Below are 57,671 nucleotides of genomic sequence, written 5' to 3'. Positions count from 1 at the left end.
TCGTGCACAAAAATAACCGCTTTTTCGTTACCGGTTTGCTGGAATCTACCTGGCATTAGCGCCGATATTCCCGCCTCATTTCTGGCTTTTTCTCGCAGCTGATACTCGTTCTCTGCAGCCAATGGCGCGAAATAAAGGGTAATTGCGCCTGTGACTATCATGATAAGTACAGACAAGAACAGCATTACCCGCGTTACATACCATTCACTGATACCACAGGCTCGCATTACGGTCATTTCACTGTCTACATACAGCCTGCCATGTGCCAGCATAATGCCCAAATAGGCGCTGATAGGCAGCACTAATGAAGAGAGGATAGGGGCATATAAACCTAGGAAGCCAAGCACTAGCCCAGCGGGAATATCACCGTCCGAGGCGTCGCCCAAAACGCGCACAAATCGCAAGGTGACAAAAATTGCCATTAGGATAAAGAAAATCGCTAACTGAGATTTCAGCGTTTCCTTAAGTAAATAGCGGAATATCAGCATCTCAGCCCTTCCGGAAAATTAGGAATTTTAGTGAAAGAAAGCACAATTTTGTTTAAACTTACCGTTTTTACAAGTTTTGCCTGCAATCATAAACCGTTTGCATGGTGTTTTGACGCAAATTTAACCTATATTCAATAGGTCTGTAAGCGTGAATTGCAGCGAACTAAAAAGTTATGCTGCGTATTAAAACATAAAGCAGCGCGAAACGTTACGTGATTTTAGTCATCGTGCAAACCATAAACGACGAAAAGCGAGGTGATATCGTGGAGTTTAGTGTAAAAAGTGGCAGTCCTGAAAAGCAACGCAGCGCATGTATTGTTGTGGGTGTCTTCGAGCCGCGCCGCCTAACGGCAGTGGCTGAACAGCTAGACGAAATCAGTGAAGGTTATATCAGCAACTTGTTACGCCGTGGCGACCTTGAAGGTAAAGCCGGCCAAATGTTGTTGCTACACAACGTGCCAAATGTACTAAGCGAGCGCGTGCTTCTAGTCGGTTGTGGTAAAGAGCGCGAATTAGACGAGCGCCAGTACAAAAACATAATCGCCAAAACCATTCAAACATTGAATGAAACAGGCTCGATGGAAGCGGTATGTTTCCTTACCGAACTTCACGTTAAAGGTCGCGATACCTACTGGAAAGTACGTCAGGCAGTAGAAGCAACTGAAGACACGCTTTACACCTTTATGCAGCTTAAAACCAAGAAAGGCGAACCACGTCGCCCACTGCGTAAAATTGTATTTAATGTACCTACACGCCGTGAACTTACCGTTGGTGAACGTGCAGTTGAGCATGGTTTAGCGGTTGCTCGTGGTGCGAAAGTGACCAAAGATGTGGCTAACATGCCGCCAAACATCTGTAACCCAGCGTACCTATGGCAGCAGGCGCAAGAGCTTGCCAGCCAGTACGACAGCGTAACCGCTGAAGTCGTTGATGAAACCCAAATGGCTGAGCTTGGTATGCAAGCGTATTTGGCTGTTGGTCGTGGTTCAGACAACGAAAGCATGATGAGTATTATGCATCACCGCGGTGGTCCAGCTGATCAAGCCCCAATTGTACTTGTAGGTAAAGGCCTTACGTTCGATTCAGGCGGCATTTCAATTAAGCCAGGCGAAGCCATGGATGAAATGAAGTACGACATGGGTGGTGCTGCAGGCGTACTGGGTACTATGCACACTATCGCGGCGCTGAATCTGCCCATTAACGTTATTGGTGTATTGGCAGGCTGTGAAAACATGCCAGATGGCAAAGCGTACCGTCCGGGTGACATTCTAACGACTATGTCGGGTCAAACCGTTGAAGTACTAAACACTGATGCCGAAGGCCGTTTGGTATTGTGCGACGCACTAACCTATGTAGAGCGCTTCGACCCAGAGCTAGTGATTGACGTAGCCACGCTAACTGGTGCAGCGATTATCGCACTTGGTCACCATGCAACAGCGGTAATGAGCACGCACAACCCGCTTGCTCACGAACTACTTAATGCATCAGAGCAAAGCTCAGATCGCGCATGGCGTTTACCGCTATGGGACGATTACCAAGAGCAGCTTGAAAGCCCGTTTGCCGACATGACGAACCTTGGTGGTCGCCCAGCAGGGTCAATTACGGCGGGTTGTTTCTTGTCGCGCTTCACTAAGAAATACAACTGGGCTCACCTTGATATTGCCGGTACGGCATGGCGCAGTGGTAAGAACAAAGGCGCAACAGGCCGTCCAGTGCCTATGCTGTCTCAGTTCCTAATGAACCGCGCTGATATCAAGTTAGAGGACTAATCATTCATGCCACAAGTGATATTTTATCAACTTACCAGCAGTGACAATGGTGTGGCAGGCCGCGCCAGCGAAGTTATTGCATCAGCGTTTGCCAATAAGCAAAAGATTAGCGTGCTGTGCGATACACAGGCGCAGGCTGAAGAAGTTGATGAATTGTTGTGGCAGCTGCCGGCTGACCGCTTTGTGCCCCATAACCTTTATGGTGAAGGGCCGCAATCGGGAACGCCGGTGGAAATTTGTTGGCGGCCAGAGCAGGTAGCCAGACGACAAATGGTGGTTAATGTGGGGTCCGGTATGGTGCCTTCACCCAACCAGCATCGTCAAATCATCGATTTTGTACCCGTGGACGAGAACGCCAAACAGGCCGCGCGGGTAAGATACAAAAACTATCAGCAAGCTGGATGCAACATGCAGTTCAAATCTGCATAAGTCATTCGCGTTTAGCTTCAATTTGAGAGTGTGTAATGGATAAAACCTTCGAACCGCAGTCCATCGAGCAGCAATGCTACAAGTCATGGGAAGAGGCGGGTTTATTTAAAGCTTCAGGTAGCGGCGACCCTTATTGTATTTTGCTTCCGCCACCAAACGTTACCGGTAGCCTTCACATGGGTCATGGTTTCCAGCAAACCATTATGGACGCCTTAACCCGTTATCACCGTATGAAGGGCGACAATACGCTATGGCAAGTGGGTACTGACCACGCCGGTATTGCTACCCAAATGGTGGTAGAACGCCAACTTAACGCTGAAGGCAAGACGCGCCACGATTTAGGTCGCGAAGACTTCATCAAGAAAGTGTGGGAATGGAAAGAGCACAGCGGCGGAACGATCACCGGTCAAATGCGCCGTCTAGGTACGTCTCCTGACTGGTCTCGCGAAGTGTTCACCATGGACGAAGACCTGTCTAAAGCCGTAACTGAAGTATTCGTTAAGCTACACGAAGAAGGCCTTATTTACCGTGGTAAGCGTTTGGTTAACTGGGACCCAGTGCTTCACACTGCAGTATCTGATCTTGAAGTACTGAACGAAGAAGAAGATGGCCACATGTGGCACATGCGCTACCCACTTGCAGATGGTAGCGGTGAACTAGTAGTTGCGACAACGCGCCCAGAAACCATGCTAGGTGATACCGCGGTTGCGGTACACCCAGATGACGAGCGTTACCAAGGCTTTATCGGCAAAGAGATTAAGCTACCGATTACTGGCCGTTTAATTCCGGTTATCGCCGATGACTATGTCGATCAAGAATTCGGTACAGGCTGCGTTAAAATCACGCCTGCTCACGACTTCAACGACTACGATATGGGTAAGCGTCATAACTTGCCTATGATCAACATTCTTACCGACGATGCGAAAATTAACGACGAAGCGCCAGAAGCGTATCGCGGTTTAGATCGCTTCGACGCCCGTAAGCAAATTGTTGCTGATTTAGACGCACAAGGCGCATTGGTTAAGATTGAGCCGCACAAGCTTAAAGTGCCGCGTGGCGACAGAACGGGGGCGGTAATTGAACCCTACCTAACTGACCAGTGGTATGTTGCGGTTGAATCTCTTGCTAAGCCTGCAATTGAAGCGGTTGAAAGTGGCGAAATTCGTTTTGTGCCAGAGAACTGGAACAAGACTTACTACCAGTGGATGCACAACATTCAAGACTGGTGTATTTCACGTCAGCTGTGGTGGGGACACCGCATTCCGGCGTGGTACGACGAAAACGGTAACGTTTTTGTTGGCCGCACCGAAGAAGAAGTGCGCGAAAAGCACGGCCTTGGCAGTGACGTAACCCTTTCTCAAGACGACGATGTACTAGATACCTGGTTCTCAAGTGCACTATGGCCGTTCGCCACCATGGGCTGGCCAGAAGAAACGCCAGATCTAGAAACCTTTGTACCGTCTTCAGTGCTAGTTACAGGCTTTGACATCATCTTCTTCTGGGTTGCCAGAATGATCATGATGACCAAGAAGTTCACGGGCAAAATTCCGTTTAAAGACATCTACATTACTGGTCTTATCCGCGATGAGAATGGCGATAAAATGTCAAAGTCGAAGGGCAACGTGCTTGACCCAATCGATTTGATTGACGGCATTGATATTGAGTCGCTAGTCACTAAACGCACCGCGGGCATGATGCAGCCTCAGCTTGCTGAGAAGATTGCCAAGCGTACTCGCAAGCAATTCCCTGATGGTATTCAGGCCTACGGTACAGACGCATTGCGCTTTACCTTTGCAGCTATGGCGTCAACCAGCCGCGATATCAACTTTGATATGGCCCGTGTTGAAGGCTACCGCAACTTCTGTAACAAGATTTGGAACGCATCGCGTTTCGTACTGATGAACACAGAAGAGCACGATACAGGTCGTGACGGCGGCGAAATGGTGCTTAGCATGGCCGATCGCTGGATTTGGGCTAAGTTCCAACAAACGCTGATTGAGTTTGAAAAAGCGCTTGAAGACTACCGTTTCGACATCGCTGCGCAAACCGTTTACGAGTTCACTTGGAACCAGTTCTGTGACTGGTATCTAGAACTTACTAAGCCAGTGCTTAACAATGACGCCAGCACCGAAGCTGAAAAGCGCGGTACACGTCATACGCTTATTAACGTACTTGAAAGCTTGCTTCGCTTGTTGCATCCGCTAATGCCATTTATCACCGACACTATTTGGCAGCGCGTTGTGCCACTAAGTGCACTTAAAGTGGAAGAGGGCGCAAGCATTATGGTTCAGGCATTCCCTGAAGTTGATGCAGCGAAACAAGACGACAAAGTGCTTGCCGATATCGAGTGGGTGAAGAAGTTTATCGTGGGTATTCGTAATATCCGTGGTGAAATGGATATCTCACCAAACAAACCACTTAATGCGCTACTTAAAAACGTAAGCGACGAAGACGCGCGTCGTCTTGATGCGGCTAAGGCATTCCTCGATAAGCTTTCTAAGCTTGAAACCGTAACTATATTAAAAGATGGTGAAGAAGCACCAGCCAGCGCAACAGCGCTAGTGGGCGAGATGGAAATTCTTATCCCAATGGCAGGGCTTATCGACAAAGACGCAGAGCTTGCTCGTATAACTAAAGCCATGGAGAAAATCGAGAAAGACGTATCTCGTACTCGTGGTAAGTTGGGTAATGAGAAGTTCGTAAGTAATGCGCCAGAAGCAGTAATTGAAAAGGAGCGCGCTAAGTTGGAAGAGGGTGAAAAAGCCCTAGCCAAACTTAAAGAGCAGTTCGAGACCATTAAAGCGCTTTAAGTGCAGCCCCTAGAACGGGGGGATCGATACAAATTAGAAGGGTTACCGAAAGGTAGCCCTTTTTTATTAGCGATTTAACAGGCCCTAAACATAGCGCGTTTGTTCGAAAGCCGTTCCTGCATTCTCACACTTCGCTATGAAGCTTGCCAGCGCCTACTGAGCGGGCAATTATTTATGCGAATTGGTATAAGAACTTATCTTTACGTTTGCGTTTAGAGCTGTTTGCCTAAGTACTGTTTTAACATGCCTATCAATGATTTTTGCTTTATTGGCTTGGTGAGGTAGTCGTTCATACCCGCGTCTATCGCGCTTTGTTTATCTTCCTTCATTGCATTAGCCGAAAGGCCGATAATAGGTACGCCAGTAAAGCCTTTTTCGCGGAGTTGTTTGGTTGCCTCATAACCGTCCATCACCGGCATTTGTACATCCATCAATATTAGGTCGTACTGCGGGGCATTTTCTACTTTTTGCACGGCTTGCTTGCCGTCTTCTGCAATATCGAAAGTAAGCCCAAGATTGGTAAGCATTTCTCCGGTGACGAGTTGATTTATATTATTGTCTTCTACTAAAAGCACGTGGCCTTCTAGCGATGTTGCTTCCGCTTCTTCACTAAAATGATGTCCGTCATAACTTGCATCTTTAGATATCACCTGATGAACAAAACGCTCAAATTGCGCAGGTGTGAATGGATGCATGATAAGTGGACCTTTCCATAGCGTGTCATATTTAGCCTGTAGCGCGCTGCCTGCACTTTCCATTACCAGGCCTACCGACTTCCCTTTTTCTAGCAAGGTGTTTAACCAAGCAATATTCTGTCTGAATTCACTGAACTCATGGATATCTACAATGATATGTTCAGGTAAAGCGGCGATATTTTTGGCATCTTCTATTGATAGCGTTGATTTAGTTGGCAGCTGTATTTGGTTGCAATAAGCCGCAGGCAGCAATGCTGCTTCAGTAACATAAAGGCTATCAACAGGTAGCTGAGGTGTTTGTTCAAGCACGCCAGGTTGGTTTTTAAATGCTTTCAGCGGCAGTTCAACTTCAAACGTACTGCCTTTTCCCATAGTAGAAGTGGCATCAAGGCGGCCGTTCATAAGTTCAGTAAGCTGGCTTACAATCGCAAGGCCAAGGCCGGTACCGCCGTATTTTCTATTGGTTGAACCGTCTGCTTGAGTGAAAGGCTTAAATATTCTATCTAGCTGGGCTGCACTCATACCTATGCCTGAATCGGTGATTCGCATGGTAAGGTTTAACACGTTCCCTTTTTCGTTCAAGTTGCCGTCAAACTCAATATCTATACGCCCTTGCTCGGTGAACTTCACAGCATTGTTGCCTATATTCATAATTATTTGGGCAATACGCAGTGGGTCGCCAATTACTTGCGGAGGTATCTTTGGATTTACCGTAAAGTGCACCGATAAGTTCTTTTCTTTTGCGCGTAGTGCAATAACTGCAATGAGGTTGTCGAACAGTGAATGCAAAGAAAAGCTCACTTCCTCAATCTTCAATTTACCCGCTTCAATTTTTGAGAAGTCGAGAATATCGTTAATTACGCTCAGTAATATTTGCCCAGAATACGCTGCCTTGTCGAGATACCCTTTAACAGTAGTGGACAGCTCTTGCTGTTGCGCCAGTTCTATTAGCCCGATAATGCCATTCATCGGCGTGCGGATTTCATGACTCATATTGGCTAAAAACATACTCTTTGACGCGGTTGCTTGCTCCGCTTTTATTTTCGCCTCAGTAATCGCTTTATTTAAGCTTTCAAGCTGAGAGTTCATGGTTCTTGCTTCATCTAGCAGTTTTTCTGTCTCTCGGTTTTTATCACTAAAAACAAGCGCCGCTTTTGCTAGCTTGCCAATCTCATCTTTTCGGCTGCTGCCAGGAATATTGGAAATTTGTACGCCTTGGGCAAGTTTGTTGAAAACTTGAGTGATAGAGCGGATAGGGCCCAATATGCGAAACATGGCAAACAGCGCTGCTGAGAGGGCGAGTAGAATGGCAACAAGAGAAAATAACTCTCCGTTACGCTGTGTGCTTTCAGCCAGTGTGTAGGTGCGTTGAGTCGCAATTTCAGAGTCTGTGGTTACTTTTTTGGCCAGCTCACCGCTTAAATAGAGAAATTCATTGGCAGACCCCGCCATGACTACGTTAACCAAGAATAAATTACCTTGGGTTATCTGGGTTAGCTTAACGAAATCGGCTTTAATTTTTTCCGACAATCGCTCCACTCTTTCCTGAAGGGATGTATTTTTCGTTAGCGTTAATTTTCGTAGTGAATCTGCGGCTTCGTTGAATGCTCGAATAAAACCCATGTCGGGTTTCATCAGATATTTCAACATCGCATTTTCTGCCCGAATAAGAAGCGTCTTTGCCTGTTCTTCAGAGGCAGCAGAGATATCTCCGTTTGTTTTAGCGTCACTCAGTATCTTTTCCAGTAACGTAATATCAGATAGGGTGCCTCTTGCTATAAGGTTATCTCTTTCAGAGCGCGCATCGACAACTTGGGTAAAATTCTCCTGATAGGCGTTAAGGTGCTCCTTCATTCTTGAAAGGATATGGTTGTCTTCCTGTATTTCCTTGTCTTCGTCTACCAGGGCTAACTTGTCGAGTTTGGTGTTAATAGTCACCATGAGTCGACTGAAGCGAGTAATGGCTGATTTGCTCGCATTCTCTTTGAATATGAGCACGTTGCGCTGTAAGTCCACTACATCCCGTTCAAGTTCCTTAACAAGTGCAACATCAACTACTGCCTTTGACGCTGATGCCACGCCTTTGTTTAGGACTTCTTGGTTTTCTCTAGCAATAAACCCCTGTGCCAATATAAGCGCTATTAGAGCGAGTAGCACGGTGATAAGCTGAATTCGAATTGACGATAACATGTGAACTAAAAAAGCCTTATTCCATTAACGTTATGGGTTTTTACTTAACGCAACATTATGCAGTGATGAATTCGTACCACTTCTGCAAACTGTATTCGTAGGTTGGCATAACGGTATTCCATACGGCAACATTACTAAAACGCTCTTCATAACTCCCACCAGTGCGCTGGGCGCCTTGTCTAACACTAATATTTCCGTCGGGCCCTTTTAGCGGCTCTGATGCTACTTGCCCTTTGTACCAGTAATTCCATTCGGCGTCTGAAAGATATTGAGCTGAACGTTTAGGGTTGGAAATATAGTAGCCTTGTCTGGCAATAAATGCGCCAGGCCACCCCGACAGCCACCAGTTCATATACTCATAAGCCACGTCCTTTATTCTACCTTGTGTGGCAGAGGACATGCACATTACACCGTGCCATCCGCGGTAGCCTTCTTTCGGTGCTGCAAACGTAACCGGAATATCTTGACCGTTCAGTGCAGAGACCGCAGGCGAGAACATGCTTTCGATTGCAACCCGTCCACTTTTCATGAACTCAACAGACTCAGGGACCGAGGTCCAGAATCCATTGAAATGGTTTAACTGAGTCAACTCTATAAGTAAGCTAAACAAATCATCAAGTTCATACTCGGTCATGGCACCGATGTCTTGGAATTGAATGAATCCTTTAGCTTGTGCGGCAAGTGCTAAATCGAAAAGTCCGATAGTGGGGTCGTTAACTATGCCCACTTTTCCTGAATAGCGACTGTCTAAAAGCCAGCCCCAGCTTTCTTCTTGCCCTTGCAGTTCGTTGGGTAACTTTGATGTGTCATAGCCAAAAGAGTCAACATTGTGCACATAAGGTAAAAAGCTAATTGTGTCAGTATGGTTGGCACCTAGTGTGCCGTCGTCCTGAACATTAATAATTTTATGCGGTGCGTCGCCAGCGCCCATTCGCGCTTTCTCGGTAAGTTTTCCGGTCTTGCTTAAATCGTTTATTTCTTCCCAATACTGAAGGCGTTTTTTCTCTATGGGCTGAATAGCGTGAGCGCGCCACAATACATTAATGCTATTAGACCACTGCTCATAAAGGTCGAATGACGTGGGGTTCATCGACGCCTTTTGAAGAACGGTTGCACTGCCACCTGGCTCAAACTCAATATTAATGCCTAAGTCTTCCATGGCGCGCTGACGAATGGCTTCCTGAAGCGTGACATGGGTGCCTAATACGCGCAGCGTCGGTTTTTCTTTTCCGATTGAAAAAGGGGTAATGCCCGCAGTAAGACCAAAGGCGAGACCGCCCTTTAATAAGGTACGGCGCTGGAAAGAAGAAGCGACGTTTTTATCTGAGTTTGAAGGCATTAACGTACGTCCATAGTAAACGATGACCCTCCATTATTCTGGCATCTATTTCATAGAGTTACCAAAAAATGTTACCCCATAGTTAAAAATAAAATGTTGCTTTGACATATTTGGTAACACATCAAAATTAGCGAGTAGTTAAATTTTGTATTATAAGGATATCAAAATGATATCAAAGGTGAGTGATATGAAAGAAAAGAAAGGGTTTTCGGTAAACGGTTATTTGATGATCTGTGTTTTGCTAGTCGCACAGGTTGCTACGTTTTTCTATGCAGTGTCGGGTAACCCCGAAGCTGGTGTAATTCTAAGCGTTTTAGTGGGGAGTTTGTGGTTGGGCTATTTCATGGTGCAACCCAACCAAGCTAAGGTCATGACGTTTTTCGGCAGCTATGTAGGTACTGTCTCTGATGTTGGATTACGCTGGACAATTCCTTTGTTCCGTAGAGCTAATATTTCTCTGCGCATAAGAAACTTTGAAAGTGCCAGAATTAAAGTTAACGACAATCAAGGAAACCCCATTGAAATCGCCTCTATTGTCGTGTGGAAAGTGAGCGATACTGCTGAAGCAATGTTTGACGTAGACGATTACGAAAGTTTTGTGCGAATTCAAAGTGAGTCCGCGATCCGCAATATGGCAAGTAGCTTTCCTTACGATCCGCGTGACGACGAGCAAGCGGAAGTCGCACTTCGTAGCCACCCAATAGAGATATCAGCGCGTTTACAAGAAGAGATCCAAGCTCGCCTTGCGAAAGCTGGGATCACAATTTTGGAGTCTCGTATCAGCCACCTTGCCTACGCGCAAGAAATCGCAAGTGCCATGCTTCAGCGTCAACAAGCATCAGCTATTGTGGCTGCCCGGAAGCAAATTGTAGATGGTGCTGTGGGAACCGTAGAAATGGCACTTCAGCGATTAAATGAAAAGGGTGTAGTAGAGCTTGATGAAGAGCGTAAGGCGACGATGATCAGTAATTTATTAGTTGTGCTGTGTGGTGATAAGTCGACGCAACCGGTTATTAATACAGGTACAATCTACTAGCTCGTTTTTTTAATTTAAGTTTGAAATTGTAGTGCCGCAGCGATGCACTGCGGCACATAAGGTTTGTGATTTTGGCAAAGAAAAAAGCGTATCCACTTAGGATAAATGAAAATGTACTTGCCGCTATGGAGCGATGGGCTGCCGATGACTTGCGCAGTGTAAATGCGCAAATAGAGTATGTATTAAGACAAGCGCTAGTGAAGCAGGGAAGAGTGAAGCTGGTAGAAAAAGTGGTAGTAGAGGTTGAAGGTATTGAGCCGCCTGACGGGGGAGAAAACTAAGCAACGTGGCTGGACAGCCAAATCGATGCTGAGCTGATAAGCTAACGATTTAGGTTATTAAAGGTGAGCCGTAGTGAACAATATGCTCATGTAGCGTTACCACGAATCAATATTAGCTTTTACGTAACATGATGAGGTTTAGAACGAGACTCTGTGCCAGCTCTACCATCTTCACAGGGTTCTAACCCTTCGTTATCGATATCGTCATAACATTCGCACTCTATGGTATTGCGACCTTTATTTTTGGCTCTATAAAGGGCTTCATCTGCATCGCAAAGTAGTTGCTTTATGCTTACCTCTTTTAAGTCGCTTACATATACCGCTCCCAAACTAAGGGTAACTTGTCTTCCTTTCAACGGAGGATGGGTTTCATGGAGAATGCTGACTTTCTCGCGAAATCTGTCTAATAGTTGGCGAGGGGAGACTGGACTTGTTAGTACCATACAGAACGCAAACTCTTCGCCACCTATGCGGCCAATGGCATCTTCTTGACGAAAAAATTGCTGCATTGTCTGAGCAACGATGGTTAATACGTCATCGCCAAACCCGTGGCCGTAACTATCATTAATAGCCTTAAAGTGATCAACATCGGCGATGCCAATCAACATTGCATGTCCATTGCGTTTTGCGAAGTTTAAAGACTTTGCAAATGCGTCTAGAAATGCCCGTCTATTTGGAATGTTCGTGAGCGCGTCATAATATGCCAGTTTCTCTAATTTATGATTGGCTGAACGAAGCTCGCTGGTTCGACGGTTAACCAGGCTTTCTAAGTTCTGCTTTATTTTCTTAAGTTCTGCATTGCGCTTATCTAGCTGTTCAGATTGGAACTTCCTTTCGCTAACGTTACGCTGAACAGCTGCAAAATGGGTTACTTCACCGAATTCATTGGTAAGCGGGAATATGTTCATTTGAACCCAGAAAGGTGTGCCAGACTTCGTATAATTTAAAAGTGTTTCGGTACATGGGCGTTGATCAATAAGTGACTGCCGAATACGCAGCGTAGAGGCTTTGTCGGTTAGGGCACCTTGAAAAATGCGAGGTGTCTCACCCAATAACTCCTCAAGACTATATTCAGTATGTTTACACAATGCTTCATTTGCATAGATGATTTTAGGAGAAAGCGGGGCATCGATATTCTGAGCTTCCGTTACCAAAATCATATCTTGTGAATGTTGAACAATATCTTTGTAAGAGAAATCACTAATCTTTGCCGTGATATCAGTGAAATAAACCACTACAAAAGACGGTGAACTGCCATTGACCTTGTACTTTTCGGGATATGCGTTGACATTAAACCACGTTATTTTATCGGTATCTTTATTTATCGTTCCCAATATTCGGTTATTTATAGCGGTGCTAGTAGCAAGCACCTGGGCAATGGGAAGTTCGTGGTAAGGTACTTTTCTGTTTTGCATGTCAATGAACTCCCAGGAGTCCACGTCTAAGCTTTTCTCTTTAAGTTTACCTATACTCAATCGAAGTAGCGTTAACGCAGCGGGATTGGCATACTCTACAACGCCAGTAGCATTGTGAATGACTACGCCAATTTGCGTATTTTCTAATAGATTGAACAAGTTAACATTGTCGATGCTCATTGCACTACACCAATTGAAAGCGTCAGTATGTACTGTTTTCCTTGGTACATTGGCGAATCAACGTTAATTGGAAAAGAAGGTTTATATTATATAATAGACTTTAGTATAAAAAATAGCCAAAAGCTGCAGGTGCATGCAGCTTTTAGCTGATTAACTTTCCAAGATAGTTAGCAGTGTCGGCGTCTAACAGTTCGTCTAACAAGTACAATGCCACCTAATAGACACAGTGGGAGTAAAGACCATGCTCCGCCATGCTCTTCTACTATGACTACCGTATCTTCAACCACATATTCATTATTTTCACTTTCAAGGGGAAGATAGGCGAGTGCACTGTCATCATAGGCATCGGTATACGCCACAAGTATTTCGGTATCTGCATCATAAAGCTCTAATAGAATGTCGTACTCACCCGGCGGATAGCCAGAAACTAATGTGCTTTCAATGGTAAAGGTATCTGTTGAGTCTTCTGAGTAAATGTAAAATTCAGACGACACGTGAATAGACTCGTACACGTCGTTTTTGCCCAAATACAAGACCGCGTATACTGGCGCGCGAGTGAAAATGGTGTCGGCGTCAAACTCAATCGAAAACGTAGAGTGAAAACCATCGTAATCAATGTCTTGCTCAAGCGTTACCCAGCTTTCATAAATCCAAAACTCATTAATACTGCTGACTACGATATCGCTAGAGGACTTACTCACGGCTAAATGCTGTTGATGCTTACCCGCCTTGGCAAGGGACTGTTGATCAGTTTCAACGTCATCAACAGATTGAGAGATTGTTTCTTCGCTTGTCAATGCACCTGAGGTTTTAGGCAGCAGCGATTCAGCGGCAACAAATGGTTTGTTGTAACGGTATTCGTTAGAGGTAACGTTTTTGTTTTGTGCGCTATTTTCGGTACTGGCATGCACAGGTGACATAAGCGCAAGCTGTAATGTTGCAATAGCAGAATATGTAGTAAGTGAGAAAAGTAGCTTTTTCATCTGTCCATCCTTTTCCAATCGATAATGACAGTGTCATTGTTGACGGAAAAAGATGAACAAAAGCTGAAGGGTAACTTAACGCCTTCTCAGTTAAAACGGTGAGGGTGCCTTAGAGATCAGTCGTCGAAGTAGTGATCTTCTTCTTCGTATTCACCTTCTTCACGCGGCTCGAAGTAAGTACCCCAACCGTCGTAGGTTACATCATGCTTGTCGGCAATTTTAAGCAAGGTGTCAGAGTCCGCATTAAGCTTTTCAATATCTAGCTTTCGCTCTGCAACTGCGTCGAAGCAGAAAATGGTTTCGCCATCATCAAGAATAAGCTCTTCTGCGTCGGTGACTTCAAAACCAGCTTTAAACGCATCAACAGCTGCCTTTTCTAGCACGTCGAAGTCAGTGCTGGCGAAGTGGTGCTCAATGGTATAGTCGGCATCGGCTTGGCTGCCGTCTTCTAGAAGGGCATCAATAGTTTCTTGGTTAAACTCGTACCACTCTTCTCTTTCATCGAACTGGGTCATAATAAACACTCGTTAGCAATTTAGGCGCAAGTTTACCTGCTTTTTTCCAGTTCATCGACCTGTGTATTAAGCGCATCAAACTTTTGTTTCATTTCATCGTTAAAATGCACCATCCACTCTTTAATTGTCTTGTCTTCGCTCAAAGCCTGAGGGGCAGCTATATCAATAAGCACAATGCCGTTATTCCAACGGTTCCATTTTACTTTATTGTGCAAATTGCTGGCGGTTACCATGACAACCGGTTCGTTGGTGGTCTTAGCTAGGCGAAACGCACCTTGTTTGAAAGGTAATATGCCTCTGCCATAGCTTCGTGTACCTTCTGGGAATAGCCATACCGACGTTTTCTTTTTCGCAATGCGTTTTGCAGCAATATCGAGTGTATTACGGGCTTTACCGGAATTCTTTCTATCAATCATGATATTGCCTGACAACCAATAGATTTGGCCGAAAATAGGGATCCACTTTAAGCTCTTTTTGCCAATGGTTACCACGCCAGGCAGTGCAGCTTTACAGATAGTGATAACGTCGAAACTGTTTTGATGATTGGCGATGTAAACGTAGGGCTCGTTTATTTTAACCGCAGGATCTTTCTTTATAATAATTTTGAGACCTACGACCTTAGCCATAAGTGAATACATACTACCCGCAATATGCACGTTATCTTTGTGAAAAGGTCGTGCGATACAAACAATTAGCAGAACAATGTTAATGAGTAAAAAAGCGATAAAAAGTGCCGGAATGCGGAATAAAGCGATCAAAACAACTCCTAGATACAATTGACGCGCGCAGTATAGATGAAGTTTCAGCGTACACTTGTCCGATGAGTTTTTACAGTGCGGAAGGTATAGTTGAGCAATAAGTTGGAAAAGTGGCTATGTTTCTCACCTTTAGTATGAGGAAATTTTGCCGATACCCGATTACAATAATAAAAAGCGCAATCGAACCTAACTCGGTAACCACTATATGCAGACATTTACTCCAGACGACCTAGAAGAAGATATTCTTGCTGACCTTATGGAGGAAATAAACGAACTCTATGAATCAAGTGAACAAACCTTGATTGAATTAGAGCTTCGTCCGGAAGACAACGAATTGCAGCGTGCTCTGTTTCGCTCAATCCACACCATTAAAGGTGATTTAGGCCTGGTTAATTTCTCGCCCATGATCCCGCTTTTGCAGCATGTAGAGGACTTGCTAGATTATTTGCGCAAAGGGCAGGTGGCGTACACAAGTACTATGAGTGACTTGGTATTGCTTACAATGGACAGAGTAAAAGCCTTCGTAGAGGCTGTAATGGCCAGTGGCAAAGCCGAATACGATGACAATCTTCACAATCAGCTGGTTTTAGCTATCGGTCGTGTGACGCCTGAAAATACTGCTGAGCATGAAAAACGCCTTACCGAAGCGGTCTTATTACTTAACCCAGCGTTAGATATTGTTGCGGATGAAGACGACCCACAAAACGTTCAGATAAAGCCCCCTACGTTAGCGGCTACAGGTATCCCTAAAGATATTAGTAGTGAAAAGAAGCAAGATATTCTATTTTTCCGCGACTTAATGCAAACCATTGAACGCCGCTCTAACTACTGGTCTGGTCGTGGTGATCGCATTGCCAAACTGGCTATGTATATTAACGACGTGGCCGAAAACCCTATAGACGAAGATCAGCTTGCCGTAGCCAGCTATGTACATGACTTCGGTATGGCCTTCATGCCATTGAAGCTTTTGCACAAAGGCGATGCGCTAAGCGATATCGAATTTAATCTTATGCGCTCTCATGTGTATAAAAGCGCCCGTTTGTTAGAGCACCTAGACCAATGGGATATGGCGCGCAAAATCGTGATGCAGCACCATGAACGCACTGATGGAACAGGTTATCCATTGGGGCTAAAAGAAGACGATATCTGTGAAGGTGCGAAGTTATTAGCCATTGTTGATACCTACGATGCAATGACACACCCAAGAGCGCACAATGAAGATAACGTACTTTCTAAAAAAGAGGCGGTGATAGAAATAAATCGAAGCGCCAAAGGCCAGTTTAGTATGAAGTGGGTAAGGCATTTCAATCAGGGAATGACGGCGCTACTGACGAAAGGACATTAGGTAGCAAGCCGCTCATAAGCTAGCAGTGAGTTCCCTGCTAGCTTACGGCGTAATCACTAGGGTTAGTTCACACCCAATTCTTTTAACTTTCTTGTCAGGGTATTTCTTCCCCAACCCAAGCGTTTAGCCGCATCTTGTTTGTGGCCATGAGTGTGCTGAAGTGCTCGCTCAAGCATAATACGCTCAAACGTCAGCATCGCGTCGTTAAGAATATTGTGATGGCCGTCGCGAAGCTGTTTATCGGTCCAGCTTGCCAACAAATCTGGCCACTCACCCGATTCAGCGCTAGGTTTTTCAATACTGCTATCGCTGTGAATTTCCGGTGGCAGATCGCTGGGCAGCACTTCTTGACCACTCGCCATTACCGTTAACCAGCGACACACGTTTTCTAGCTGCCTTACGTTTCCAGGCCATGGTAGCTGAGACATTACGCGCTCAGCGTCTTTCGATATGCTTTTAGCTTCTACATCAAGTTCTTTGGCTGCTCGGCGCAAGAAGTGACGGGTCAGTAGTGGAATATCTTCGCGGCGCTCGTTAAGTGAAGGAAGGTGCACTCGGATAACGTTTAAGCGGTGGAACAAATCTTCCCTAAACTTACCTTCAGCAACCCTTTGTTCTAAATTCTGGTGAGTTGCAGCGATGATGCGTACGTCCACACTCACTGACTGATGGCCACCGACACGATAAAACTGGCCGTCTGCAAGCACACGTAAAAGGCGGGTTTGTACATCTAACGGCATATCGCCTATTTCATCTAAGAACAATGTTCCGCCGTCGGCTTGTTCGAAGCGGCCTTGACGAGCTGCCTGGGCTCCGGTAAATGCGCCCTTCTCATGGCCAAATAGTTCTGATTCTACAAGGTCGGCAGGAATGGCGGCCATATTAAGGGCGATGAAAGGTTTACTTGCTCTTGGGCTGTGCCTATGAAGGGCGTGCGCCACAAGTTCTTTACCCGTTCCTGATTGCCCGTTAATTAGCACGCTAATTGAAGAGCGAGACAAGCGACCTATGGCACGAAACACTTCCTGCATGGCAGGTGCTTCGCCAATAATTTCCGTTACTACGTCTTCCACTTGCGCTTTAGATACGGTGGACTGCTCTCTGGCATGTGCCAGCGCCCGCTGGGTTAAGGTTACTGCCTCGTCGATATCAAATGGCTTTGGCAAATATTCAAAGGCGCCTTTTTGATATGCGTTAACTGCGCTGTCTAAATCCGAATGCGCCGTCATAATGATAACGGGCAGCAGTGGGTGCGAGGCATGCACTTCGTTCAGTAACGTCATGCCGTCCATTTGTGGCATTCTTATGTCTGAAATGATGACTTCAGGGGCTTGGCCGCTTTGAAGTTGAAGCAATAAATCTTCAGGGTTTTCAAAACTTAAGCAGCTGATATCTGCTGCTTGTAAGGCCTTTTGCAGCACCCAACGAATAGAACTGTCATCATCGACAATCCACACAGACTCATTCGTCATCGTCTGTCTCCTTACGATCTATTGGTATGTAAATTACGAACTCAGTGTGACCAGGGTAGCTATCTACATCTATTTTGCCGCCGTGGTGGTTTATAAGGGTCTGTGAAATAGACAAACCCAACCCAGAGCCATTTTGCTTGCTTGTGACCATGGGGTAGAAAAGTGTGTCTTTTACTTCAGCCGGAATACCCGGGCCGTTATCAATAATTTTTATTTTTGCTACCAGCGCGTGACGCTTCGTTTGAATTGTCATTTGGCGCTCTATTCGCGTAATTAACCTAATTTGTGGGTTGGGGGTTTGGCTCTCGGTTAATGCCTGAACGCTGTTGCGCACAATGTTGAGCACCGCTTGCTGAATCATGTCAGGGTCTAACATAAGCGGTGGAATGCTGGGGTCATAGTCGCGAACTATGGTAATGGGATTGTCTGAGTCAAAGCGCATTAAGCTGCGTATTTTTTCAAGCGCTTGATGCACGTTGCTTTCTTCAAATCGAGGTAGTGAATTTGGTCCAAGCAATCGATCAACTAAGTTTCGCAGACGGTCAGACTGCTCAATGATCATGCTTGTAAATTCTTTATGCTCGTCAATCAGCTCTTTTTCTAATAGCTGTGCTGCACCGCGAATACCACCAAGAGGATTTTTGATTTCGTGTGCAAGGCCGCGAACCAATTCCCGTGCTGCGTAATGCTGCGCGTTTTGTAAAGTTTCTCGAGAAATTCGCTTTTGCTGGTCAATCTTTTTAACTTCAAATAGCAGTCGTGGGCCGTCTTCGAAGTGCAAGTTGGTAACGGTTAGGTCGGCAGATACATAGCGGTTATCTCGAAAAGCCAACTTAATTTCGTTTTCGGTGAAATCTTCACCTTTTCTGATGGCAGCTTTAAGTCGGGTGGTTTCTATTGTGCCCGGCAAGAAAAAATCTTGAAGTGGATGCCCAATAAGTTGTTTTAATCCAGTCTCAAACAAAGCTTCACCAGCGTGGTTGGCATAAACAATCGTAAGTTTGTTGTCTACCATTACCAGTGCGGTATTTAGGCTATTGATTAGCTGTTGTGTTTCTAACTCGGTGGAATGCATCCGAGCTCGTCTCCTTTGCACCATAATTGTGCATTGTAGCTTGCAATGATGCGTTGCGCGAATAAAGAGCTCAAGAAGAAATGTTCACTGAACCTCTATGGTGCGCATACATAACAGTGGTTGCACGCTATTAGTTATTAATTAACGCCGATGCCTGATGCAGGTAAAGGGTTTGTAATGGAGACGATGCAAGAGTCTTGCCCGTATTGTTCGTGAGTTCAACTTTATAAGTATGTGCCCCACGATGGATACCAGTAAGCTTAAAGACGCCTGAACTATTGCTAGCTAATGGGGCGTCGTCAAAGATTAATCGGTAGATTGGCGCTTTGGGTGCACCAGGTTGTGCGGCAGAAATAGTGAATTCACCCAAGTTATTGCGAATTGTCGCTTCTGGTGCAGGTGACTTAATGACTACGCGATAGTTGGGCTTGGGGGCAGCCGGCTTCGCAGGGGGAGGTGGGGTAACCTTTGCCGCGGTTACTACGTTTTGCGTTTTTACATCGAAAGCTAGGGGTTCTGCGTTTTGCTGCGGCTTGTCGGTGTAAGTCACAGAGCCGTCTTTACCTACCACCTTGTATATGGTCATTGGAGAGGTAGCTGCGGCTGATGTTGCATTGCTGCTTTGTCCGGTTTCGCTTTCTTGTGCTTCTTGCTGGGTACTTTCTTGGCTCAGCATTTCCGCTTGCACAGGCAGTAAGCCATTGCCGCTACTTAGTAATAGCGAAATTAAGCAAATGTGTCGCGTCATGTAGTGCACGTGTCGTTACCTAATCAATGTGGTTTTGGCTAGCTGGCTAATTCATATAGCTTGCTATGTTTGGCTTATGGATAACCTTTCTAGTTGTATGCAGATGCAAGCGGGCAAAGCCCTGTGCGCAGTTGATACAGCATGAAAGAGTATTCATTAGCATAGCTATAAAAACATAGTAGATAAATCGTACGCATAAAAAAAGCCCGCAGAGCGGGCTTTAGTATAAATTGCTATACAGTGCGAAATTACACGCTGTAGTACATGTCGAACTCAACAGGGTGAGTAGTCATGTTAAGTTTCGTTACTTCTTCAGACTTAAGATCGATGTATGCATCAATCATGTCGTCAGTCATAACGCCACCAGCTTTAAGGAAGTCACGGTCGTTATCAAGAGCTTCAAGTGCCATTTCTAGCGAGCTTGCAACTGTTGGAATTTCAGCAGCTTCTTCTGGCGGTAGGTCGTACAAGTCTTTATCCATTGAATCACCAGGGTGGATCTTGTTCTTAATACCGTCGATACCCGCCATAAGCATAGCAGTGAACGCTAGGTATGGGTTAGCTGTTGGGTCAGGGAAACGTACTTCAATACGACGTGCTTTATCGCTAGTTACGTGAGGAATACGAATAGATGCAGAACGGTTACGTGCAGAGTATGCAAGCATTACCGGTGCTTCGAATCCAGGAACTAGACGCTTGTATGAGTTAGTAGAAGCGTTAGCAAACGCGTTGATTGCGCGCGCGTGCTTGATGATACCACCAATGTAGTAAAGTGCTTCCTCAGAAAGACCTGCGTACTTGTCACCTGCAAAGATGTTTACGCCATCTTTAGAGATAGATTGGTGACAGTGCATACCAGAACCATTATCGCCAACAAGCGGCTTAGGCATAAAGGTAGCTGTTTGACCGTATGCGTGTGCAACGTTGTGAACAACATACTTGTAAACTTGAATTTCGTCAGCTTTCTTAACTAGCGTATTGAATTGGCAAGCAATTTCGTTTTGGCCAGCAGTTGCTACTTCGTGGTGGTGCGCTTCGATAACAAGGCCCATCTCTTCCATAACTAGACACATTGCAGCACGGATATCGTGAGCAGAGTCCACTGGTGGTACTGGGAAGTAACCGCCTTTAACGCCAGGGCGGTGTGCCATGTTGCCGCCTTCAAACTCTTCGCCAGAGTTCCACTTTGCTTCAGAAGAGTCAATCTTGTAGAAAGAACCCGCCATGTCAGTGTGGAAGCGTACGTCATCAAAAAGGAAAAACTCTGGCTCTGGGCCGAAGAAACATGTGTCACCGATGCCAGTTGATTTTAGGAATTCTTCTGCACGACGAGCAACTGAACGAGGGTCACGCTCATAACCTTCCATTGTTGAAGGTTCAACGATGTCACAACGGATGTTTACTTGTGTCTCTTCAGCGAAAGGGTCAACTACGCAGCTTGTTGCGTCTGGAAGAAGAACCATGTCTGATTCGTTGATGCCTTTCCAGCCAGCGATTGAAGAACCATCGAACATTTTACCTTCTTCGAAAAACTCTTCATCAACAACGCTCGCAGGAATAGATACGTGTTGTTCTTTACCCTTTGTATCGGTAAAACGTAAATCTACAAACTTCGCTTCACTTTCTTTAATCAGCTCTAATGCCTTTTCTACTGACATCGTGTCCTCCAGGTTTAATGTAAAAATGCGGAATGATCAGCTTCACTCCAACAGTGGCAAAAGTGAAAGCGATTATCATGCCATCTATATGTATACCGATTTCTGTGGCATAGACGGGCATCTATCACTTCCGTTTGAATTAAATTGCATTATATTGGTGCAATGTTGCACCAATATGGCGTTTTATGCTCATTTGTACGTCAATCAGCCTAGATTACTTTGTAGCGTATAGCCACCAAATATGATCAATTAGGTGCAACGGGGCTGGTTATTTGTTGAACAAGTGTTTGAAAACCAATAAAACTCGTTTCCATCAAAAAAAAGATGCGCAAACGTCGTGGTTTTTCTGTACAATCCGCGCAAATTTTTCTATCTGCATTTTTTTGCAACAAATCTAACGCATACTCCTTTCCACTGAATTGAAGTAGACGTTGATTTACACAGGCTCTATATAAGCATGAATACCACTGATATTAATAAATTGCGTAACATCGCAATCATCGCCCACGTTGACCACGGTAAGACCACCCTGGTAGACAAACTGTTACAGCAGTCTGGCACCCTTGAATCTCGAGGCGAGCAAGAAGAGCGCGTAATGGACTCGAACGACATCGAGAAAGAACGTGGCATTACCATCCTAGCTAAGAATACAGCGATTAACTGGAACGACTACCGTATCAACATCGTAGACACTCCAGGACACGCTGACTTCGGTGGTGAAGTAGAGCGTGTAATGTCGATGGCTGACTCTGTACTTCTACTTGTAGATGCGCAAGAAGGCCCGATGCCACAAACCCGCTTCGTTACGCAAAAGGCATTTGCTCAAGGTCTTAAGCCAATTGTTGTTATCAACAAAATCGACAAGCCTGGTGCGCGTCCTGACTGGGTTATGGATCAAGTTTTCGACCTATTCGACAACCTAGGTGCAACTGACGAACAGCTAGATTTCCAAGTTGTTTATGCGTCTGCACTTAACGGTTGGGCATCACTAGATGCAGATACTAAAGAAGACGATATGACGGCATTGTTCCAAACTATCGTTGACCAGGTTTCTCCTCCTGATGCAGATATCGACGGCGCATTCCAAATGCAGATCTCTCAGCTTGACTACAACTCATACGTGGGTGTTATCGGCGTAGGTCGTGTTAAGCGTGGTTCTGTTAAGCCAAACCAACAAGTAACGGTTGTTACTGCTGATGGCAAAAAGCGCAACGGCAAAGTTGGCTTAGTTTACGGCTACCTTGGCCTTGCTCGTCACGAAGTTGAATCTGCTCACGCGGGCGACATCATTGCAATCACAGGTCTTGGCGAACTTAAGATCTCTGACACCATTTGTGACATCAACACTGTAGAAGCACTTCCTCCACTTACGGTTGACGAGCCTACAGTAACCATGACGTTCCAGGTAAACACCTCGCCGTTTGCAGGTAAAGAAGGTAAGTATGTAACGTCACGTAACATTCTAGAGCGCCTTAAAGACGAACTAGTACACAACGTTGCACTGCGCGTTGAAGAAATGCCTGATCCGGACAAGTTCCGCGTATCTGGTCGTGGTGAACTTCACCTAGGTATTCTTATCGAAAACATGCGTCGTGAAGGTTATGAGCTTGCAGTGTCGCGTCCAGAAGTAATTCTGAAAGAAGTTGACGGCGCAACGCAAGAACCATACGAAACCTTGACTATTGACTGTGAAGAACAGCACCAGGGTTCAATCATGGAACAGCTTGGTCTGCGTAAAGCAGAAATGACTGACATGTCTCCAGATGGTAAAGGTCGTGTACGTATCGACTTTATCATTCCAAGCCGTGGCCTAATTGGTTTTCAAACAGAGTTCATGACGTTAACGTCGGGTTCTGGCTTGCTATATCACACGTTCGATCACTATGGTCCGTACAAAGGCGGTATCATTGGTAAGCGTAAGAACGGTGTTCTAATCGCTAATGCAAACGGTAAAGCACTAACTAACGCCCTGTTTAACCTTCAAGAACGCGGTCGCCTATTCATCGGTCACGGTGTTGAAGTGTACGAAGGTATGGTTATCGGTATTCACAGCCGTGACAACGACCTTACTGTTAACGCGCTTAAAGGTAAGCAGCTTACTAACGTTCGTGCATCAGGAACTGATGAAGCGCAAACACTTGTTCCGCCTATCAGAATGTCACTTGAGCAAGCGCTTGAGTTCATCGATGACGACGAACTAGTAGAAGTAACGCCTGAATCTATCCGTATTCGTAAGAAGCTTCTTACAGAAAACGAGCGTAAGCGTGCATCACGTGCACCTAAGTCTTAATAGCTTCTAAGACTTACATTGATTTTGAAAATGCCAGCGTCAGCTGGCATTTTTTTTCCATTTTGCCGATGAGTTTGGCCTGCAATCGTTCAAATCGTGTCTCAACTTACACACCGTCACTTCCCATCAGAAAAGCTGCTTTCTAGCATTATCACTAAAACGTTAGAAAAAGTTTAAATATCGACCAAAGGTTAGTGGTCAAAAGCGTTCAGAGATTCTATCCTTGAAAATATCAGTCCGCATAGATCAATACCCAGCGAGCATTTATCTATGCGGATTGGTACAATTGACTGACGTCTTAACACGTGAGCTAAGTCGTTGTAATATTTACGGCTAATGACCTAACAAAAAGGGGAAGGGTAGTGTTTTCTGTAGCAGTAGTTGAAGATGATCCTATCACGCTTGACCTTATCACTGACGCGTTGGAAACGCAGTTAGACGCCACCGTGTATCCATTTACACGTAGTAAATTTGCAAGGGATTTTTTGCTGCAACAAACCGCAGAATCTATCAGCTTGATCATCAGTGACCAAGTAATGCCGGATTATGATGGACTAAGTCTTCTAAAAACCTGCCAGTCTTCGGGTTTGGACGTTCCATTTTTACTCATTACTGCAGACCCTAACAAAGAGTTAGTGATAGAAGCGCGTAAGCTTCAGGTTACCGGTTTTCTTGCTAAGCCACTCAATATGGAAGAGCTAGTTCAAAAATCGAGAGAGGCGGTGTCGCAGGCCAGCTAAGCCTGTAGGTTGTTTTTCATTTTATGTATCGCACGCTAAAGGTGTGCATGCGAGCCAAAAATCTACTTCGTGGTTAACGATGACAACGTAAAACAGGTTAGGACAGCAAAGCGCAATTTACCTTTGGCCTTAACGTGTTAATTTATCTCTATTAAAGTACATTTCGATATAGAAAATTCGGGTTAATTCATCTCACGCCCCTAGTTTATGAGGCGCTAAAATTCTACACTGTTGGCATAAGTTTTTATGCAACAGGATGTAATGTGAGCGCCTTATTCGATAATACCCCTCCCAGAAAAGACACGTTTTCGTTTAAATGGCAAAAGTACAAAGGGAAAGACATCATTCCTGCGTGGGTTGCCGATACTGAGTTTCGTTGCGCGCAGCCAATTCTAGACGCCATTTCGGGTCAGGTTGAGCATGGCAACATGGGTTACATACTGCCTGCACATCACGAAGGCGCCATTCAGGCTGTAGTGAGATGGCTTAAAGATAAGCATAATTGGGAAATTCAACCCGAGTGGCTAGTGTGGACACCAGGCGTTGTGCCAGCGTTTAACGTAGCGTGTAAAGCCTATTGTGAACCCGGTGATAAAGTACTTATTCAAACACCTAATTATCCGCCTCTACTGGCTGCCCCAAAACTAAATGGTCTCGAACGGGTAGATATAGGCACGGTAGTGCAAAATGACGACGGCACAAGTTCTGAAACTATCTCGAGTGTTGAAGGTGCGCGCTATACGTTAGATTTTGAAGCATTAGAAAGAGAAGCGGCTGATCCTAAATGTAAGCTGTTTATTCTTTGTAACCCAATGAACCCGGTAGGTTCGGTGCTTACTAAAGCTGAATTAGATCGCATTGCTGAAATTTGTAACGCGAACAACGTTAAGCTATGTTCTGATGAAATCCACTGCGACCTTATTCTAGAAGAAGGCAAACAGCATATACCGGCGGGCCGCGAGTCCAACCTTGCTGAAAATAGCGTTACGCTAATGGCTGCCAGTAAAACATTTAATATTGCTGGTTTGGGAACGTCCTTTGCCATCATCCCTAATCGCCAACTGCGTCAGGCATTTACCAATGCCGCAGCGGGCATCGTACCTTGGGTTACTGTATTGGGCTTAGCGGCTACAGAAGCAGCATTCACTCAATGTGATGAGTGGCATCAGCAGCAACTTACCTACTTGCGTGAAAACAGAGATATGGTGTTTAACACAGTTAACAGCATTGACGGGCTTAAAATGCTCAAAGCCGATGCGACGTTCCTTGCGTGGGTAGACGCCAGTGGACTAGGTGTAGAGAACGTCCAGCAGTGGGCCGAAGAGAAAGGCGTAGGCCCGTCACCAGGCATCGATTTTCACAAGGCGGATCATTTCAGAATTAACTTTGGCTGCAGCAAAGCGATGCTCCAGGATATTCTGCAACGCCTCGCCAGCTAAAAATTGGGGTCAGAGTACTTTTTCAGCCCCAAAATGGGGTCAGAGTACTTTTTGCAGCTACGCTCTCTATTAAAAAGGGCCAAAATATTACTTTGGCCCTTCTCATATGCAGTAAGTTTGTTAGTCACGTAATTTCACTGTTACCTGCGAGTGCACACTATAATGACATACAAAGGGAGAAAATTACTCTGACCCCATTTTTGCCATTTTTGAGATTAGCTAAATACGCCGATTAGTTTATACAGGCCTAAACCAATCACAGTACCCACTACTAGAAAGCCTGCCAGGTTACTTTTCCATGTGTTTCTAAACTCCCCCAGTGCGGTGCTTTTATTCATAACGACCAATAGAAATATGGCAATAATTGGCAGTAAAAGAGCATTAGTCGCTTGAGCAAACAGGATGGCGGGTAGGGGCTTAAAGCCAAGTGCTGCAACGCTGACACCCACTACAATGATGATAAACCATACCGCTTTAAAGCTCTTGCTTTGCATATCGTCAGAAAGCCCCAGAGCTCCTGTTACCGCATAAGCGGCTGCTAGCGGCGCAGTGATAGCACTGGTTAAGCCTGCGGCGAATAACCCTAGTGCAAAGAACCACTGAGCTTTGTCACCTAAAACCGGTTTAAGCTGTTCGCCCATGTTTGAAGCGTCCATAGTGGCAGCTTGATTGAAGAACGCCATCATTGCTGTTGCCATTACGATAAGCGTAATAAGCCCACCCATACTAATAGCTCTAGCAGACTGGTTTCGGCACGCGACGACCGCGTCTTGTTTATCTTGGCCTTTCGATGATTTTGCAACTAGGCTCGCGTGAAGAAACAAGTTGTAAGGCACGATGGTGGTACCAATAAGCGCCAGCACCGTGGTAATGGCGTCAGCGTCCAGCCGCGGAGACATTAACTGACTAAACATCGCGGCGATATCAGGTTTGGCTACCAACAGCGTGATAAGAAATACGCCAGCCATAATAAAGACGAGATAAACCAGTACTGTCTCTATCCACTTGTAGCTGCCCGACCAGAGTAAAACTATAGCGATCGTGCCCAAAATACTGGCCCAGGGGCCAATGCCTATACTGATAAATGCGTCTAGCCCGATTGCAGCGCCGGTTAGGTTGCCCGATTCATAGGCTGCGTTGCCAATGCCGATAGCACTGACAATAAGCACGATAAAAAGATTCTTTAGCCATGGCTTGTAAGCCATGTTTTTCATTGCACTGGCTAGGCCTTGGCCGCTGGCCACACCTAAACGCGCAGCCATGTCTTGCAATACTATGGTTGCGAATATGGAGAAAAGGAGCGCCCATACTAGGTGAAAGCCAAAGTTTGCACCTGCTAGACTTGCCGTAGTTACTGTTCCAGGGCCAATAAAGGCGGCCGCGATGATGTATCCTGATTTATCTTTTGCCATTGCAACGACTCTTAGTTAAGTTTTGCTATCATGACAATAGGTAGGCGAGCACGCAACAGTACCGCTAAACCAATACAGTAACAGATTGGTTTTAAACCTATTGTCGCGTACCCAGTGTAGAAGTTTGTTGTTTACTCTTTACCTTATTTCCCATTATTTTGGGTAGATAAAAGGTTACAAAACATGCCCTCTACAAAGTGGCCGCGCAGACTACCGTTTCATAAAAGAGAACGCAAATTAAAATAGGATGGTAATGGTGAGAGATGGGTTTCCAATAAACACAATCAGCGATATTGTTTCGCTTCCCAGTTTCGAAAATGTGCTTCCGGATGCTTATTACGTAGATGGAATGATCTTTGCCGTTGCCTCCGCACCAGAAATTCCCATGCCCGAACAGTGGATGCCGTGGCTCATACAGTCTAGTGACAGCCACCTTGTAGACAAAGATGTAGATAAGCTTGCTGATACATTAATGAATGGCCTGCGGGCGCATTTGGATTTTATGCGTCAAGAAAAGTCGCCCATGCCTAGTGAATTGAACGTTGCGATAGAGGTGCAAGGAACGACGAGGCCTTCGAAAGAACTCGAAAGCTGGCTAAATGGGCTTTTACACGTGCACAAGCAATTAGAACCTGTGTGGCAAAATGCGTGGAACCATTGGGAAAAGCATTTAGAAAAAAGTAAGGCGAACAAGAAAGACTGTGACGATAACGAGCCTGAGAAAACAGAACCTGCAGAAGCTCGCCTGTCTCGATGTTTAAAGCTTTTCTCAACGCTTGCTAATATTGAATTAGCCTTGTCTTACAGAAACGACAAACAAGCTGCTCAGCTTGAAAGTAATATAAACATGCTTGTTAAACAGCTTCCTTCGGTGCTGGCAGATTACACTAAGTTGTCAGGGGAGCTAGCAGGCGCGTTACCCAATCAATTTGAAACCTTCAACAAAGTAACCTAGGGGAAAACTTGATAACTGGGAGCTGCAGGAGAAGCAAAAAACAAAAACGCTAATTCAAAATTAGCGCTGTCTTTGTTGTTGATGCCGTTGATTCAACGTGTGTTTAAGCGAAGCGGTATAGCTGTCTAGTTCAAGTTTTGCCTTTTCGTATTGCTCGTTAAGAAGCCGTGAAGCAGGCTCCCTCATGAGCGCCTTAAAGGCAATGTCTGTCTGTTTGAGCAAATGCTTGAGGTGTTGATTACTGTCATCCATGTATAGCATTCCGATAAAAACAATTCGTTAAACCCGAGAAACAGCAGGTTCTGGGCGACTATGTGCAATGCTTACAACACTCTCAACAACAAGCTTAAAATTACTTCTCACACTACACAGCAGTACTGGTTCCTTGAGTACTGACTTTTCAATAACTTTGTACGTGCGCCTTTACTATTTAGTTTGGCTTAAACTTTTATAAAGGTTTTACCACAGCCAGGCAAACGATGGCGAGAATGATAAGCACCGGCGCTTCATTTAAAAAGCGATAAAAGCGCGGAGAGTGTCTATTTTCGTCGCGTGCAAATTGCTTCATTAACTTAAACAAATAGAAGTGATAGCCGTAAATAGCAAGAAGCAGCAGCAACTTTATATGAAGCCACCCCGACATTTTAAACCAAGTTCCACCATAGCTGACAATAAGCGCAACGCCGAATGCCAGAGTTAACAAGGCGAATGGAGTAACAAAGAACCACAGGCGGCGCTCCATGACCTTAAATTCGTCTTTTACCACTTGAGATTTCGTTGTCGCGTGATACACGAAAAGTCGCGGTAAATAGAAAAGCCCTGCCATCCAAGCCAGCATGAAAAAGATGTGCAGCGCTTTAAACCATAAAATGTACATACTAATAATGAGCCTTTTGTAAGAAGCTTTGTAAGATATTCCACGTTACTACGCCAATAATATCGTTTAGCTCCTGATCGTAAATATAAACTGCGCCAGAGCGCGAGTTTTTAAGGTGTTCGTATACTTCGTGCAGCGTAGACTGCGCGCTAATACCTTCCATTTCGTAATAGTTTAACGCTGTTGCATCGTGTTCCAAACTCACATTGTATTGGACCAGCTTATACTGTACATCTATTTCAAATTTTAACTTCTGAATGACAATTTTTGTTGGATCGCTTTCTAAGTAGTTAATTAACGCTTGCTCCGGCGCATCGTGAAATAGCTTGTACTCGGTATTCATCGCTGCAAGTACGCCCGTTTTCTCAAGTGCTTCACGAATAGACGAGATAGCGTAAGGGAGATTTTGATAATCAAGCTGGCGTATGAAAATAGAGCGGTTGCCAAAGAACTGCGTAGAAGTCACGTAAGCAGGCACAATTACCAACATGGCTGGTAGAATAATTTGCGGGCTGTACGATAGTTCCATAACCGCGGAAAGCGCTGCAAGAGGCGCGTGCAATACTGCGGTCAACATGCCTGCTATGCCTAACAGGGCGAAGCTGTTGGTAAATTCGGGTACGTCAATAAAGTACGACAGTGGTAATAAAAGTACGGCGCCAGCAAGCATGCCAATAACCATCACTGGGCCAATGATCCCTCCTGGAATACCGAGGCCAATAGCAAATACCGCCAAGATAACTTTAAACACCAAAGTAGAAACCAACAGCAGCGCGCCGGGGGAGCTATCAAATAAGTGCTCAACATCGATAAAGTTGGCGCCAAGGGCTTCAGGTATAAACATACCAATGGTACCGGTAATTAGCGCAGCAAGTATTAAACGCCACACCATGGAAACCGGCCTGAACCACGTCATCACCCGCATAAGCTGGCTATTGAATAAAACGGCCAGCATGCCCAACAGAATGCCTAGCAGCACCAAGTAAAAATACATCCACTGGCTAAATGCATTAAACGATAAAAACGAAAGCTCGTTTACTTCTCCAAATACAATGCGAGTGAGCACCGAGCCACAGGCAGCAGCCAGCATGACAGGAACAAAAATATGTATTTTGTATTCCCTAAGTACCACTTCCATCACGAATATTACGGCAGCAAACGGGGTGTTGAAGGATGCGGAGATCCCTGCCGCAATGCCGCAGCCTGCAAGTATTCGAATACTGTTGTAGGGCAAGCGAAGCCATTGCCCTAAGAAACTACTGCCTGACGCGCCTAAATGAACGGAAGGGCCTTCTCGACCGACAACGAAACCGCCGGCCAGGGCTAGCATGCCCCCAAAGAACTGGTTAATGGTGGTTCTAAATGGAATATGACCGTAATAGTACTTCACTCGATGAATAACGAAGGGAATACCTAAACGGTAGTGCTTGAAGCCCGTAAGAAAGGCGATAAATAGAATTAACCCTACACTGATAAATGGCATGATAAGCCAAACTAACCAGTCATAGGTAAGCACCGACTGAAGCGACGAAACGCCTGTTTCTTGTAGCCATTCTACGCACAGCCGAAACAGTATAATGATAAGCGCCGCGCAGGTTCCCCCTACAATGCCCAGCATGCACAACTGAATGGATGTGCGTGGATGAGCTACTTCCTCTCTTAAAGCCTGCAAGCGCATGTTGTGGTACAGTAGATTAACGTAAAAAGAAGCTTACCATAAACACCTAAAATTCATAATGTTTAGAGCGCCTTAGCGCACGGTGTTTTTTGTTGATGTAGATATCATGACGACAGATCAGTTAAAAGAAGTTTTAGGCAACTACAAGTGGACACTGTTAGTGGCGCTTATTATGTTTGCCATGGTTGGGTTCGGCTATAAGCTAGCGCGAATTATTGACGAAGGTGACAGCAAGAAAGTACAGGCTCAGCAAGAAACTATTGCTATTTTGTCTGAAGAAAATCATGCGCTTACTACCAAAGTGAATCAGCTGGAAGTCGCCATGGAGCTTGCCACGCTCGAGACGGAGAGCATTACCAATACGTTAGGCGAACAGAAAAAAGAACTAGAGGCACAACAAGAATTACTGAGTTTCTATGAACGCGTCGTGGCGCCTGAGAAAACCGACGAAGGTTTTGCCATTGAAGGGGTAGAAGTTTTTAAGTTAAGTGACAATACCTATCAACTTAGATTGGTTCTGTTGCAGTCTAAACAGCAAAAAGCAGTGATAAATGGCAGTTTAGATATTGCCGTAGTCGGTCAGCGAAACGGTGAAGCGCTCACGCTGAAATCGGGCGAATCGAGCCTGCTGGCAGAAGATATCAAATACCGCTTTCGCTTTTTCCAAGCCGTTAACGTAACTCTCACTATCGAGGAAGATATAAACCCCGAATCCATTAGTTTTTCTACAACGGTCTATCAATACAAAACCCGTAAAGGCAACTATGAGATAAGCGTGCCGTGGAATGAAGCGCTTTCTGTCGAAATAGAGTAATCGCTGTGGGGCAGCGCTAGCCTATCCGTTAATTCAACCTTTTAACGCATCGAAAGCTTTATTCAAACAAATACCAGTAGCCATAACCCACAAGAAACGCAGGAATAGCAGAGTACACTGTGGCAATAAGCGCTGCTTTGGGTGAGAGCGCAATGGCGGGAAACAACGCGTCGCCGTCATTACTTATTGCATTGCCAAGTTGTGCTGAAAACGGAACTGCGCCATTAAGGTATAAGCTGGTTACCAATATCTGCGGACCGCAACCAGGTAAGAACCCGATGATGATCGCCAGGCCAACTAAGCCGGGGCCCATGGATTGAAGCAGCCCTGCAATGTCTAGCCCAAACCAGACAACAGACAGCTCGAACATAAGAAACGCGAGTACTACCCATGCCAATACAAATTGAGTGTCTAGTGCGGCTTTCTCTTGCCATTTAGGCGGAGGCGGAATTAAATCCTCTTTCGTAATCGAAGCGTATCCGCTTCCCAAACCACACAAAGACCATAGTCCAAGGCTCGAAATACATAACGCGGCACCAATCAGCGTTAGCGTACTTTCACTGATAGCAAGGTAACTGTGTACGGGAAGTTGAAAGGCCAAACCAAGCGCAATCGCCAACGAGGGTAAGCTCGCAATCATCCAGAATACTTTAGAAAGTGATATGGCTTTGTGGCTTACTGTTTTGGGTTTATCACAGGTTTGCGATTGTTGGAGCGCACCATCGGCTTCAGGAGCCTGGTAATTATGAAATTTATTGACCACTAGCCCCGTCATTGCACCCACCGTGACGCTGACGGCCATTACGGTTAAGGCATCTAACGGTGCTTGGGCGAGTAACAGAAATGCGGCATCGCCCATAGTGCTGGTTAGCACTGCTACCACGGCTCCAAAGCTTGTCACACCTCGCGTGTACTGAGTGACAACGATAATAGCACCGCCGCAGCCTGGCATAGCACCAAGTAGGGCAGATAATCCTACCTCATGTACAGGGTGCGCTTTCATATAATTACCAATGGCTTCGGCCGAAACGCGCAACGTGGCGACGTAATAAAGCGCAAGCGATGCATATACAAACGCTGCCACTTGAAAAAATGCATCTGACAACACCGATAAGGTAACCGCACGGGTGCTGTCATAAGTAAGAAGAATGGCTATAAACAGCGGCATCAACAGCCGCTTATTGGTTAAGTGAGGAAAAAAAACGTTTCTTAATAGGGCGCTAGTAAAAGAAGGTAAGTGCTTATACCGGACCACCGCCTTAGCGCTTTTTGATGTGTGAGACGCCGTATCCATTACAACTACACCCTCGACCTACTGTTATCCATGTTTAAGGCGTGCCTAGTTAAGCACGCCTAGTTTTCGCAACGCCTTAGCTCGAAAGCGTAACTGTGCCTTTCATGATGCCGATGTGACCAGGGAACGAGCAGAAAAACATGTATTCTTCATCTTTGCTTAACCCTTCAACAGAAAAGGTCGTAGAAGTTTGTTCACCGCCGCCAATAATGTCAGTCGCGCCAATTACGCGCTCATCGTCTGGCTTAACGTAATTGTTGTCTAAACCCGCACTCATACCGTCTGTTGCCACTGCTTGTCCGTTGGCTTTTGTTGTCATCACCCAGTTATGGCCCATGGCTTGTTTAGGTAACTGACCTGTGTGCTTTAAAGTCACGGTAAACTCGCTACAACTCGCCGGGATAACAACGTTCGACGTATTGAATTGCATGGCGTCGTTTGATTCCACAGTCACTTCGCATTCGTTAGCAAATGCACCAGAGGCCATAAGAAAAAGGGCTGTGCCACCAAGTAACTTCTTGATCATAAATAATGTCCTTTGAATTTTGGTTAACTTCACCTATCGGTGGAATTGGAAGATCCAATTTTCTTTACGAAAAAGAATAGCACTGGATCATTGTAAATGCTAACGATTATCATTTATATTGAGTGGTATATAAAGAAAGGGCTTTTATGTACATCGAGCTTTTTTGTTTTTTCACGCACAAGGGATGCACATGTCTTCGATACGAAATGCAGTTCAACACGTTCGATTTGGATACAACGACAATGAGCTGAACTCAACGCTTTTAAGAAACTATCTAGATGGCGTAACTTTCGTTGCCAACTTATTGCCAAGTGATAAAGACAAATTTTCTATCTATAAAAATGCGGTTGAGGTGCTTTATGAAACCCTGTGCGATCCGCAGGTCAGTCAGCAATGGCGGCATAGTTGTTTAGAGCATTTGTACAAGCCGTTGCTTAAAGCTGAGCGCTACGCGTGTAACGAGAGTGATCGAATTGCGCTTGCGAGAATAAAAATAGACATGAACACCAGAGAGCCTGTTGATCTTTGATGTATAGCAAAGGTCTGCAAGCGCTAGTGCACCATTTTTTATAATTCACTTACTAGGGCCTAGTTTTCTAATGCCACTAGCCCTAATAGGATTCTGATAAAAGCGTGGCAACCACGCCGAAAAACTAGCTATATCAACACAAGGATACGAGTCATGACAGCAACACGCACAGAACGCGACAGTATGGGCGAGCTACAGGTCCCCGAAAATGCACTCTACGGCGCGCAAACTCAGCGTGCCATTCAAAACTTCCCTGTAAGCGGGCAGCGCATGCCTGAAGCCTTCGTACGCGCGTTGATTACAGTAAAAAAAGCCGCAGCACAAGCCAACATGAAACTCAAAGTGCTGGATAAAGATCGCGGCCAAGCGATAGTTAAAGCCTGTGATGAGCTGTTGGCACTTGATGATGTGATGCAGCATTTTCCCGTTGATATATTTCAGACTGGTTCAGGCACCAGCACAAACATGAACGCCAACGAGGTCATTGCTCGCTTAGCCTCTCGTTATTCTAGCGAAGAGGTTCATCCGAATGATCATGTAAATTACGGGCAAAGTTCAAATGATGTGATCCCTACCACCATTCATGTTAGCGCGGCTATTGCATTGTCAAACGAGCTTATACCGGCCGTTGAAAGTTTAGTTCGTACTATTGAAGTTAAAGCAAAGTCGGTAGCGCAATACTGCAAAACCGGACGCACTCATCTCATGGATGCGATGCCTGTAGGCATGGATCAAAGCTTACTGGCTTGGGCTTCTCAGCTTAAGCAGCAGATTAAAACCCTGCGCGCTGTGCAGCCAGCTATTCAAACCCTTGCCCAAGGAGGCACTGCCGTGGGAACAGGTGTAAACGCCCATGCGGATTTTGCTACGACATTTTCAGATGCGCTAGGGGAGCTGACCGACATTGTGTTTAAGCCCGCTGACAATTTCTTTGCATTGATTGGCTCTCAAGACACAGCAGTGACGCTTTCCGGTGCGACAAAAAGTTTAGCCGTCACCCTCATGAAAATTGCTAATGACTTGCGCTGGATGAATTCTGGGCCTTTGGCTGGTTTAGGTGAGATTGCGCTGCCTGCGCTACAGCCAGGTTCATCGATTATGCCCGGCAAGGTAAACCCGGTTATTCCGGAAGCAGTGGCGATGGCTTCAGCACAGGTAATAGGTAACGATACGGCGATTACCGTAGGTGGGCAGTCTGGGAATTTTGAGTTAAATGTAATGCTACCAATGATTGCCAGCAATTTGCTTTCAAGTCTGTCGCTAATGACCAACAGTGCGACGCTAATCGGCGAGCAGGCGATCGAGGGCTTTACTGTAAATCAAGATAACATTGAAGCTGCGCTTTACAGAAACCCCGTGCTCGTCACCGCGCTCAACCCTGTTATTGGCTATGCTAAAGCCGCAGAAATAGCAAAAACAGCCTACAAAGAAAACAAGCCTGTTATTGATGTGGCTGAAGCGATGACAGATATCCCCAGAGGCGAGCTAGAATCACTACTAGACCCGAAAAAACTTACCACACCTTAAAGCGCTGTGAGAGAACGAAGATGATAAAAAGTGCGATCTACGATCGCACTTTTTTTGTGGTGAAAGAGATGTTTGTATACAAACAGGACGCACTAAAAACTCGCATGATCCACGCTTGATTAAAAACTGCTCAACGATTGGCACGTTCTTGGCTTGTTCTAGGGTTATTATCAGGGTAAAACGTGTTTTAACCGGTATACAGTTGCTGTATGCGAACGGGATTTTTGATACAGTGACGCAATAAATAAATTGTATAGCTGCGTAAGACAGCAACAGACACTAGCGCTAATAGGTTTTGCTTATTGTCATGGCTAATTGCTATGAGGAAAGTGACGCCTTTTCGGGAAGAAAAAATGACAGAAACTTGCTTTCGCATGAAGGGCACTACGCTCACCAGTATTGTGTTAGAAGTAATAGATTTTGAGCCAGATAATTTTGAAGCTCAGTTATCTCAGAAGGTCGCGAGCGCGCCGCAGTTCTTTACCCGTTCCTCACTGATTTTACATTTGATAAAGCCTTTATCTGCTACAGAGTTCGAGCTGCTGGTGGCGCTATGTCGTCGATTGCAATTACAGCCCATGGCCGTGAAAGGTGAGGTGGCAGAGCTGAAGCCCACCATCAATGATTTGGGGTTAGCCGATGTAAGCCAAAGCAAATTTACAGACAGCGCACTTCGTTCGAACAAAGCGAATGGTAGTGAAAACAATAACGGAAGCGGCGAAAACCCGTCTCAAACCGCACAACAAGATCAAACCGTTTCAGCGCCGCCAAAAAGTGAACCGGCTCCTGCAGCCGCAACCACGCTCAAACCTGCCAAAGTAATTAACCGTCCGGTACGTTCTGGTCAGCAAGTCTATGCCGAAGGCGGAGACTTGGTGGTAACGGCTTCTGTAAGCGAGGGGGCTGAGCTGCTTGCCGATGGTAATATTCATGTTTACGGCACCCTGCGCGGCCGCGCGTTGGCAGGCGTAAAAGGCAATACGGGAGCCCGTGTATTTTGCCAGTCGTTAGACGCGGAACTTATTTCAATTGCAGGGCAATTCATTATGCACGAAACCGTAAAAGGTGAATGCTGGAAGAAACCTGCACAAGTATATTTAGAAGAAGAAACATTACGTATAGAGCCGTTGGCTTAATGCTTTGTACGCACTAATAGGAAAGAATAGATGGCAAAGATTATCGTAGTAACCTCAGGAAAAGGTGGTGTAGGCAAAACTACATCGAGTGCAGCAATAAGTACGGGACTTGCGTTAGCAGGCCATAAAACGGTGGTGATCGACTTCGATGTGGGCTTGCGAAACCTTGATCTTATCATGGGATGTGAACGCCGCGTTGTTTACGATTTTGTAAACGTCATTAATAAAGAGGCCTCACTTAAACAGGCACTAATTAAAGACAAAAGAACGGAAAACCTTTTCATTCTTCCGGCATCACAAACTCGCGATAAAGACGCGCTTACCGTTGATGGTGTGCAGGCCGTATTAGATGAGCTTAAGAAAGACTTTGAGTTTATTATCTGTGATTCGCCAGCGGGGATTGAGCAAGGCGCACAGATGGCGTTGTATTTCGCTGATGAAGCCATTGTGGTTACTAACCCTGAAGTGTCGTCTGTACGTGATTCAGATCGTATTTTGGGGATTCTTCAAAGTAAATCGATGCGCGCAGAAAAGGGCGAACCGGTTAAAGAACACCTTTTATTAACCCGTTACAACCCAAGCCGTGTTGAAAGTGCTGAAATGCTAAGTGTCGCAGACGTTGAAGAAATTTTGGCGATTCCACTATTGGGTGTTATTCCAGAATCTGAAGCGGTACTTAAAGCATCTAACCAAGGTCAGCCGGTTATTCTTGACGAAGAAGCTAATGCAGGACAAGCTTATGCTGACGCTGTAAAACGTCTGCTAGGCGAAACTGTTCCACATCGTTTCCTAGAAGCAGAGAAGAAAGGGTTCTTTAAGCGTCTGCTAGGAGGGAAGTAATGGGAATTTTCGACCTGCTCAAAAAGAAGCAAAAGCCAAGCACCGCAGCGGTCGCCAAAGAGCGGTTACAAATCATTGTTGCGCACGAACGTAAAAAGCGGACAGAGCCTGATTACTTGCCAATGATGCAGCAGGAAATTATTCAGGTAATTCGCAAATACGTGACGATTGCTGACGATCAAGTATCAGTACAGCTAGACAATAACGATGATTGCAGCGTACTTGAATTGAACGTGACTTTGCCAGACAGCAATAACTAAGGCTTAATCGCTTAATTAGTTATGGCTGCCTGCCAGCGTTCTTTCACCTTAGCCGCTCATTAGATCTTCATCGACATCTAGTTGTTTGGAGGCTAGCGCGATTAAACGCTCATCAAGTGGAGGCGGAGAGATATCTACGCCTTCACTGAGTTTGTCGATAACGGCGTCAAGTACGTTAACCCTTGCTTGCCACTTAAACTCTCCGTTAATTACATGCCATGGCGCATAACGCGTGTGGGTGTGCTTGAACATGTCATTTGTAGCTTCTACGTAGGCGTTTCGCATCTTGCGGTTATGCAAGTCTTCTTCGGTTAACTTCCAGCGCTTGAAAGGATTGTGCAGCCGCTCTTCAAATCGCTCGCGCTGCTCGCTTGACGAAATATGCATAAAGAGTTTGATAATACGAACCCCGCTGTCACTGAGCGTTTTCTCAAATGCGTTTATTTCTTCATAACCGCGCTGCCATACCTCTTCATCAACCAACTTATCTACTCTTTCTACAAGCACTCTTCCGTAATGTGAGCGGTCAAATATTTTAAGTGTGCCAGGGGAGGGGATGTGTTGCCAAAAGCGATAGAGAAAGTGTTTGTCTTGGTCTTCTTTTGCGGGCTTTGCCACAGGAAATACACTCACGCCACGAGGGTCTAATTTCTCAGTAATACGCCTTATAGCGCCGCCTTTCCCTGACGCATCCCATCCTTCAAACACAATGAGTGCTCGTTTTTTCTGATGAAAGTAAGATTGCTGAACGTGAAAGAGTTTTTCTTGCTGTTTCACTAACGCGTCTTTGTATTCTTCTTTGCTCGTAAAGCGAGACTGTCCGAAATCGTCAAACAGCACTGGGGTGGAAGAAGGTAATTGGGAGTTGTCGGTTGTACTCATATGCCGCCCCTTTATTCGTGTATCGTCAATATTTTAGATACGTTGACCACACTGCTATTTTCTATCTGTTAGTGTTAACTAGTTTACTTAACTTTTCTATCTTAACGTGTCACTTAACAGAAATGCCGTTAATGTGCAGTAACTTGAATCGTTAAGTTTTGCCCCAATAATTGCTAACTATCCGCAAGTATTAGATAATTGCGACCAAGCACAAAGTGCGAAAGCACGAGGTTAATGTAGAGGTGGGTATGTCTGTAGAAACGGCGTTGCCAATTGAGTTTTCAGACGCTGCAGCAGCGAAAGTGAAAGCCCTTGTTTCAGAAGAAGAAAATCCTGATTTGAAATTACGTGTATACGTAACAGGTGGTGGTTGTTCTGGCTTCCAATATGGTTTCACGTTCGATGAGAAGGTGAACGAAGGCGATATGACTATTGAAAAAGACAGCGTAACTATGGTTGTCGACCCGATGAGCTTACAATACTTGGTCGGTGGCATTGTCGATTATGTAGATGGTCTGGAAGGTTCACGGTTTTTAGTTCAAAACCCAAATGCCACGACGACCTGTGGCTGTGGTGCAAGCTTTAGCGTTTAAGGGCTTAAGTTATACACTACTTCTCTTTTTAAGCGTTGAACGTTCAGCTTTGAGCGCTTGATGTTAATACGATAGGCATACATCGCATCATTTTGTATGCCTGTCGGTTGTCTTGTTCTCAACACTTCCTTTTATTTTCAAATTCCGGCTACACTGATTTCATAGAACGACTACGGTTTAGGACAGCGTTTATGAAATTATATGGCTCCACCACTTCTCCCTACGTGCGCCGCATTCGCATCGTACTTGCGTCTACAGAACATGAATTTCTTAATCTTCAAATTTTTTCAGGTGAAGATCGCGAGTTGCTCGCCTCTCGCAACCCTACGCTTAAAGTGCCTTGTCTTGAAGATGACGGCCAAATGATTTTCGACTCTCGCATTATTTATAACTACCTTGCCGATAAGCTTGATCACGAAGGGTTAAGTTGGGAAGAAGAGAATCAACTAACCCTGATTGATGCAGCTAACGACTCCTTTGTTCAGCTTATGCTGCTGAAACGTTCAGACTTTGATATTAGCGAAGACAAAATGTATTACCGTCTTCAAAACGAGCGAATTGAAGCTGTGTTAGATGCGCTGTCAAACCAGCTTGATGCGGGTGGATTTAGTGGTTGGACTTATCCCGAAATCTGTTTGTACAGCATGATTGACTGGGTACTTTTCCGTGAGCTACACAGCATGAAGGATTATCCTCAGCTGTTATCGTTTCATGAAAAGCACCATGATCGCATTGAGATAACGGCAACTGACCCTAGAATTTAAGCGTCAGCGTAACTAGCTACAGACAGGCTGTATTTTAGCCTTGAATGGATGACGAGAAGGGCTATTTAAACACTAATAGCCTTTTGCAAAATCAAACTGGTAATTAAGCGATTCACCGTTGATGTAACGCAGCGCATTCTCTAAAAACACGTCGGCTACGTCGCTTGGCTGTGATTCCGCTGCAGTGTGAGCGGTTACTGAAATACGAGGGTGCTGCCAAAACGAATGAGCTGGGTCGAGAGGCTCGTTACGAAAGACGTCCAATACTGCATGGGCCAATGCGCCGTTGTCTAAAGCTTGCAAGAGCGCATCGTCGTCAACCGCACTGCCTCGCCCTGCGTTAATAAATACACTGTGGGGTTTCAGCGCACTAAAAAATTCGTGAGAAAGCATGTTTTGCGTAGATGGCGTGTCGGGCATTAAATTCACCACGTGGTCACATGCTCTGGCAAACGCTTCGATAGTGTCAGGTGTATAAACAGCATCGGCACCTTCCACTGCTTGCCCGCTTCGGGTTAAACCCACAACGCTCATACCCAATGCGTGAGCAACGGGGATCAATGCTTGCCCAATACTGCCCAGTCCAGCAATGCCAAGCGTTTGACCATTTAGCGGCATTCGCTTTGATGCTTCCCATATTGGCTGAGCGGCACGCTGGTTTTGCTCAAAAGCCTTTACGTTTCTGGCATGCCCAAGCAAGTAAGCAAAAACATACTCTCTCATGAGTTTACCGAAAATTCCCTTTAGTCCGGTAAGTATGTAGTTCTTCTTATCGGCATTTAGAAGGGGAGCATTGCCTGCCCAGGTAGACTGACACCAGGTGAGTGCTGAACATGTATCAATGATTCGAGACGCAAGGTCGGGGTCTGCAAGCAGTACCGTAACGGTTTCTGGATTTACATCTTCTGGGCATTGAGCAATTTTTTTAAGCGTTAAAAGCGGGAGACCATCAGCGCCTATGAAGTCGTTATTATCTGCTATTCTTTGGCGAATCGCTTCGGCAATATCATTCGCCTCATCGCTTAAAATAGTCAGTTCAATCCTCTTTGAACTCCTTGCTGTCATTTGCTTAACACTCCTAAAGTAAACTTTTCTTTCCTCTGTCTGACTGCACAATCGTAATGCCAATTGTTCTAAAAATGTGATTTAAGTTTTACATTTTTGTAAACAGTGTTGGTGTCATGTACATGCACCTGAAGTCAATTTGCAACGGAATCGCTATGCAGTCAGAAAACAAATTCCAAAACTCAACAGATGTTGATGTAACGCACGCTAAGGTGCTTTCACCTAAGCGTAACACGACCCAAGCCGAAACAACGCAGGCTTTAGTTGAGGAACAATTATCTCATTTCGGTATAAATGCTGAGAGCGACTACGGTAGGGCACTCGCCAACACCGCTCATCACTTATATGGTGCTCAAGCAAGCGTTAGGCAGCTATGGGATATTACGAGTAATACGCTACAAGGACTTGATAAAGAAGACAGACTGGCTTATTTCAACGCTAAAAAGTTTCTGTCTTTTCAAATTGCGAAGATACTGGATACGTTGCAAAACCCATTTCGTGCCACGTACCAAAGTTTGTCGAGTGGCAATGGCTCGCAAGGGCACTATCCACTGTTCGACAATGTCACGGCACTTTTTTCTGCAACACCCGTGGTGGTAAGAACAGCGACTTATGTGTATGCCTGTACTGAATGGGTCGACGACGCGTTTCAAGGCAAAGAATTTACTCACCAAATTTATTCACGTCTGTTAAACCCAACGAATATTTCCCTTGCTAACGCCATTGTGGATATGGAAGCGGGTCCTTACGCTGCCGAATATCTAGCCTGGAACTTCAACTCGGGCATGGCTGCCATTGATGCGTGTTTATCAAATGTTCTTAGTCATGGCGATGTACTGATTGTTTCGAGGAACGTGTACGGCGGAGTGTACCAGCTACTTCATGATTATTTCGCCCGCAGCAACCGAATGGACATACGGATTGCGTGGTTTGACGGTTATGACGCACAGAGCTTTGCAGAGTTCATGCAGCAAACTAAAACTGAACATGCGTCGCGCTTGAACAATGGTGCGAAAATGCACGTGTATTTAGAGTCGCCTTGTAACCCACATGGTTACGTATTGGATGTGCCTGGGATCTGTGAATTAGCGCATGCACAAGATGCGTTGGTAATGTTGGACTCCACCCTTGCGACACCTCTACTGCACCAGCCACTTCAGCATAAAAACAAAGCTGCACGACCTGACTATGTGATCCACAGCTACACTAAAGATTTGTGTGGTAGCGGTGCTACCACAGCAGGCGTAGTTATTGGCGAAGGGCACCGCATGTTCCAGCCAAAAGGCAGTTCAGCAAATGGTGTTGATTGGTCACAGACCATGTTTTGGGATGTGTACTACATCAAAGGTGCGTTCTTAGATTCTGAAAAGGCCTTTGATGTATTAAACGGCATGAAGACCTTAGAGCAGCGCATGATGACCAAGGTCATCAATACGCAAGTGTTTACTGCATTTTTGAATGCCCACGATCAAATTCGCGTTAACTGTCACGCACTGCCTGAACACAGTAATGCCGGTTTGCGTGAAAAGCAGCATACACACGGCTGGCCGTGTACTTTATTCACGGTTGATATGGCGCCGGCAAACCTTCCTCGCGATGTATTTGTGCGGTTCTTCGATGCCCTAGAGCCTGCATTCAGCCACCAAGTGAGTATTGGCCAGAATAATACGATAATTTTATGCCCGGCGCTGACCTCTCACTCTGAGCTCAGCTCAGACGAGCAGAAGAAAGCAGGGATAGAACTGACCACTATGCGTATCGCCATGGGTACCGACAACGTTAAACAGCTCATTGCCCACTTTATGCTAGCCGCCAAACATTTTATCGAGCCTCATGTTCCAGGATTTTGTGAAAAGTTTATGGCAAATGCCGACATCGACAATCTGTATTTGTCGGTAAGTGAAAGAGTAAGTTCACAGCACTTTGGCAGCAAGGCCAGTATGGATTCACTGATGAAAGGTGCATAGGTTCATTTTTTAGCTCAAGAAGTTGCTTTGAGCTGTCGATAAAAAATATTGAGGATGTTCTCCTTCTCCCGGGCCTTTCCTTACGCGGGCTCGGGATTTTTTTATTTATAGCAAAGGTAAATGACGCTAGAGCGCCTAACTTTTGTTATAAGGTAAGATAGACACAGATCTTTAACGTCAAAGAATATCTAAGGCAGCCTTATGCACGAGTTTAAAATTGATGTAACGCTAGATGCATCATTGCCCTTTGTTTTTGCAGCATTTCACGAGCCTGAATATCTTAGTGAGTGGTTTGCACCGGGCGATTGTTCGGTCACACAAATCATGAGTGATTTCAAGGAAGGCGGTCGCTATCGCATAAAGATGATGGATCCCAGCGGTATTGAAATGTCATTAACTGGTGAGTATGTGACTATTTTAGCGAACGAGCAGCTGTCGTTTTCCTGGGCGTGGGAAGATGATATGGAAGAGTCGGTGATGACATCAGTAGACATTCACTTCGAAAAGACCGAAGAGGGGAATGTAAGGTTGGTGCTCATTCAGCAGGGCTTTCTCAATAAGCAAGAGTGCGATCAGCACAACTACGCGTGGATGTCGTGTCTAGAAAAACTTGCCGTATTAGCCGCTAAGAAAAAGTCGTTTAACTAAGGCCATACTAAAATAGTGAGAACGCGTTAGCATTACGCATCGTGTTATTTCAAATAACGCTTTTGAAAAGGGCAGAGCGCTAGGCTCTGCCCAAAGACAATCAGGTCAGCGAAGTCATCGCGTCCTTCCCACTCTTCTCGCGGTAGGTTTCAAAATCGTTGTAGCCTTCAACACCACCTCCGTACCACGATGATGGATCGTCAAAGGACTCGAGAGGGTAATTATGCTTAAATCGTGTCGGAAGATCTGGATTCGTGATCCAAGGTCTTCCAAACGCAATCATGTCACCATCGCCATCAGATAAACGTTTCTCGGCTTCTTCTTTGGTGTAGCCACAGTTTCCAATGATCATACCGTCGAAAAGCGCTCTAAATTCAGCAAGGGTCATGGCTTCGCCTCGTTCATGGAAGCCAAAGGCCAAGCCATCCATTACGTGTAAATAACCTATCTCCAATTTGTTTAGCTGTTGGGCAACAAAGGTAAAGGTTTCACGAAAATCATCGGCCCCCATATCGTTAAATACACCGTTTGGCGATAATCTCACGCCAACGTGCTCCTTATCCCACACGCTCAATACTGCGTCCATCACCTCGGCCAAAAAGCGGTAGCGGTTATCGACACTACCACCATAATTATCGGTGCGCTGATTGCTGCGGCTATCCAAAAATTGATTGATGAGATAGCCATTTGCCGCATGAACTTCCACACCGTCGAATCCGGCTGCCTTGGCGTTAATGGCAGCTTTTTTGTAGTCTTGTACTGTGCGTTTTATATCGTCAAAGGTCATCGCCTTCGGCACTTCGTAGGACTTCTTGCCTTTAGGCGTGTGAATTTCGTCCCCTTCAATTTTTATTGCTGATGCAGACAGGGGCAAATTTCCATTGTGGAAATCGCTGTGTGATGCGCGTCCAGTATGCCAGAGCTGCAAAACGATTTTTCCCCCTGCCTCGTGCACTCTATTGACCACCGAGCGCCAGCCCTCGACCATTTTGTCGGTATAAATTCCAGGGGTATCAACCCAGCCAATGCCTTCTTCTGAAATGGCCGTTGCTTCAGTAATAATGAGCCCTGCATCTGCGCGTTGTACATAGTGATCGCCCATAATTTTATTGGGTATGCGATCGGCGCCAGCTCTACCTCTCGTCATAGGGGCTAATACCATGCGGTTTTGCAATGTATTCTCTGCCCAATCAAACGAGCTAAAAAGTACTGAGTCTGTCATTCTTATTCCTTATTCAACGTAGAATAGATTGATGTTGAAGCGCTAAGCGTATTGGTGCTCAAAACGCTATAAGATAGTAGTGAATACAGAGATAGCGAGAAGTTGGATTGGTAGAAAGTTGTCCTTGAAACTAATTAAACACAACGGCAGGGAATGGCATCGGTTTGAAAAAAGCGCCCGAAGGCGCTGTAAAGTGTATTGCAGGGAGAATTAAAGTATCAAAGCCGCTAGGTTTACGTCGAACCTTAGGCCCAGAACAATCGCATCATCAAGTGCCATGGCTCTGTCGCGCTGTGCGAATTGGTCGGGGTTGATAATGTAGTGAACGTTCGGCTGAATTCTTACGTGGTCATTGAGTTGATAACCATAACTTAGCTCTAACATGGTTTGGCTGCTTGCTGGTGTACCAACCCCGCCGTTTATGCTTCTTAATATACGCTGATCCTCTAGCGCTTCGTCACTGTACTGTTGACGGGTAAATACGAAGCCAATGGTATCGTCAGGGCGTGAGGCCAGTGTGCCTCGTAATACAAAGCCCGCTTTTATATAGTAGTCTTCAATCAGCTCGCCCGATGTACCGGTTAGCACGGCACCGAATAGTGTTAACCCTTCTTTCGTAAGTGGGTTAGGACGAGTAACAGTTTGTTCAAAACGTGCGAATATACCCGAGCGACCGTTTCTAACAGCGTAATCATTGCCTGACTGCGCCGCATAGTTGCCCTCCTCATCAAAGACAGGGTCGGTGTAGTCTGCGCCATCGTACCAACCGCCAATTTCGTAGCGTCTTGGAAGTTCGTCATTGTCCCACGTAGTTTGATATCCCAGAGTGAAGGGCACAACAACACCTGTAGCCTCATTAGTCGCCCAATCGAAGCCGTGATCGCCTAAGTCTTGATGACTGGTGTTATCTTCATAGACGCCGGTATGAAAGTATGTTTTTTGCGAAAGCCAGTATTTCGCATGGCCACCCCAACTCGAAACCGGCCACCAAGTAAAGTTACTGGTTCTAAATACAAAGGTTGGGTTCCCACAAGCAGCATTGGTTTGAAAATATTGACAAAGTTCAGAGCCTAAAAAGCTGATATTCGCTACTGTGCGGCCACCTTCCAGTTCTAAATCGCCATCTAAAAACGAGGAAGAAATCGTAAACCGTGCAAGACGGGTATTTTGGCCGCCAAAGATTTCTTGTACGGACGTACTGTTACCAATGTAGTGCTCGGCTAAGTTTTTGCCGTGTCGGTTTGTCATGGCAATATGAATTTTGGTGTCTTTCCAGCCCGCTAGCGTATTTAAATCTAATTCCCCACCTACAAAGAGCTGACCAGCATAGGCACTGCCTCTGCGTTCACCACCGTCAATATTGGTGGCTGACTCACCCGTATAACTTGCTTGAAAGTCAAACGCGTCTTGAAACTTACTTTGTGATGCTGACGCAGTGGCGGCAACAATGGCGGTGCTTGCGAGGAGCGCTGTTTGCAAGCCTGTCTTACATCCAGAAAAGCGACGGGTAACTGTAGGTGTTTTCATCATTATTCTCTCAATTAAAAATGTTTATCAACCGCAGCTTGTTATAAGCGTGTGACTGATGACATCTACGCATTTGTTGCTAACTCCTTGTTGACGCAAGATAAATCAGAGTTAGCTAACGTTACAACGCGTTAACATATGCTTGTTTTGAACGAAATCTAACTAACCTTTGCTATTAAATCAACCTTGTTTATTTATTTCTTTTGCTACATTTGTGTGTTTTTCGTTAATAGTGGGGAGATGCGATGGCAATATTTCAAGGTGAGTAGAAAGCGTTCAGTGAGGCGTGCTATCTAGGTTATGTCATTGTCTATTAAGAAATTTTCAAAGGCGGTTTTATCCATTTAATAATAGTCACGCATTTTCTGTTAACGGTCGTCTACATATAAAGTCTAATTTTTAACGCAATCTGAAATAAGTAAATCAAATTGATTTATTGACAGGGGTAAAGAGCAATGCTTAAATTGGTTAACTAATTTTTTACAAGCGAAAGGCCGTTCTTATGAAAAACAACGCCCCTTTGGTTTCCAAAGACACACTGATTCCCTTTGTATTGTTAACGATTTGCTTTGCTGCATGGGGTGTGGCTGCGAACATGACAGACCCTTTGGTAAAGGTATTTAGTAAAATATTTACCATGTCGTCTTTGCAATCGGCATTGGTTCAATTTGCCTATTATGGCGCGTATTTTTGCTTAGCCATTCCTGCTGCTTTTATCAACAAGCGCTTTTCTTATAAAACAGGTGTATTGACCGGACTGGGCTGCGCGGCCGCGGGGGCATTTCTGTTTTATCCAGCCAGTCAAACCATGACTTACGGTTTTTTCCTTGCTGCACTTTTTGTATTGGCTGGTGGATTATCCATTCTGGAAACGTCGGCGAACCCTTACGTCATGGCGATGGGAAATCAAAAAAGTGCGACACGCCGTTTAAATCTAGCTCAAGCATTTAATCCTGTTGGTACTAATTTAGGTGTGTTTTTGGCTGCAACGCTTATATTACCAAACCTGAATCAGGCATCTGCACAAGAGCGTGCCGCCATGTCGGTAAGCGAGCTTAAAAACGTGATAGGGGCTGAGCTTGATGCGGTAATGCTTCCTTATGTAGGTATGGCATGTGTACTCGTTTTGGTTTGGGTTGCAATCTTCCTGATCAAAGCGCCAATTCAAGAATCGGTTGAGTCTAGTGTGGAAGACGTTAAGTTGGGCGCTTCGCTTAAGCGGTTAGTAGCCAACAAGCATTATCGGTTTGGCGTTTTGGCTCAGTTTTTTAATGTCGGAGCACAAACGTGCGTGTGGACCTTCACCATCCAATATGCAATGAAAGCGACAGGTGGCAACGAAGTGAGTGGTGGTGAAATTTTACAATACAGCATGATTGTATTTCTAATTTCTCGCTTCGTGATGACGTGGGTTATGCAGTACCTCTATCCAGCTAGACTGCTAATGATCATGTCACTGATTGCCATGGCGCTATGTATCTTCATGACACAGTCTCCTAATTTAGCAGGCGTAATCGCATTGGTATCTATCTCTGCCTGTTTGTCACTCATGTTTCCAACGATTTACGGCATTGCGCTTGAAGGTCTGGGGGAAGACACCAAGCTAGGCGCAGCAGGTCTTGTGATGGCGATTCTCGGTGGTGCCATTATGCCGCTCTTCCAAGCCGCCATTATTGATAGCGCAGGTGTTGTTGTATCATATATTGTTCCAGCTATTTGCTTCTTGCTTGTAGGTGGCTACGGCTACTTCGATATGCGCGCTAAAAAGAGCAGCGCTAAGCCTCAGTCCGATATAGACGCAGATGCCCTTAAAAAGATGGAAATGGGAATAGCTAAATAGTATTTCTTCAGAAACGTGTACGGGGCCAGTGATTCTATCACTGGCCTTTTTTGTATATTGAATACGTTATGTATTCCACTTTTTTGAGGAATGCACTCAATTAGTTAACAGCATTTTTTCACCGTATTTTCATCAGTTTAGTGCATGTTGAATATAACTGATTTTTCCCCTTGTATAGCGCAGAACACCTGCTAAAGCATGAACAGCAATCGTATAATTCACCCCTGACAATTTGGGAGTAAAACGTATGCTGGACTATGTGCTCATTGGCATAGCGGTAATGGCATTATTGGGTGTGGTATTTGAAGAAGTGCTACACGTGAATAAAGCCAAAACCACATTATTTTTCGGAACATTCGCATGGATCCTTCTTTTCATAGATGCGAATAGGGGCCCTCACCTAGCAGAGCTCAATGAACACCTCATAGAAAACATAAGCGAAATATCCACCCTCTGGTTATTCCTTGTAGCGGCAATGACTTTCGTTGCTTACCTTAACCGCAAAGGCATGATTGAAAACATGTTAAACATTATCATGCCGCAAAAAATAACCCTCAAAAAACTCATATTCTTTACCGCTATTTTTAGTTTTTGCTTCTCCTCGCTAGCTGACAACATCACAGCGACCTTGGTGTCTATTGCCATGGTTTTATCCTTGGGTTTGCCCTTTAACCAAACCATGCGATTTGCCGTGCTAGTGGTATTTGCGGTGAACTCTGGGGGCGTGTCGCTAATAACCGGGGATGTCACCACTCTTATGATTTTCTTGGATGATAAGGTCACTATAACTCAGCTGCTCTTACTTATTATTCCTTCACTCACAGCAGTACTATTTCTAGCGTTACTGTTGAGTATAGGTATGAAGGGGGAGGTTAAAATAAAAAAAACACGCCATGAACTTAGGCCGGTTGATTACGTAATTGCGGGAATATTCCTGTCCACTATTGTACTGACGTTAATTGCCAATGTGCTTTTTGCTATTCCACCTATGCTTTCGTTTTTAGCGGGTATGGCGGTTATGTTTCTAGTGGCAACCTTTATGGGAGAAGAAAAATATGATGATCCTATCTTGGACTATATTCGCCTAATAGAATTCGACACGCTTCTGTTTTTCCTTGGGGTGTTGCTGCTTGTCGGTATGCTCGATCACATTGACGCATTGGGCGCACTTTTACATGTATATAGCGTAATGCCTTCAACAGGGGCCAACTTTGTGATGGGGGTGTTGTCTTCCATGATAGATAATGTGCCATTAACAGCTGCGTTGTTAAAAGCGGACATTGCCATGTCGACAGCTGAGTGGATGGCGTTCACGTATGCAGTAGGTGTGGGGGGCTCGTTACTTATTATTGGCTCATCAGCAGGTATTGTTACCATGAGTAAGGTTAAGGGCCTGACGTTCGCCAAATACGGCAAGTTCGTGTTGCTTCTTCTTGCAGCGTATAGCGTGGGTTACGCGTTGGTATTGGTAATGGCGAATATGTTTGTTACGGCAAGTTAAGGTGGTGACGTTGCTTTTATAAACAGAACCAATAAAGCGTTTGAGGGTGATAGCCTGTCGCCCTTATGCTTTTTTATATAACGCTCCGAGTACCGTGGCTTTCGAAGCCCCTGTGACTTCAGGCACGTTGCCTGGAATATCATTCATATACGCATGTGCAAACCACGCAAATGCTGCGCCTTCAACGTGCTGTGGATGGATGCCCAGAGCATGGCTGTCTGTTACTACATAATCACTTAAAGCATTGCTCAAGTTATGCATTAATGCTTTATTGAAAGCGCCACCGCCACACACTATAACTTCGCTTTTTGCGCCTTCTTTATTTGTTTTAGGAAAATGCTTCACAATTTCCTGAGCGATAGTGCTACCTGTTAGCGAAAGTAAGGATGCTTGCACGTCTTTAGGGGCTAAATTATTGTTCTTTTCTTCGCTTTGCAGCTCTGCACTAGAAGGGAAGTATTCGGCGAGCGCATTGCTTAACCAATTAATATTGAAATACTCTCTGCCAGTACTTTTAGGCGCAGGCAAAGCGAAGTAATCATCCAGTAAGAGCCTGTCTAACAGACCTGAGTGACAATGCCCTGACGCAGCCCATGCTCCATCTTTATCAAAGCTTTTATTTAAATGAAGACTTATCCACTGATCCATCAAGGTGTTACCGGGTCCGGTATCAAACCCTTTAGGTGGCGAAGCATCTTGTTTTGGCGCAAGCAGTGAAACGTTTGCTATACCGCCAATGTTAACGAGTGCTCGGTGTTTATCATCACTGGCAAATACTGCATTGTGAAAAGCGGGCACTAAGGGAGCTCCTTGACCACCAAGGGCAATATCTTTGCGCCTAAAGTCGGCAATAACATCAATGCCGGTAAGAACAGCGATGGTATTAGGATCGCCTATTTGACAGGTGAAGCCGCGTATGGATGATTCTGCAAAGTGTGCTGACAATACATCGGAATTCGGATGATGACGTACGGTTTGGCCGTGCGAGCCAATAGCCGTAATATCCGAAGGATGTAGGTTGTTTTTCTCAAGCAGCGCTAAGGTGACCTTTGCAAAGGTTTCAGCAACCAGTCTATCAGCGATGGCCAAACTGTTAAGTTCATCAGGACCTTCACTACAAAGTGCATTGAGTGCAGTAAGTAATTCGGCAGAATAAGGAATTGAATGGGCGGCGAGGGTGGTGCAAGACGTTTGCGAGATGTCGCACAGGACGGCGTCGACGCCGTCCATGCTAGTACCTGACATCAGGCCAATATATTTTGCCATTTAGTCGTCGCTATTTCATTGCAAGCATAATGCGCTTGTTATTATCTAGCTGCTCTTGGCGTATTGCGGCAATTTCCATAAACCTTTCTTTCTCTTCCTTAGCAATAGGAAGCGCCTTCGGTAGTTCTACCGTTCGTGGGTTTCGGTGAACACCATCCACTAAAAACTCATAGTGAAGATGGGCGCCAGTAACCATACCTGAACTACCTAAATAGCCCACGGTTTGGCCTTGCTTAACCGTATCTCCCACTTTCACTGCACGCTTTTTAAAGTGAAGATATTTGGTTGTGTATTTCTCGCCATGCTGAATGAAAACATGGTGACCGTTATATTTATCGTATCCGGCTTTAATTACCTTACCGTCACCCGCAGCCATAATTGGCGTACCAACCGCAGCAACATAATCTGTACCGCGGTGCGCTTTCCAACGCTTTTGCACGGGGTGGAAGCGAGCTTTTGTGAAGTTAGAGCTTACATATCTAAAATTCACTGGCGCACGCAGGAAGCTCTTACGCATACTGCGCCCTTCAGGCGTGTAGTATGTGCCATCTTCGTGAAGAATAGCGCTAAAATGCTCGCCTTGGTTGGTAAACTCCGCTGCAACGATGTCGCCGTAACCGACAAATTCACCGTCGATGTATTGCTCTTCGAATACTACGTTGAACGTATCGCCAGAACGGATCTCAATGGCGAAGTCGATATCCCAGCCGAAAATACCCGCCAAATTCATAATTTGGTTGCTGGTTAAGCCTGCATCACTGGCGGCGTTCCAAAAGCTTGAGTGAATTTCACCTTGGGCGAAGTTGTAGCGAATGTCTACATCTCGCTTTTCAAGCTCAGCGGTTAAGGCGCTGTTCTCATCCGACGATTCTGGACGTACAAACAGGGTTTCAGTCGAAGACAATTTGTACTTTAGCTCGCCGAAGCTGCCGTCTTTATTCGCTTTAAACGATAGTTCATCGCCGGGCAATAAAGTAACCAGCGTTTTTGTTAGTTCTCCTGCCTGCGTTACGTTATATACGTCACGCGAAGTGAAGCCAGCACGCTTAAATAGCTTTGCTAATGTATCGCCACTGCGCACCTTGTACGTCTGCCATGAAGATTCTTCTTCACCAGAAAATACGTTAGTTGACGGCGCAATATGAAGCTCCACCGGATAGCGGACACCCGCATCCAGAATGTGTGCTTCTTGATGGCGACTGGCTTCTACTGGTTCACTTGGAAAAAGAATAAGCCCACCCAGAAATAAGCTAGCTACTGCTAACCCAGTTCTGTGCTGTTTCGGTAATTTTTTAAATAAATTGAGCGCTTTAGAAGCGTCTAATTTCTTTCTCATACTACTGCCCACCTGAGAAATGTTATGTGCACAACACTATTTCACATACGTTGCTTAAAAATGCAACTTTTCTCATTATATTGTTAGCGCAAATTGTTACACCCAATAGCTCTTATCATGAAGACTATTTCTTGAGATTACTGAATACAGTCCCCGTTAATTCAGCACTCTAATCCCACATTAAAAACTGTTGGGTTTAACAACATGACTGTTTGTAATCCGTTTTTTGACGCGCAAACCTTTTAATGGTTCCGTTGTACGCGTAAAATGCCCGCCAATATTGAATATACAGTTTTTTTAAGAGTGTGACGTACAAATGAAAGATTGGCAAACAGCGCTAGCTGAGATTAAACGGGGCGTTGATGAAATACTCCCCGAAGAGGATTTAATTGAAAAACTAAAATCCGGCAAAACCCTAACCATCAAAGCGGGTTTTGATCCAACTGCGCCTGATCTGCATCTTGGTCACACTGTGTTGATCAACAAGTTGCGTACATTCCAGCAACTAGGCCACAAAGTTGTTTTTCTTATTGGCGATTTTACTGGCCTAATTGGCGATCCTACAGGTAAAAATGTAACACGCAAGCCTTTAAGTAAAGAACAGGTATTAGAGAACGCGAAAACGTATCAAGAACAGGTGTTCAAGATCCTTGATGAAGATAAAACGGAAATACGTTTTAACTCAGAGTGGATGGATGGCCTTGGCGCAGCAGGCATGATTAAACTTGCGGCTAGTCAGACTGTTGCACGTATGCTTGAGCGTGACGACTTTAAAAAGCGTTATAACAACGGTCAGCCAATTGCTATTCACGAGTTTCTGTATCCGTTAGTGCAAGGTTGGGATTCTGTTGCGCTAGAGTCAGACGTTGAATTAGGTGGTACAGACCAACGCTTTAACTTACTAATGGGTCGTGAACTTCAAAAAGAACAAGGCCAAAAGCAGCAATCTATTGTAATGGTTCCGCTTCTAGAAGGTCTAGACGGCGTTCAGAAGATGTCTAAGTCTTTGAACAACTACATTGGTATTACAGATGCGCCAAACGATATGTTTGGTAAAGTGATGTCTATTTCTGATGATTTGATGTGGCGTTATTATGACCTTCTAAGCTTCCGACCGCTAGAAGAGATCGCTGAGCTTAAAACTCGCGTTGCGAACGGTGAAAACCCACGTGATATTAAAATCATGCTAGCGAAAGAAATTATTGCTCGCTTCCATGACGACGCAGCGGCAGAAGGCGCGCATCAGGACTTTATTCAACGTTTCCAGAAAAACGCTATTCCTGACGACATGCCCGAGCTTGAAATTGCATTAAGCGATGAAGGTATTGCCATTGGTAATTTGTTGAAAGAAGCTAACCTTGTAGGTTCGACTTCAGATGCTATGCGCATGATTAAGCAAGGCGCAGTTAAAATTAACGGCGATAAAGTGGAAGACACCCGCTTAGTAATCACCGAAAAAGGTGAAAACGTGTATCAGGTGGGTAAACGCAAGTTTGCGCGTATTACGCTAGCCTAATGTTTTTCTGATAGTTTTTTAAAAGCCCGCTTAGTTTAGCGGGCTTTTTTTTGCCTGAAATATAAGTACTAGTGGATAGTAGGGCGATTATTTTTTTAGAAGGCCCTAATTACTCATACAAAGTTAAGCATCAAGCCAAATTTGAAAGTGGGGGATATTGGCTTTAATGTTTATAAGTGATTGTCGCTAAAGGTTTTTTTATTTTTCTTGCTTTTTTTTGAAAAAGTTTGTCAGGTTTTTGCAATCGCTATCGTCTATAGGGGAAAAATCAATCAATGAACCCAACTGTACGATAAGCAGTTAACGCGTAGCAGGCTGGGATGAAACAACAGTGAAACTCAATACTAACGCTTACGCAATGCAAAGGATAAAAACATGACAACGGTAACTTCAACTCGTGCAACATACCATCAAGCTAACAAGAGCCTTCCTGCGAAGGAAGCGTTCACATGGCTGAAAGAGGGTTGGCAGCTTTTTATAAAAGCACCTTTTAGATTATTGGGGCTTTCTTTTGTTACCTTATTAGCCGCGGGGCTCATTCAAGCGCTAGCAGGGCCAATTGGCTTAGGCATATCGAAATGGGTAGGTCCGCTTCTGGCTACCGTGATGTGGCTGGCCATTGCCAACTTAGCAGAAAATAACAAGGTGAGATTGTCGGGCGGAACCCTGCGCTCATGGACAAATGTTGCTTTGTGGAGTTTGACCGGGCCAGTGATCGCGTGGATCCAATTTCAAATTGGCGCTATGTTAATGGGCGCAGATTCAGTGGCGGCGTTAGCAAATGGTGTTGTAGTAGATGTACCCGCTTGGAAGGTCGGGCTAATGATGGGCTCGGCAACACCAATAAATTTACTGCTTTTATTTGTACCTATGTTGCTTATTTTAAAACATCGCTCAATCCCAGCATCTTTTACAAATAGTATTGCTGTAGTAGTGGGCGCTTATAAGCCGATGTTGATAATAGGTGCCATGATTTTCTTAACAGTTGCACTTGCGCCCTATACTTTCGCATTGTCGGGATTGGTGTTTGGCCCTATTGTTTCATGTATGTGCTTTGTTGCTTACCAGCGCTTATTTCGCTAATCAGCTAGGAAGCGTAATTCAACTGCTCACTTAAAGCGTGGAATTAAAAAATAATAAAAATGGAAATGCAGTGAAAGAAACCATTCAAATAGAAAAACTGCTTAGTGAATACGCGCCGCTCATGGCGCGTATTGCGGCAACATTTGAGGCTAATAAATCACTTCAAGATGAGCTAATACAAGAAATGTCACTGGCGGTTTGGCGCGCTTTTGAAGGAGCTTCAAAAGGCAGTGATAGTGGCTTTCGCGGTGAGGCAAGTGTGAAAACGTTTGTGGCCAAAGTAGCGCACAACAAGGCGGTCGATCACGTGATTAAAGAGCAGCGGCGTAAAGAGTTTACCCATGACGGCGAGTTCGATTCTTCTCACACAACCAGCGCCAGCTTATCTCGGGATGCCACGTTACAAGAGAATGCGATGGATCTCATGACAGGCTTACGTCAGCTAGAAATAAAGTACAGACAGGTACTGGCATTGCTTTTAGAAGGTTTCAGTCAGCTGGAAATAGCTAATATGTTAGGTATTAAAGAGACTGCCGTCGCTAAGCGGGTAAGCCGCGCCCGCCAACAGCTAACGCAGATAATGGAGCAACAGCCTTGAGCGATAATAAAAGAGCCTTGAGCGAAGAAAAATTAAGTATGGCCGAGAACAGCACGCAAATGAACGAATTAGATAAGCAACTCGCTCAGTGGCAAAGTGCCTACAAGGATGCAACCCCTTCAGTAGATACAGATTCACTGATTAAAGAAACCAAGAGCGCAAGATTCAAACTTAAACTAAAAGGTGCCGTTGATTTGGTGCTCGGGCTAGCGGTTTCTGTGTGGTGTTTAACTTTGGTGTTGTTCGAGCCACTTAGCACATATCAATTTTTGCTTTTCATGGTACTTACACCTATTCCCGCCGCCTTCGGGGCATGGGGATATTGGGTAAGGCAAAAACAGTGGAAGGTCCAGACGTTAGACGTTCAGTCAATGTTGGCGTTTAAACAAAACCAATTAAAACAGCAATTACATTACTGGAAAATTAGCCTCTATGGATGCTTTGCTTTGTGGTGTGGATTGCTGGCACTCGCCGTATTTAATGTACTGATGTTTAATACCTTCACGCTGTGGGGGACACAGCTTTTGATAAACAGTGTGGTCGTTTTTATCGTATACCGCCGGTACAAAAAGTTAGCCGCAGACTTGCCGTCGGCGTTAGCGAAAATAGACGATATGAAATAGCTGAAACTAATAGTCTTATAATTCCAGCATTGGTACGAAGCCCCCGTAAATAAGGCGTTTACCGTCGAAAGGCATGGGGTTTTCGTTTTCCTGCATTCTAGGATCTTCCATCACCTTTTTCCAAGCAGTATCACGCACTTCTTTTGAAGGCCAAAATGCAATGGAAAACACCACGGTTTCATTTTCTTTGGCTTTAACAGCCATCGGGAAAGACGTGACTTCCCCTTCAGGGACATCGTCACCCCAAGCTTCAAGTATTTTAGTCGCACCATACTCTTTAAAAATATCGCCGGCGAGTTTGGCGTGCTCAATGTATAACGCTTTATTTTCAGTGGGAACGGCTACAGCAAAGGCATCGATATATGACATGAGGTGACTCCGTCAAAGAATAGATACCTAAAATAGCCTAATTTATAGACAGCATGCAATGCTTAACATTAAAGTGAATCGTAATTTATAACCATTACTAGCGTTCTGCTATTTTCGCCCATTGGTACAAGCCATGCAGTGCTAGCCTTCTTGCTTTTGCAAAGGGGTAGGTTTTCAAAGGAGAACGATAAAGGGGAAGCGATAAATCGACGTCATTGCTACCCATCATACGTTGAGCAAGTCGTTGCCCTGCAAACGCGGCAAAAGAAACGCCCGAACCGCAATACCCCATGGCGTAACCGATATTACCGCTAGAGCGGTTTAAATTGTTGCCGCTTACCTTATTGTCGATAAAAATCCGCGGCATACTGTCTAACGATACACTTACCCAACCACTCCAAAAATAATCCATGGCGATACCGCTAAGTGAAGGGAAACTATTAAGCATCGCGCGATATAAGCGCTGTTTCTCTGAAACATTATCTGCATCTTTACCTTTTACGGCCCCACGACCGCCGAATAATAATCTGCCATCTGGCAGCACACGGTAGTAATACTTCATCATCCGCGTATCCATGAAGCTCATTGGCGTGGTTAGGCCAGACTTTGCGCGCTGTTCGCTACTCAATGGCGCAGTGACAAAAATGCTCGATTGAACAGGAAATTGCTTATTGTCTACGCTGTCATGAAAGCGCTTAGGGGTATAAGCATTAGTAGCAATGAGTATGTGTTTGGCCAAAACTGACCCGCTTGGTGTTGCGACAACATATCCGGTCTTGTGCTTTTCAATGCGAATGGCTGGCGAGTCGTAAAAAAGCGTTGCTCCAAGCTCCTTTGCTACTCTTGCATATTCGCTTACTAATTTTAGTGGGTGTAAGCATGCACCCTTTAGCTCAACGCCACCATACGCCCCTTCAATACCAAAGCGCGCAGTAAGGTCTTTATCACTAAGTGTAGAGCTCGGTACGTTGAAGTGTGACTCAAGATGCTTAGCACTGGCACGGAGTAGTTCGGCTTGCTTTGGGTTATGCGCCAGTTTTAAATATGGTTCTTCTACCAAATCGACCTGCATATTAAAGTCTGCAATACGTTGTTTAAGCAGGTGTACCGCGCCATCAAACTCGCCCTGCATAGCTTTGGCGATGTCGCGACCCCACTTGTCCTCTATGGCGCTTAAGCTCAATCGGCCGCTACCCGAGAGGATAAAGCCTCCGTTCCGGCCCGCACAGCCAAATCCCGGTGAATTCGCATCAAGTAGCGTGACTTCTTGTTTCGCTTGAGCAAGTGTGATGGCAGCTGAAAGACCGGTATAACCACCACCAATAACGAGGTACTCAGTGTTTACCTTCTTGTTTAAAGGCGGCAGTG

General features: G+C 45.2%; 51 protein-coding genes (2 of these 51 cut by a window edge). 26 read left to right on the top strand and 25 right to left on the bottom strand.

What is annotated here, in order from left to right:
- Positions 1-488, bottom strand: the beginning of a protein-coding gene (lptF, locus tag MASE_RS15075; RefSeq protein WP_014950603.1) for an LPS export ABC transporter permease LptF. 613 nt of this gene lie to the left of the window's left edge; 488 of the gene's 1,101 nt are visible here — the first part of the coding sequence; it begins with the start codon at positions 486-488; its stop codon lies beyond the left edge, outside the window.
- A 263-nt stretch (positions 489-751) separates the two neighbouring features.
- Between lptF and pepA the strand changes: the two genes are divergently transcribed.
- The 3 genes from pepA to MASE_RS15060 are packed head-to-tail and all read left to right on the top strand — an operon-like array spanning position 752 to position 5,496.
- On the top strand, positions 752-2,257 hold the full coding sequence (gene pepA, locus MASE_RS15070; RefSeq protein WP_014950602.1) for a leucyl aminopeptidase: 1,506 nt from the start codon (positions 752-754) through the stop codon (positions 2,255-2,257).
- 6 nt (positions 2,258-2,263) lie between these two features.
- On the top strand, positions 2,264-2,686 hold the full coding sequence (locus tag MASE_RS15065) for a DNA polymerase III subunit chi (RefSeq protein ID WP_012519633.1): 423 nt from the start codon (positions 2,264-2,266) through the stop codon (positions 2,684-2,686).
- Positions 2,687-2,721: 35 nt separating this feature from the next.
- Complete coding sequence (locus tag MASE_RS15060) at positions 2,722-5,496, top strand: valine--tRNA ligase (RefSeq protein ID WP_014950601.1); 2,775 nt, start codon at positions 2,722-2,724, stop codon at positions 5,494-5,496.
- A 212-nt stretch (positions 5,497-5,708) separates the two neighbouring features.
- Here the strand turns inward: MASE_RS15060 and MASE_RS15055 are convergent, their stop codons facing one another.
- Both MASE_RS15055 and MASE_RS15050 read right to left on the bottom strand, forming a co-directional pair.
- The gene (locus MASE_RS15055; protein ID WP_014950600.1) at positions 5,709-8,381 is read right to left on the bottom strand and encodes a hybrid sensor histidine kinase/response regulator; all 2,673 of its coding nucleotides are present in this window, start codon (positions 8,379-8,381) and stop codon (positions 5,709-5,711) included.
- Between the two features lie 55 nt (positions 8,382-8,436).
- Complete coding sequence (locus tag MASE_RS15050; protein ID WP_014950599.1) at positions 8,437-9,720, bottom strand: ABC transporter substrate-binding protein; 1,284 nt, start codon at positions 9,718-9,720, stop codon at positions 8,437-8,439.
- 187 nt (positions 9,721-9,907) lie between these two features.
- Between MASE_RS15050 and MASE_RS15045 the strand changes: the two genes are divergently transcribed.
- On the top strand, positions 9,908-10,756 hold the full coding sequence (locus tag MASE_RS15045) for an SPFH domain-containing protein (protein WP_014950598.1): 849 nt from the start codon (positions 9,908-9,910) through the stop codon (positions 10,754-10,756).
- 71 nt (positions 10,757-10,827) lie between these two features.
- Positions 10,828-11,037 (top strand): type II toxin-antitoxin system antitoxin, encoded by a 210-nt coding sequence (locus MASE_RS15040; RefSeq protein ID WP_014950597.1) that lies wholly within the window; start codon positions 10,828-10,830, stop codon positions 11,035-11,037.
- A 119-nt stretch (positions 11,038-11,156) separates the two neighbouring features.
- On the opposite strand, the gene MASE_RS15035 is transcribed toward MASE_RS15040, so the two are convergent.
- The 4 genes from MASE_RS15035 to MASE_RS15020 form a co-directional block, all read right to left on the bottom strand.
- Positions 11,157-12,632 carry a sensor domain-containing diguanylate cyclase gene (locus MASE_RS15035; protein ID WP_014950596.1) on the bottom strand — a complete coding sequence of 492 codons (1,476 nt, stop codon included), beginning with the start codon at positions 12,630-12,632 and terminating at the stop codon, positions 11,157-11,159.
- A gap of 167 nt (positions 12,633-12,799) precedes the next feature.
- Positions 12,800-13,615, bottom strand: coding sequence for a choice-of-anchor H family protein (locus MASE_RS15030; protein ID WP_014950595.1), 816 nt, complete (start codon positions 13,613-13,615; stop codon positions 12,800-12,802).
- A 116-nt stretch (positions 13,616-13,731) separates the two neighbouring features.
- Positions 13,732-14,130, bottom strand: coding sequence for a ribonuclease E inhibitor RraB (gene rraB, locus MASE_RS15025; protein ID WP_014950594.1), 399 nt, complete (start codon positions 14,128-14,130; stop codon positions 13,732-13,734).
- Positions 14,131-14,162: 32 nt separating this feature from the next.
- Complete coding sequence (locus MASE_RS15020) at positions 14,163-14,888, bottom strand: 1-acylglycerol-3-phosphate O-acyltransferase (RefSeq protein ID WP_014950593.1); 726 nt, start codon at positions 14,886-14,888, stop codon at positions 14,163-14,165.
- Positions 14,889-15,093: 205 nt separating this feature from the next.
- Between MASE_RS15020 and MASE_RS15015 the strand changes: the two genes are divergently transcribed.
- Positions 15,094-16,233, top strand: a complete 1,140-nt coding sequence (locus MASE_RS15015; protein ID WP_014950592.1) for an HD-GYP domain-containing protein — start codon at positions 15,094-15,096, stop codon at positions 16,231-16,233.
- A gap of 62 nt (positions 16,234-16,295) precedes the next feature.
- Here MASE_RS15015 and glnG read toward each other — a convergent pair whose 3' ends face one another.
- The 4 genes from glnG to glnA form a co-directional block, all read right to left on the bottom strand.
- A complete protein-coding gene (glnG, locus tag MASE_RS15010; protein ID WP_014950591.1) occupies positions 16,296-17,705 on the bottom strand; it encodes a nitrogen regulation protein NR(I) in 1,410 nt (469 codons plus the stop codon).
- Positions 17,695-18,780, bottom strand: a complete 1,086-nt coding sequence (gene glnL, locus MASE_RS15005; protein ID WP_014950590.1) for a nitrogen regulation protein NR(II) — start codon at positions 18,778-18,780, stop codon at positions 17,695-17,697. Before glnL ends, glnG begins: the two co-directional genes overlap by 11 nt.
- Positions 18,781-18,910: 130 nt before the next feature.
- Positions 18,911-19,537 (bottom strand): hypothetical protein, encoded by a 627-nt coding sequence (locus MASE_RS15000; protein WP_014950589.1) that lies wholly within the window; start codon positions 19,535-19,537, stop codon positions 18,911-18,913.
- Between the two features lie 239 nt (positions 19,538-19,776).
- Positions 19,777-21,186 (bottom strand): glutamate--ammonia ligase, encoded by a 1,410-nt coding sequence (gene glnA, locus MASE_RS14995; protein WP_014950588.1) that lies wholly within the window; start codon positions 21,184-21,186, stop codon positions 19,777-19,779.
- A gap of 457 nt (positions 21,187-21,643) precedes the next feature.
- Between glnA and typA the strand changes: the two genes are divergently transcribed.
- The 3 genes from typA (at position 21,644) to MASE_RS14980 (ending at position 25,655) form a co-directional block, all read left to right on the top strand.
- On the top strand, positions 21,644-23,476 hold the full coding sequence (gene typA, locus MASE_RS14990; RefSeq protein ID WP_014950587.1) for a translational GTPase TypA: 1,833 nt from the start codon (positions 21,644-21,646) through the stop codon (positions 23,474-23,476).
- 362 nt (positions 23,477-23,838) lie between these two features.
- Entirely contained in the window at positions 23,839-24,216 is a 378-nt protein-coding gene (locus tag MASE_RS14985; protein ID WP_014950586.1) for a response regulator, read from the top strand.
- Between the two features lie 263 nt (positions 24,217-24,479).
- On the top strand, positions 24,480-25,655 hold the full coding sequence (locus MASE_RS14980) for a MalY/PatB family protein (protein ID WP_014950585.1): 1,176 nt from the start codon (positions 24,480-24,482) through the stop codon (positions 25,653-25,655).
- Positions 25,656-25,870: 215 nt separating this feature from the next.
- Here the strand turns inward: MASE_RS14980 and MASE_RS14975 are convergent, their stop codons facing one another.
- Positions 25,871-27,067, bottom strand: coding sequence for an Nramp family divalent metal transporter (locus MASE_RS14975; RefSeq protein WP_014950584.1), 1,197 nt, complete (start codon positions 27,065-27,067; stop codon positions 25,871-25,873).
- A gap of 253 nt (positions 27,068-27,320) precedes the next feature.
- Here MASE_RS14975 and MASE_RS14970 point away from each other — a divergent pair, with 253 nt between their 5' ends.
- Positions 27,321-28,022: a UPF0149 family protein gene (locus tag MASE_RS14970; RefSeq protein ID WP_014950583.1), complete on the top strand. Its 702-nt coding sequence runs from the start codon at positions 27,321-27,323 to the stop codon at positions 28,020-28,022.
- 60 nt (positions 28,023-28,082) lie between these two features.
- Here MASE_RS14970 and MASE_RS14965 read toward each other — a convergent pair whose 3' ends face one another.
- From MASE_RS14965 to MASE_RS14955, 3 genes are all read right to left on the bottom strand, one after another.
- Positions 28,083-28,274, bottom strand: coding sequence for a hypothetical protein (locus MASE_RS14965; RefSeq protein ID WP_014950582.1), 192 nt, complete (start codon positions 28,272-28,274; stop codon positions 28,083-28,085).
- A gap of 196 nt (positions 28,275-28,470) precedes the next feature.
- Positions 28,471-28,899, bottom strand: a complete 429-nt coding sequence (locus MASE_RS14960; RefSeq protein WP_014950581.1) for a CopD family protein — start codon at positions 28,897-28,899, stop codon at positions 28,471-28,473.
- Position 28,900: 1 nt separating this feature from the next.
- Positions 28,901-30,577: a chloride channel protein gene (locus MASE_RS14955; RefSeq protein WP_039235311.1), complete on the bottom strand. Its 1,677-nt coding sequence runs from the start codon at positions 30,575-30,577 to the stop codon at positions 28,901-28,903.
- A gap of 106 nt (positions 30,578-30,683) precedes the next feature.
- Between MASE_RS14955 and MASE_RS14950 the strand changes: the two genes are divergently transcribed.
- Positions 30,684-31,391: a DUF6776 family protein gene (locus tag MASE_RS14950; RefSeq protein WP_041693834.1), complete on the top strand. Its 708-nt coding sequence runs from the start codon at positions 30,684-30,686 to the stop codon at positions 31,389-31,391.
- A gap of 58 nt (positions 31,392-31,449) precedes the next feature.
- Here the strand turns inward: MASE_RS14950 and MASE_RS14945 are convergent, their stop codons facing one another.
- Positions 31,450-32,559, bottom strand: coding sequence for a putative manganese transporter (locus tag MASE_RS14945; protein ID WP_232362771.1), 1,110 nt, complete (start codon positions 32,557-32,559; stop codon positions 31,450-31,452).
- A 202-nt stretch (positions 32,560-32,761) separates the two neighbouring features.
- On the bottom strand, positions 32,762-33,211 hold the full coding sequence (azu, locus tag MASE_RS14940) for an azurin (RefSeq protein ID WP_014950577.1): 450 nt from the start codon (positions 33,209-33,211) through the stop codon (positions 32,762-32,764).
- A gap of 190 nt (positions 33,212-33,401) precedes the next feature.
- Between azu and MASE_RS14935 the strand changes: the two genes are divergently transcribed.
- From MASE_RS14935 to minE, 5 genes are all read left to right on the top strand, one after another.
- Positions 33,402-33,740 (top strand): hypothetical protein, encoded by a 339-nt coding sequence (locus MASE_RS14935; protein ID WP_014950576.1) that lies wholly within the window; start codon positions 33,402-33,404, stop codon positions 33,738-33,740.
- Between the two features lie 153 nt (positions 33,741-33,893).
- On the top strand, positions 33,894-35,267 hold the full coding sequence (locus MASE_RS14930) for a class II fumarate hydratase (protein WP_014950575.1): 1,374 nt from the start codon (positions 33,894-33,896) through the stop codon (positions 35,265-35,267).
- 353 nt (positions 35,268-35,620) lie between these two features.
- Positions 35,621-36,403 (top strand): septum site-determining protein MinC, encoded by a 783-nt coding sequence (minC, locus tag MASE_RS14925; RefSeq protein ID WP_014950574.1) that lies wholly within the window; start codon positions 35,621-35,623, stop codon positions 36,401-36,403.
- A 30-nt stretch (positions 36,404-36,433) separates the two neighbouring features.
- Entirely contained in the window at positions 36,434-37,243 is an 810-nt protein-coding gene (gene minD, locus MASE_RS14920) for a septum site-determining protein MinD (RefSeq protein ID WP_014950573.1), read from the top strand.
- Positions 37,243-37,503: a cell division topological specificity factor MinE gene (gene minE, locus MASE_RS14915; RefSeq protein ID WP_014950572.1), complete on the top strand. Its 261-nt coding sequence runs from the start codon at positions 37,243-37,245 to the stop codon at positions 37,501-37,503. The genes minD and minE overlap by 1 nt, the downstream gene beginning before the upstream one ends.
- A 48-nt stretch (positions 37,504-37,551) precedes the next feature.
- Here minE and MASE_RS14910 read toward each other — a convergent pair whose 3' ends face one another.
- Complete coding sequence (locus tag MASE_RS14910; protein ID WP_014950571.1) at positions 37,552-38,385, bottom strand: polyphosphate kinase 2 family protein; 834 nt, start codon at positions 38,383-38,385, stop codon at positions 37,552-37,554.
- 248 nt (positions 38,386-38,633) lie between these two features.
- Between MASE_RS14910 and erpA the strand changes: the two genes are divergently transcribed.
- Both erpA and MASE_RS14900 read left to right on the top strand, forming a co-directional pair.
- Positions 38,634-38,978 carry an iron-sulfur cluster insertion protein ErpA gene (erpA, locus tag MASE_RS14905; protein ID WP_014950570.1) on the top strand — a complete coding sequence of 115 codons (345 nt, stop codon included), beginning with the start codon at positions 38,634-38,636 and terminating at the stop codon, positions 38,976-38,978.
- 191 nt (positions 38,979-39,169) lie between these two features.
- Positions 39,170-39,742: a glutathione S-transferase family protein gene (locus MASE_RS14900; protein WP_014950569.1), complete on the top strand. Its 573-nt coding sequence runs from the start codon at positions 39,170-39,172 to the stop codon at positions 39,740-39,742.
- A gap of 72 nt (positions 39,743-39,814) precedes the next feature.
- On the opposite strand, the gene MASE_RS14895 is transcribed toward MASE_RS14900, so the two are convergent.
- Positions 39,815-40,807 carry a D-2-hydroxyacid dehydrogenase gene (locus MASE_RS14895; RefSeq protein WP_014950568.1) on the bottom strand — a complete coding sequence of 331 codons (993 nt, stop codon included), beginning with the start codon at positions 40,805-40,807 and terminating at the stop codon, positions 39,815-39,817.
- Between the two features lie 155 nt (positions 40,808-40,962).
- Between MASE_RS14895 and MASE_RS14890 the strand changes: the two genes are divergently transcribed.
- Positions 40,963-42,774, top strand: a complete 1,812-nt coding sequence (locus tag MASE_RS14890; protein ID WP_014950567.1) for a trans-sulfuration enzyme family protein — start codon at positions 40,963-40,965, stop codon at positions 42,772-42,774.
- Positions 42,775-42,975: 201 nt separating this feature from the next.
- Complete coding sequence (locus tag MASE_RS14885) at positions 42,976-43,422, top strand: SRPBCC family protein (protein ID WP_014950566.1); 447 nt, start codon at positions 42,976-42,978, stop codon at positions 43,420-43,422.
- Between the two features lie 100 nt (positions 43,423-43,522).
- Here the strand turns inward: MASE_RS14885 and MASE_RS14880 are convergent, their stop codons facing one another.
- Positions 43,523-44,644, bottom strand: a complete 1,122-nt coding sequence (locus tag MASE_RS14880; protein ID WP_014950565.1) for an alkene reductase — start codon at positions 44,642-44,644, stop codon at positions 43,523-43,525.
- 210 nt (positions 44,645-44,854) lie between these two features.
- A complete protein-coding gene (locus tag MASE_RS14875; protein WP_014977269.1) occupies positions 44,855-46,174 on the bottom strand; it encodes a carbohydrate porin in 1,320 nt (439 codons plus the stop codon).
- 499 nt (positions 46,175-46,673) lie between these two features.
- Between MASE_RS14875 and fucP the strand changes: the two genes are divergently transcribed.
- Together fucP and MASE_RS14865 are read left to right on the top strand one after the other, a co-directional pair.
- Positions 46,674-48,011, top strand: a complete 1,338-nt coding sequence (fucP, locus tag MASE_RS14870) for an L-fucose:H+ symporter permease (RefSeq protein ID WP_014950563.1) — start codon at positions 46,674-46,676, stop codon at positions 48,009-48,011.
- A gap of 247 nt (positions 48,012-48,258) precedes the next feature.
- The gene (locus tag MASE_RS14865; protein WP_014950562.1) at positions 48,259-49,512 is read left to right on the top strand and encodes an ArsB/NhaD family transporter; all 1,254 of its coding nucleotides are present in this window, start codon (positions 48,259-48,261) and stop codon (positions 49,510-49,512) included.
- 63 nt (positions 49,513-49,575) lie between these two features.
- On the opposite strand, the gene MASE_RS14860 is transcribed toward MASE_RS14865, so the two are convergent.
- Both MASE_RS14860 and MASE_RS14855 read right to left on the bottom strand, forming a co-directional pair.
- Complete coding sequence (locus MASE_RS14860) at positions 49,576-50,778, bottom strand: anhydro-N-acetylmuramic acid kinase (protein WP_014950561.1); 1,203 nt, start codon at positions 50,776-50,778, stop codon at positions 49,576-49,578.
- Positions 50,779-50,788: 10 nt separating this feature from the next.
- Positions 50,789-52,114, bottom strand: coding sequence for an OapA family protein (locus MASE_RS14855; RefSeq protein WP_014950560.1), 1,326 nt, complete (start codon positions 52,112-52,114; stop codon positions 50,789-50,791).
- Positions 52,115-52,430: 316 nt separating this feature from the next.
- Between MASE_RS14855 and tyrS the strand changes: the two genes are divergently transcribed.
- The 4 genes from tyrS to MASE_RS14835 all read left to right on the top strand — a co-directional run bounded on the left by tyrS (position 52,431) and on the right by MASE_RS14835 (position 55,934).
- On the top strand, positions 52,431-53,630 hold the full coding sequence (gene tyrS, locus MASE_RS14850; protein WP_014950559.1) for a tyrosine--tRNA ligase: 1,200 nt from the start codon (positions 52,431-52,433) through the stop codon (positions 53,628-53,630).
- Positions 53,631-54,005: 375 nt separating this feature from the next.
- Positions 54,006-54,713, top strand: coding sequence for a hypothetical protein (locus MASE_RS14845; RefSeq protein WP_014950558.1), 708 nt, complete (start codon positions 54,006-54,008; stop codon positions 54,711-54,713).
- A 70-nt stretch (positions 54,714-54,783) separates the two neighbouring features.
- Entirely contained in the window at positions 54,784-55,311 is a 528-nt protein-coding gene (locus MASE_RS14840) for an RNA polymerase sigma factor (protein WP_014950557.1), read from the top strand.
- Entirely contained in the window at positions 55,308-55,934 is a 627-nt protein-coding gene (locus tag MASE_RS14835; RefSeq protein WP_014950556.1) for a hypothetical protein, read from the top strand. Before MASE_RS14840 ends, MASE_RS14835 begins: the two co-directional genes overlap by 4 nt.
- A gap of 15 nt (positions 55,935-55,949) precedes the next feature.
- On the opposite strand, the gene MASE_RS14830 is transcribed toward MASE_RS14835, so the two are convergent.
- Positions 55,950-56,303, bottom strand: coding sequence for a DUF1428 domain-containing protein (locus tag MASE_RS14830; protein ID WP_014950555.1), 354 nt, complete (start codon positions 56,301-56,303; stop codon positions 55,950-55,952).
- Positions 56,304-56,400: 97 nt separating this feature from the next.
- On the bottom strand, positions 56,401-57,671 hold the 3' portion of the coding sequence (locus MASE_RS14825; RefSeq protein WP_014950554.1) for an FAD-dependent oxidoreductase. 88 nt of this gene lie beyond the right edge of the window; only the last 1,271 of its 1,359 coding nucleotides appear in the window; its start codon lies off the right edge, out of view; it ends in the stop codon at positions 56,401-56,403.

Source organism: Alteromonas macleodii ATCC 27126 (assembly GCF_000172635.2).
Classification (GTDB): Bacteria; Pseudomonadota; Gammaproteobacteria; order Enterobacterales; family Alteromonadaceae; genus Alteromonas; species Alteromonas macleodii.
This window is presented reverse-complemented; position numbering and strand designations above follow the sequence as displayed.

Excerpts from the sequence above, each read along its gene's own strand:
- MASE_RS15065 (WP_012519633.1), top strand. The coding sequence starts at position 2,264 with ATGCCACAAGTGATATTTTATCAACTTACCAGCAGTGACAATGGTGTG.
- MASE_RS15060 (WP_014950601.1), top strand. The coding sequence starts at position 2,722 with ATGGATAAAACCTTCGAACCGCAGTCCATCGAGCAGCAATGCTACAAG.
- MASE_RS15055 (WP_014950600.1), bottom strand. The coding sequence starts at position 8,381 with ATGTTATCGTCAATTCGAATTCAGCTTATCACCGTGCTACTCGCTCTA.
- MASE_RS15050 (WP_014950599.1), bottom strand. The coding sequence starts at position 9,720 with ATGCCTTCAAACTCAGATAAAAACGTCGCTTCTTCTTTCCAGCGCCGT.
- MASE_RS15045 (WP_014950598.1), top strand. The coding sequence starts at position 9,908 with ATGAAAGAAAAGAAAGGGTTTTCGGTAAACGGTTATTTGATGATCTGT.
- MASE_RS15035 (WP_014950596.1), bottom strand. The coding sequence starts at position 12,632 with ATGAGCATCGACAATGTTAACTTGTTCAATCTATTAGAAAATACGCAA.
- MASE_RS15030 (WP_014950595.1), bottom strand. The coding sequence starts at position 13,615 with ATGAAAAAGCTACTTTTCTCACTTACTACATATTCTGCTATTGCAACA.
- rraB (WP_014950594.1), bottom strand. The coding sequence starts at position 14,130 with ATGACCCAGTTCGATGAAAGAGAAGAGTGGTACGAGTTTAACCAAGAA.
- MASE_RS15015 (WP_014950592.1), top strand. The coding sequence starts at position 15,094 with ATGCAGACATTTACTCCAGACGACCTAGAAGAAGATATTCTTGCTGAC.
- glnG (WP_014950591.1), bottom strand. The coding sequence starts at position 17,705 with ATGACGAATGAGTCTGTGTGGATTGTCGATGATGACAGTTCTATTCGT.
- glnL (WP_014950590.1), bottom strand. The coding sequence starts at position 18,780 with ATGCATTCCACCGAGTTAGAAACACAACAGCTAATCAATAGCCTAAAT.
- glnA (WP_014950588.1), bottom strand. The coding sequence starts at position 21,186 with ATGTCAGTAGAAAAGGCATTAGAGCTGATTAAAGAAAGTGAAGCGAAG.
- typA (WP_014950587.1), top strand. The coding sequence starts at position 21,644 with ATGAATACCACTGATATTAATAAATTGCGTAACATCGCAATCATCGCC.
- MASE_RS14975 (WP_014950584.1), bottom strand. The coding sequence starts at position 27,067 with ATGGCAAAAGATAAATCAGGATACATCATCGCGGCCGCCTTTATTGGC.
- MASE_RS14970 (WP_014950583.1), top strand. The coding sequence starts at position 27,321 with ATGGTGAGAGATGGGTTTCCAATAAACACAATCAGCGATATTGTTTCG.
- MASE_RS14965 (WP_014950582.1), bottom strand. The coding sequence starts at position 28,274 with ATGGATGACAGTAATCAACACCTCAAGCATTTGCTCAAACAGACAGAC.
- MASE_RS14960 (WP_014950581.1), bottom strand. The coding sequence starts at position 28,899 with ATGTACATTTTATGGTTTAAAGCGCTGCACATCTTTTTCATGCTGGCT.
- MASE_RS14955 (WP_039235311.1), bottom strand. The coding sequence starts at position 30,577 with ATGCGCTTGCAGGCTTTAAGAGAGGAAGTAGCTCATCCACGCACATCC.
- MASE_RS14950 (WP_041693834.1), top strand. The coding sequence starts at position 30,684 with ATGACGACAGATCAGTTAAAAGAAGTTTTAGGCAACTACAAGTGGACA.
- MASE_RS14945 (WP_232362771.1), bottom strand. The coding sequence starts at position 32,559 with ATGCCGCTGTTTATAGCCATTCTTCTTACTTATGACAGCACCCGTGCG.
- azu (WP_014950577.1), bottom strand. The coding sequence starts at position 33,211 with ATGATCAAGAAGTTACTTGGTGGCACAGCCCTTTTTCTTATGGCCTCT.
- MASE_RS14935 (WP_014950576.1), top strand. The coding sequence starts at position 33,402 with ATGTCTTCGATACGAAATGCAGTTCAACACGTTCGATTTGGATACAAC.
- MASE_RS14930 (WP_014950575.1), top strand. The coding sequence starts at position 33,894 with ATGACAGCAACACGCACAGAACGCGACAGTATGGGCGAGCTACAGGTC.
- minC (WP_014950574.1), top strand. The coding sequence starts at position 35,621 with ATGACAGAAACTTGCTTTCGCATGAAGGGCACTACGCTCACCAGTATT.
- minD (WP_014950573.1), top strand. The coding sequence starts at position 36,434 with ATGGCAAAGATTATCGTAGTAACCTCAGGAAAAGGTGGTGTAGGCAAA.
- minE (WP_014950572.1), top strand. The coding sequence starts at position 37,243 with ATGGGAATTTTCGACCTGCTCAAAAAGAAGCAAAAGCCAAGCACCGCA.
- MASE_RS14910 (WP_014950571.1), bottom strand. The coding sequence starts at position 38,385 with ATGAGTACAACCGACAACTCCCAATTACCTTCTTCCACCCCAGTGCTG.
- erpA (WP_014950570.1), top strand. The coding sequence starts at position 38,634 with ATGTCTGTAGAAACGGCGTTGCCAATTGAGTTTTCAGACGCTGCAGCA.
- MASE_RS14900 (WP_014950569.1), top strand. The coding sequence starts at position 39,170 with ATGAAATTATATGGCTCCACCACTTCTCCCTACGTGCGCCGCATTCGC.
- MASE_RS14895 (WP_014950568.1), bottom strand. The coding sequence starts at position 40,807 with ATGACAGCAAGGAGTTCAAAGAGGATTGAACTGACTATTTTAAGCGAT.
- MASE_RS14890 (WP_014950567.1), top strand. The coding sequence starts at position 40,963 with ATGCAGTCAGAAAACAAATTCCAAAACTCAACAGATGTTGATGTAACG.
- MASE_RS14885 (WP_014950566.1), top strand. The coding sequence starts at position 42,976 with ATGCACGAGTTTAAAATTGATGTAACGCTAGATGCATCATTGCCCTTT.
- MASE_RS14880 (WP_014950565.1), bottom strand. The coding sequence starts at position 44,644 with ATGACAGACTCAGTACTTTTTAGCTCGTTTGATTGGGCAGAGAATACA.
- MASE_RS14875 (WP_014977269.1), bottom strand. The coding sequence starts at position 46,174 with ATGATGAAAACACCTACAGTTACCCGTCGCTTTTCTGGATGTAAGACA.
- fucP (WP_014950563.1), top strand. The coding sequence starts at position 46,674 with ATGAAAAACAACGCCCCTTTGGTTTCCAAAGACACACTGATTCCCTTT.
- MASE_RS14865 (WP_014950562.1), top strand. The coding sequence starts at position 48,259 with ATGCTGGACTATGTGCTCATTGGCATAGCGGTAATGGCATTATTGGGT.
- MASE_RS14860 (WP_014950561.1), bottom strand. The coding sequence starts at position 50,778 with ATGGCAAAATATATTGGCCTGATGTCAGGTACTAGCATGGACGGCGTC.
- MASE_RS14855 (WP_014950560.1), bottom strand. The coding sequence starts at position 52,114 with ATGAGAAAGAAATTAGACGCTTCTAAAGCGCTCAATTTATTTAAAAAA.
- tyrS (WP_014950559.1), top strand. The coding sequence starts at position 52,431 with ATGAAAGATTGGCAAACAGCGCTAGCTGAGATTAAACGGGGCGTTGAT.
- MASE_RS14845 (WP_014950558.1), top strand. The coding sequence starts at position 54,006 with ATGACAACGGTAACTTCAACTCGTGCAACATACCATCAAGCTAACAAG.
- MASE_RS14830 (WP_014950555.1), bottom strand. The coding sequence starts at position 56,303 with ATGTCATATATCGATGCCTTTGCTGTAGCCGTTCCCACTGAAAATAAA.